The sequence below is a fragment of the Stenotrophomonas sp. NPDC047960 genome, from assembly GCF_043204395.1.
GTDB lineage: Bacteria > Pseudomonadota > Gammaproteobacteria > Xanthomonadales > Xanthomonadaceae > Stenotrophomonas.
The window spans coordinates 56,539-110,926 of record NZ_JBIDBX010000009.1; the positions used below are offsets into that span (position 1 = coordinate 56,539).

Genomic DNA, 54,388 nt, shown 5'->3' on the forward strand with positions numbered 1-54,388 from the left:
GATGGCGATGCCGGCCAGCGCGCGCCGCGCCTGGATGAAAGCATCCGCGAGGTGGGCCAGGCCGGCCGCGCGACGGTGGATTCGGCCAAGCACACGCTGCGTTCGCTGCGTCGCCTGGCATCGTTCGAATTCGCGCTGGCACGCAGTGCCTTCGGCCGCGCATTGGCGTGGAGCGGGGTTGCAATCGTATTCGGCGCGTCGGCCTGGCTGCTGCTTGCCGGTACGCTGATCGCGCTGATGCAGCGATGGGGTCTGTCCTGGTTCCATTCGCTGCTGATCACTTCGGTGGTGAGCCTGGCGATGACCGGCTATGCGATCTGGCGGGTGTCGTTCTTCTTCCGCCACACCGGCATGCATGCCACGCGCCGCCAGTTGTCGAGGCTGGGCCTGTTCGATGAGCCCAGCGACGACGATCCTGAGGGCCAGATGGACGTCAGGGAGCGTGCGCCATGAAATTCGAAGCCCTGCGCCACCGGGTCAAGCGTGCCGAACAGGTAGTGTCCATCCGGGTCGATGAAACCCAGTGCAGCTGGTTCACCCTCAGCCAGGCATGGCGCGCGGGCTGGACGCCGCTGCGCATCATCAGCGTCGGCTTGGCTGGCGGTTTCCTGGCCGGCAAGCTGGAGCCGGGCAAGACCCGTTTTCATGGTGCCCGCTGGCTGCAGATGATCGGTTCGGTGTCCAACCTGCTGGCCAGCGCCCAGGCGGCGTTTGCCTCGATGCAGGCCAGTGAAGCGGCCGATACGGCAGAGCAGGCGGCGGACAAGGTGGATGAAGCTGTCGCTCCTGCGCCGGCTGCAGCAGCGGTTCGGGCTTCGGCTCCGGCGGCTGCGCCGCGTGCGCGGGTGACCGCCACCCAGGAATCGGCCCAGCCGCAGCCGCAGCCGGCCGAAGCAGCGACCGACGTTTCCGAACGATGACGCGTCGCCCCACCAAGCGTGGGGCGCTACCGAATCCACGTAACCGGCGGTGACCGGTTTTCCAACACGCAGCACGCACCCGGGTTGCCCAATAATGCGTTTCCTCTCCAGCGTGCGACCTGCATGAGCGTTCCTGCACCCTCTTCCGCCGACGCTCCCCTGCCGGTAGCGGTTCCGCCGCCGCCGCGCCCGCGTGCGCCGATGTCGCTGGTGGTGCTGGCCACGCTTGCAGTCGCGTTCACCCTGTGGGCCGCGCAGGAAATCATCCTGCCGGTACTGCTGGCGATGTTCTTCGCGCTGGTCGGCAATCCCATCCTGCGCCTGCTTGGCCGCCTGTGGATTCCGCGCTTCCTGGCGGCGGTGCTGGTGATCGGGGTCGGCCTGAGCGGGACGGCCGCGCTGGGCGTTCAACTGGTCGGCCCGGCAATGGAATGGGCACAGGAAGCCCCGCAACAGCTGCGCAAGGTGGCCCGACAGGTGCAGAACCTGACCAAGCCGGTGCAGCAGGCCAACCAGGCAGCGGAAAACTTCGCGCGCGTGGCCGGCGGCGAAGGCAGCCGCAGGGTGCAGGTGGTACGCACCCAGCTGGATGACCCGTACAAAGTGCTGACCCGGGCGCCACGCCTGGCCGCTTCCGTGCTGGCGGTGGTGCTGCTGACCCTGTTCTTCATGATCTACGGGCAGAACCTGCAGAAGCACGCCATTGCGCTGTTCCCCAGCCGGCAGCAGCAGCGGTTCACCACCGACATCCTGCGCTCGATCGAACGCGAGGTGTCGCGTTACGTGTTGACCATCACCGTGATCAACGCGCTGGTGGGGCTGATCTTCTCGGGCGTGCTGTTGCTGCTGGGCATCAGCCTGCAGGAAGCGCTGCTGTGGGGCACGGTGGCGGCGCTGCTGAATTTCGCGCCGTACGTGGGGCCGCTGATCGGGGTGACGCTGATGCTGCTGATGGGCTTTGTGGAGTTCAGCGATCCGTTCAAGGCGCTGCTGCCAGCGGCCTGCTACCTCGCCCTGCACACCATTGAGGGCCAGGTGGTGACCCCGATCGTGCTGGGCCGGCAGATGGCGATTTCGCCGCTGATCCTGATCCTGGCGCTCATGGTATTCGGCTGGCTGTGGGGCATGGTGGGGTTGCTGCTCTCGGTCCCCCTGCTGGTCTGCATCAAGCTGGTACTGGCGCGCCTGGACGGCACCCAGGGCTGGGCGAAACTGTTGGAGTAGAATGGGCGGGTGAATTTTCCCGTCCTAGCCATCACCCTCGACCTCGACGACACCCTGTGGCCGTTCGCCCCCATCGGCGCCCGCATCGACCAGGTGCTGTACGAGTGGATGCTCCAGCACAGCCCGGCCACCGCCGCGATGTACCCGGTGGCGGCGATGCGCGAACTGCGCGAGCGCTCCTTCCGCGACAACCCGCAGCTGCACCATGACCTGAGCGCCCTGCGCCGGCTCACCCTGCGCGAGGCGCTGGAAAACAGCGGGGCCGACCTGGCCCTGCTGGAACCGGCCTACGAGGCGTTTTATGCCGCGCGTAACCAGGTGGAGTTCTACCCCGATGCGCTGGACGCGCTGGCCCGCATTGCCGCCCGGGTGCCGGTGGCCGCGCTCAGTAACGGCAACGCCGACCTGGCCCGGATCGGGCTGGACCACCACTTCGCCTTCCAGCTGGGTTCGCGCGAACACGGCGCGGCCAAGCCGGCCGCCAGCATTTTCCACGCCGCCTGCGAACGCCTGGGCGTAGCGCCGGCGCAGGTGCTGCACGTCGGCGACCATGTCGAAATGGATGTGGTTGGCGCAATGCAGGCTGGCCTGCGCGGCTGCTGGATCAACCGCGTTGAACACACCTGGCATCACCCCTCACTGCAGCCCGACCTGCAGTTCGACACCCTGACCGGCCTGGCCGACTGGCTTGATGCGTATGCATCGGCACAGACCGCCTGACCCCGAACGGAGCACGACCCCGCATGACCCAGATCAACGGCTTCACCACCGATTCGGCCAAGGCCCTGCCGCTGCACGTGATGGAGCGCGAACAGTTCGCGGCATGGCGCGGGCAGCAGAGCCCGGCCCTGGTTGCCTGGCTGGATGCGCAGCACTTCAATGGCAGCGGTGGCAGCGTGGTGCTGCTGCCGGGCGAACATGGCCTGGCCGGCGCCATCGTCGGCGTAGGTGACCCGGGGGACGCCTATGCCTACGCGCATGCCCCGTTCGCGCTGCCTGAAGGCAGCGTGTGGCAGCTGGCCGACGCGCTGCCGGCCGATGTGGTAACCCTTCTGCATCTTGGCTGGGGCCTGGGCAGCTACCGCTTCGCGCGCTACCGCAAGCCCAACCGCGCCCCGGCGCAGCTGGTGGCCACCCCGTCTGCCGAAGTGCGCGATGTGATCACCGCCAGCCTGCGCGTGCGCGACTGGGTGAACACGCCCACCGAGGACATGGGCCCGCAGCAGCTGGAAGACGCCGCCCGCGAACTGGCCGCCGCCCATGGTGGCCAGTGCGAGGTGATCACTGGTGATGCGCTGCTGGAGCAGAATTTCCCGGCCATCCACGCAGTGGGCCGCGCCTCGCACCGGGCGCCGCGCCTGATCGCGCTGCGCTGGGGCCAGGCCGGTCGCCCGCACGTGGCGCTGGTGGGCAAGGGTGTGTGCTTCGATACCGGCGGGCTGGACATCAAGCCGGCCGACGGCATGCGCAACATGAAGAAGGACATGGGCGGCGCCGCGCACGCGCTGGCGCTGGCCGGGCTGATCATGGCCCAGGAGCTGCCGGTGCAGCTGACCCTGCTGATTGCGGCGGTGGAAAATGCGATCGGCCCGGATGCGTTCCGCCCGGGCGAAGTGATCGCCACCCGCAAGGGCCTGAGCATCGAAATCGACAACACCGATGCCGAAGGCCGGCTGGTGCTGTGCGATGCGCTGACCTACGCCAGCGAACAGCAGCCGGAGATCGTGCTGGACTTCGCCACGCTCACCGGTGCGGCGCGCATCGCGCTCGGCCCGGACCTGCCGGCGCTGTTCAGCAACAACGACACTTTGGCGCAGCAGTGGCTGCAGGCCGGCGAAACCACCCGCGACCCGGTCTGGCGCATGCCGCTGTGGCGCCCGTACCTGCGTTACCTGCACAGCGGCATTGCCGACCTGGCCAACGCCGGGTCGCGCATGGCCGGTTCGGTGACCGCCGCGCTGTACCTGGAACGGTTCATCGCCGAAGGCCAGGCCTGGGCGCACCTGGACGTATACGCCTGGAATGACGGCGAACGGCCGGGCCGCCCGGCCGGTGGCGAGGCCCTCGCGTTGCGCTCGGCGTGGTCGATGCTGAAAACGCGATACGCGTAAGCAGGACCCCCACAGATCCCCGCCCCGGCGGGGATCTTTCATTGAATCTTGTCGAAAATGTGAATATCCGGGCGACCGGGGTTCTGACACCATGGCCGCACCCACCCCCTCACGTTCGAGAAGGCAGGTAACGGCCCATGTCGCTCTTCCGCTATACCCGCGCCGGCCGTGAGCCGGATGCCCCGCGCCCGCCGCATTCACCGCTGCTGTGGATCGCACTGATTGCGCTGATTGCCGGCGTGCTGATCCTGGCCTTCGCCTGGCTGGCCGGCTGGCTGGGCCGCGACCGCCCCACGGTGCAGACCTTCACCGATACCATCGAAGCCACCGGCGCCAACCATCCCGGCTTCCGCCGCGCACACAGCAAGGGTGCGTGCGTGAGCGGCACCTTCCAGGGCACGCCGGGCGGCGCGGCACTGAGTTCGGCGCGGGTGTTCCGGCAGCAGCAGGTGCCGGTGCTGGGCCGCCTCTCGATCGGCGGCGGCGATCCGCACGGGGCCGATGCCAATGCGCGCGTTCGCAGCATGGCGCTGCAGCTGGTCAGCGACGACGGCCAGGAATGGCGCACGGCGATGAACAGCTTCCCGTTCTTCGCCGTGCCCACCACAGAGGCGTTCCTGGAACAGACCCGTGCCGGCATTCCAGACCCGGCCACCGGCAAACCGGACCCGGCCAAGATGGCGGCCATCGCGGCAAAGTATCCGTCCGCGCGCGCCTTCGGCGAATGGGCCAAAACCGCGCCGTGGTCCACCAGCTGGGCCAACACCACCTACAACGGGGTCAACAGCTTCCGCTTCACGAATGCCGACGGCCACACCGAAGTGGTGCGCTGGAGCATGCGCCCGCTGGCACCGTTCGAAGCCATGGACGCGGCGCAGCGCAAGGCGGCCAGCCTGGATTACCTCAGCGATGAGTTCCAGCAGCGCTTGGCCAAGGGGCCGGTGCAGTGGGAGATGTGGGCCACGCTTGCCGCGGCGGGCGACGCGGTGAACGATCCCTCGATTCCGTGGCCCGAAGACCGCCGCCAGGTGAAGCTGGGCACGCTGACCCTGAACGCCCTGCAGCCGCAGGCCGGCGGCGCCTGCAACAACCTCAACTTCGATCCGCTGATCCTGCCCAGCGGTATTGCCGGCACCGATGACCCGATCCTGGCCGCGCGTTCGGCGGTGTATTCCGAATCGTTCAACCGCCGCGAGCGCGAAGTGGCCAGTGGCAAGGAGAAGGCACGATGAGCCGTGATGCCGGGCATTTCAACCTCACCGCACGGGTGCTGCACTGGCTGATGGCGGTGCTGATCCTGACCATGTTGTTCGTGGGTGTGACCATGGTGGCCTCGCTGCACTGGCGGCCGATGCTGGTGGACCTGCACCGGCCGCTGGGCATTGCAATCCTGCTGTTGGCAGTGGTGCGGCTGATCAACCGGTTGCGGCACCGGCCGCCACCGCTGCCGGCCGATCTGCCGGCCTGGCAGGCCGCTGCGGCGCACGCTTCGCACTGGGTGTTGTACGGGTTGATGCTGGCCATGCCGCTGGTCGGCTGGGCGATGCTGTCGGCCGGCGGTTACCCGATCCAGATGTGGAAGGGGGTATTGCTGCCGCCGATCCTGCCGCACGACGTGGCGTTGTACGCCGCGCTGCGCAGCGCGCACAGCCTGCTGGCCTATGTGTTGTTCGCCACGGTGGTGCTGCACCTTAGCGCAGCGTTGTTCCACCTGTGGGTGCGGCGCGATGGGGTGTTCCAGGCGATGGCGAAGGGGCGGGACGGGTAACGTCACACGACCAACGGTCGTGTGCTACCCGGGTGATTGAAGGCACCGTGGGTGCCTACAACCACCCTTTCTGCCGGGCCAGGCGGTAGGCTTCGATTCGGTTGGCAACGCCCAGCTTGCCTATGCATTCGGAGAGGTAGTTGCGCACCGTGCCGTGCGACAACCCCAGCTGCGTGGCGATCTCGCTGGCCGAGCGGCCATCGCCGGACAGGCGCAACACCTGGCGTTCGCGGTCGTTGAGCGGGTCGGCCTGCGACCACGCATCGACCGCCAGCTGCGGGTCGATGGCACGGCCGCCGTGCTGTACCTGGCGCAATGCATCGGCCAGCTTCTCCGCCGGTGCGTCCTTGAGCAGGTAGCCGCACACGCCGGCATCCAGCGCGCGGCGCAGGAAGCCCGAGCGCGCGAAGGTCGTCACAATCACCACCTTGATGGGCAACCCATGGCGCGCGATGCGCTGCGCCAGCTCCAGGCCGGACAACCCCGGCATTTCGATATCGGTGACCAGGATGTCCGGCTGCAGCTGCTGCAGCATCCGCCAGGCCGCCTCACCGTCAGCGGCGGCACCCAGCACCTCGATATCCGGCTCCAGCCCAAGCAGCGCCGACAGCGCGCCGCGCACCATCGCCTGGTCTTCGGCCAATACGATGCGGATCATGGCAGTGCCTCATGGGTCAGCGGGGTCGCACTCATGGCCGTGGCTACTGCGGCCGTCTTGGCCGGTAGCGGCACCCGCACCGCCAGCGTGGTGCCCTGCCCGCGCGGGGAGTGCACCTGCAGCGTGCCGCGCAGCGCGGCCACGCGTTCGCGCATGCCGGTGAGGCCATTGCCATCGGCCTGCACATCGCCACGCCCGTCATCGCGGATCTGCAGGCTCAGGCTGCGTCCGTCCTGGGCGAACTCGACCCAGGCCTGGTGCGCATCTGCATGCCGCACGATGTTGGTGGCTGCTTCGCGCAGCACCAGCGCCAGCCCACGCTCGATCTCCACCGGCATCGGCGGCGGCGGGCTGTAGTGGAGGTGTACGTGCTGGCATTCCAGCAGTAGCCGCGCAGCCGCCAGTTCCGCAGCGAGATCGCTGGCGCGGATGCCGGTCACGGCGCTGCGCACTTCAGACAGTGCCTGCCGCGCGATGGCCTCGGCTTCGGTTACCTCCAGCCGCGCACGCTCGGGATCGCGGTCGAACAGCTTGCGCGACAGCTCCAGCTTCAGGGTGATCAGCGAAAGCGTGTGGCCGAGCAGGTCGTGCAGGTCGCGGCCGATGCGTTCGCGCTCTGCCGTGGCGGCCAGCCGCCGCACCTCGTCCTGGGACAGCTGCAGCGCCGCGTCGCGATCCTTGTTGGTGCTTTCCACATTGATGATGACGCCGATGATGAACGCCATCGACGGAATCCACACCACCAGCTGCCAGTGGTAGCCCACCCAGAGTGCGGTGGCCACGAAGGCAGCGTTGAGCACCACCAGCTGGGCGAGGTAGCGCCACGCGCTGCCGGTGCGGCACACCCGCAGCGTGACGCAGCCGAAGATGAAATAGCTGATGCCTGACGGGTACCACGGCAGCAGCGCCAGGCCCATGGCCACCATGGCCAGCGCGTAACGCGGTGCGTCCCGGCGCGGCGACAGCAGCTGGCGGGCATACAGCGCCAGGAACACCGGGTAGGTCAGCAGGGTCAGCCACAGCCACGTCAGGGTGTAGCCACCACCGAACATCGGGGTGAGGAACACCCAGCCGGTCCACAACAGATGCACCGCATCGGACCAGGCCGGCTTGCCGGCGCGCAGGTTGTCGGCAACGGCCGAATCCGGGGCGGGCTGCAGAAGGGTGGAGAGCCGGCGGTGCGTCATGGTGGGTTCCCGGTGGTTGGGGCGAGGCGCGATCATGGCATCTTCCTGGCGGGGTGCGGCATGGCCATACGATCCCTTGTCGGCAATGACACTTCCAGTACGCCGCATCACCCCAGGCAGGTGACAGCTGTCACTGCCCGGAACCCAGTCCTGCAGGCATCCTGTGCCCCAGCCAGTCCCGTCCCGGTTTGCCCGCCACTCCCGTTGCGGTCACACTCGGCCCGATTCCACGTCCAGACTCACGATGAACGCATCCGCTGAACTGCTCAAGGAACTCCGCATCGACCGCAGGAAGGCCGCCGCCCCGCCGCCTTCGTCGCCACGCCGTGGCCTGTGGATCGTGCTCGCCATCGTCGCCCTGCTGATCCTGGCTGGCGTCGCCTGGCTCATGTTCGGCCGTGAACGGCCGATCGAGGTGACCACCGCACCGGTGGTGGCCATCCAGCAGGGCACCGCCAGCAGCTCGGTGCTCGACGCCAGCGGCTACGTGGTGGCCCGGCGCATGGCCACGGTGTCGGCCAAGATCACCGGCAAGGTCCGTGAAGTGATGATCGAAGAAGGCATGCGGGTCGAAGAAGGCCAGGTCATGGCCACCCTCGACCCGATCGATGCCAACGCCCAGCGCAGTCTGTCGGCCGCCCAGCTGGAAGCAGCACGCAGCCAGTTGGCCGGCCTGCAGGCGCAGGTGGCCCAGGCCGAAGCCGAAGCCGCGCGCCTGCAGACGCTGGTCGGCCAGCAGCTGGTCTCGCGTTCCCAGTTCGACCAAGCCATCGCCCAGCGCGACAGCCTGCGCGCGCAGCTGCGCACCGCCCAGCGCAACACACAGGTGGCCGGCGACGCGCTGGCCATTGCCGACCTGGGCGTGGACAACAACATCGTGCGCGCGCCGTTCTCCGGCGTGGTCACCGCCAAGGCGGCGCAGCCGGGCGAGATCGTATCGCCGCTGTCGGCCGGTGGCGGCTTCACCCGTACCGGTATCGGCACCATCGTGGACATGGACTCGCTGGAAATCGAAGTGGACGTGGGTGAGGCCTTCATCGGCCGCGTGCAGCCGAAGATGCCGGTCGAGGCCACGCTCAATGCCTACCCGGAGTGGAAGATCCCCGCCGAGGTGATCGCCATCATCCCCACCGCCGACCGCGGCAAGGCAACGGTCAAGGTGCGCGTGGCACTGAAGAGCAGGGATCCGCGCATCGTGCCCGAGATGGGCGTGCGGGTGAGCTTCCTGGAAGCGGCCGCGCCAGCCCAGGCGCAAGCGCCCAAAGGCGTGCGCGTGCCCGCAGCGGCACTGGTCGAGCGCGACCAGAAGACCGTGGCGTTCGTGGTGGGCGATGACAAGCGCGTGCAGCAGGTGCCGGTGACAGTGGGCGTGGCGCTCAACAACGACCGCCAGGTCACCGCCGGTCTCAGCGCCGGCCAGCAGGTGGTGAGCAACCCGCCGCCGGAACTGCGCGATGGCAGCGCGGTAGTGGAAAAGCAGACGCAGTAAGCAAGGCGGCGCCGCGACCGGGTCGCGAGCCGACGAAGTGCGATTCCCGTGCCGGCCCGGCGCGCATGCGCGCGGCTGCCCGCATGGTTTCTTCTTCCCCTGATTCACGGAGAACCGCTCATGTCCACCCTGGTTTCGCTCCGCAACATCACCAAGACCTACCAGCGCGGCCCCGAAAAGGTGCAGGTGCTGCACGGGATCGATCTGGACATCCAGCGCGGCGACTTCGTCGCCCTGATGGGCCCGTCCGGCTCGGGCAAGACCACCCTGCTCAACCTGATCGGCGGGCTCGATACGCCGAGCGGCGGTGAGATCGAGATCGAAGGCGAGCGCATCGACCGCATGTCCGGCGGACAGCTCTCCACCTGGCGCAGCCACCATGTCGGCTTCGTGTTCCAGTTCTACAACCTGATGCCGATGCTCACCGCGCAGAAGAACGTGGAACTGCCATTGCTGCTTACCCACCTTGGGGCGGCGCAGCGCAAGCGCAATGCCGAAATCGCGCTCACCTTGGTCGGCCTGGCCGACCGCCGCAGCCACCGCCCCAATGAGCTGTCCGGCGGCCAGCAGCAGCGCGTGGCGATTGCCCGGGCGATCGTGTCCGACCCGACGTTCCTGATCTGCGATGAGCCGACCGGCGACCTCGACCGCGCCTCGGCCGAGGAAATCCTGGTGCTGCTGCAGCAGCTCAACCGCGAGCACGGCAAGACCATCATCATGGTCACCCACGACCCCAAGGCCGCCGAGTACGCCACCCATACCGTGCACCTGGACAAGGGTGAGCTTGCACAGGCACCTGCGGCCCACTGACGGAGGTCACTGCGATGAAATACTTCTCGCTCATATGGGCGCAGCTGTTCCGCAGCAAGACGCGGACCCTGCTGACCCTGCTTTCGGTGGTGGCCGCGTTCCTGCTGTTTGGCATGCTCGATTCGGTGCGCGTGGCATTCAGCTCGGGCGGCAGCGTGGAAGGGGCCAACCGCCTGATCGTGGCCTCGCGCCTGTCCATCACCCAATCGCTGCCGACCCGGCTGGAGCCGCAGGTGCGGCAGGTCCCCGGGGTAAAGGACGTCACCTACGGCATGTGGTTCGGCGGCATCTACCAGGACCCGAAGAACTTCTTCGCCAACTTCTCGGTGGCGCCGAACTACTTCGAGGTGTACCGCGAACTGCAGCTGCCACCCGAACAGCTCAAAGCCTTCCAGGACACCCGGACCGGTGCGGTGGTGGGCGAAACGCTGGCCAAGGAATTTGGCTGGAAGATCGGCGACACCATTCCGCTGCAGGCCACCATCTTCCCGCGCGGCGGCAGCAACGACTGGCCGCTGCAGCTGGTGGGCATCTTCCGCTCCAAGGACCGGACGCTGGCGGCCAACGAAGAACGCCAGCTGATGATGAACTGGAAGTACTTCGACGAAAGCAACGACTACATCAAGAACCAGGTGAGCTGGTTCACGGTCACCCTGGACAACCCGGACCACTCCTCGCGGGTGGCCCAGGCCATCGACGCGATCTCGGCCAATTCGGACCATGAAACCAAGACCCAGACCGAATCGGCGTTCCAGCAGGCCTTCGTCAAACAGTTCGCCGACATCGGGCTGATCGTCACCTCGATCATGGGCGCGGTGTTCTTCACCCTGCTGCTGCTCACCGGCAACACCATGGCCCAGGCCGTGCGCGAGCGCGTGCCCGAACTGGCCACGCTGAAGACACTCGGCTTCAAGGACAGCACGGTGCTGACGTTGGTGATGATCGAATCGGTACTGCTGATCGGGCTGGGCGGCGCCATCGGCATGGGCCTGGCCGCTTCCATCCTGCCGGTGCTGGCGCCGAAGACACAGGGTCTGTTGCCACCGCACGTACCCACCCAGACCTGGTTGATGGGGGTGGGGCTGATCCTGCTGATTGGTGTGGTGGTTGGCCTGCTGCCGGCGCTGCGCGCCAAGCGGCTGAAGATCGTCGATGCCCTGGCGGGCCGCTGAGGAGAACCGACATGAAAAAGCAATGGTTGAGCAATCTGTTGTCGGTGCTGCTGCTGGCGGTGATGCTGGCGGTGTGGATCATCCTGCCCTGGCCGGGCGTGCTGGCAGTAGTCGTGGCCGTAGGGCTGTGGCTGCTGTTGACCCGCAGCGGGCGGCTCGCACTGGCGGCCACGCGCATTGGCGTGGCCAGCCTGCCGCAGCGCTGGGGCGCGTCCTCGGTGGTGGTGGTGGGCATTGCGGGCGTGGTCGGCGTGCTGGTGGCGATGCTGGCCATGGGCCAGGGCTTCCAGGCCACGCTCAACAGCACTGGCGATGACTCCACGGCGATCGTGCTGCGCGGCGGTTCACAGGCCGAAACCAATTCGGTGATTACCCGCGACCAGGTACCGCTGTTGTCCACCCTGCCCGGCGTGGCCAAGGATGCGCAGGGCAAGCCGATGATCTCCCCGGAGCTGTCGCAGGTGGTCAACCTGGTCTCCAGGGGCGATGGTACCGACGTCAACGCGCAGTTCCGTGGCGTGGGCGAAATGGCGTGGGCGGTGCACGACAAGGTGAAGGTCACCGAGGGCCGCCCGTTCAAACCCGGCCTGCGTGAAATCGTGGTCGGCAAGGGCGCACAGGGTCAGTTCCGTGGGCTGGAAGTGGGCAAGTCGCTCACGCTGGGCAACCAGCAGTGGACCGTGGTGGGTGTCTTCAATTCCGGCGATGCGCACGACTCGGAGCTGTGGACCGATGCTGAGACGCTGGCCAACACCTACCAGCGCAGTGCATGGCAGTCGATCAGCGTGCGCACCGATGGCAAAGCCGGGTTCGACCAGTTCAAGGCAGGCGTCGCTGCCGACCCGCGCCTGAAGCTGGATGTGGAAACCACGCGTGCGTACTACGCCAAGCAGGGCGGCGGGCTGAATACCCTGATCAAGGTGCTCGGCACGGTGATCGGCGCGATCATGGCGGTTGGTGCGGTGTTTGGCGCACTCAACACCATGTATGCGGCGGTGGCCACCCGCGCGCGTGAGATCGCGACGATGCGCGCCATCGGGTTCCGTGGGTTGCCGGTGGTCACCGCGATCATGCTGGAGACCATGCTGCTGGCACTGATCGGCGGCTTGCTGGGCGGACTGGTGGCGTGGGCCATCTTCAACGGCTACAGCGTGTCCACCATCGGCAGCAACTTCAGCCAGGTGGTGTTCCAGTTCAAGGTCTCGCCCGAGCTGCTCTGGAGTGGGCTGAAGTGGGCGCTGGGAATCGGGCTGGTGGGTGGGCTGTTCCCCGCGCTGCGTGCGGCGCGGTTGCCGATCACTACCGCATTGCGGGAAACCTGAAGCATCGAACTCCCGTGCCCCCCGAGGGGGCACGGGAGATGGATCATTCCGCCCGGCACTCAATCGTTCCAGCGATCCGGGCACACAGGTATGCGACGGTAGAGGTACCGTACGCAGGCGTCCCGATGACTTTTACGCCCGCCCAGCCGGCCCGCTGCACGAAGTACGGCGCCAGCGCTCGTTCGTACGGCAGCCTGCGCGCGCTGCCGTCGGGATACAGGAAGTCGTCCGCTTTTTCCTGGATCATCCAGTTCCAGTCCCTCGAGTTCAGATACTCCCACTGGCGGGTCTCGTAATCGAAGTAGAATTCGACGTAGCCGAGCGAGGACGTCAGGATCTTCAGCTGCGCGATCAACGGCGTCGCCCCGTAGGACTGCGATTCGAAGCGCAGGATGCGGCCGTGCTCGGCATCTGCGTTCAGGAAGGCGTAGCGGCTTGAGCGGCTGAGCATGCGCCGCACGATCTCACGCGCTTCCTCGCGCCTGGGATTGAGATCGGAGACATGGTGCCCCCACAGCAGGGTGTCGCTCTGCGGTTGTTCCATCATCACATGCGGCGATCCGGGCGGCTGCAGCGACACGGTTCCCCACTGGTCCACGAAATCGCCCCGGGTCACGTTGTAGAGCTTCATCAGCGCGTTGTACTGCGTGCGTATCCACGGCTCCGGCACGAAATGCGTGGCTACCAGCTCCCCGCCCTCGTTGGTGACGTGGAATCCCTGGATGTTGGTCTCGCTTGAGCCCTGGTAAACATAGTGCGAGCCGACCCCGAGCGAGCGCGCCTTGGCGTACATCTCGGCACTCGTACACATGTAACACGGCTGCGCGACGGGATCTTCCACTGACGCCATGGCCTGATAAGGCAACGCGGCCAACAGCAACCACGACAACTTCTTCATCATCTGCTCCCTGATTGCCCGCACACGCGGGTCATGGCAGTTCAGCAGTCGGCACTCCACGTGGATATCGGAACGGTTGGAATGTGGGCGTGTTGAACGCGCCATTTGGAATGATGTAGTCGGAATTGCCGAACTCTGGTGGTGCGCGTTGCCACGCAGGGCGTGGCAAGACGGGGATTGCATTGGTAGAGCCACGCCCTGCGTGGCTGAATTACGACAGGTTCGTACCGCGGATTGTCGTTGTGCAAGTTACGTCAGCGCACCAAAGCGGTGCCCACCGCATTCTGGAACGACCATCAACCCCACGATGTGACGTGGCTCAATGGAATCGGACAACCCACCTCATTCTTGTCCGAAATTTCCGCCATTTCATTGCGATCAACACCTCCTACCGCTACTTTCGCCGCCTCACAGCAAGCCAAGCATCGCGGCCTGATGCGACAGGCACCAGATCAGGAGAAGAGAGCCGTGCGGGTCGACGATTGGAGAAAGGGACTTCGTGTGGGCCTCCGTATCCGCTTGGATGGACTACTCCTCGCCGCTGCATACGCGATCACGTGCTACGCCGTTCGCCACGTTTCAATTGATCAGCTGTTCTTTCCTGCAGGTATTCGAGTCGCCGCTCTCCTTCTAGTCCCGCCACGACTCTGGGCCTATCTCATCCTCGGCGAGTACGCGTACTACGCGATACTTCGATTTCCCTTGATTGATGATTACGGGCTTGCGTGGTTCACGCTGGCCTCTGCCTACCAGATGCCGGTAGTCGCCTTGTTCGTGCACCTGCACCGTCGCCTCATCGTTGCGGGGAACGAGGCATGGCTACTCTCTTTGGCAGCGCTATCGTCGGTCGTGCTTGGCATGACCAACATTCTGCTGATGCAACTCTTGTGGCCTCCGCATCTTGTGGAGGGTACGGCTGCAGCGGTACTGAAGCTGTCTGTTGGCCATTACGTTGCCATACTTACCGTGGCGCCACTGGCGTTGATGCTATCCGGGCGCGCGGGTCCAGTCGCATGGTCGTCGTGGAAGCGCCTGCCGTCGGTGGGAGCGCTCGCGTTGCTGTTGATTCTTGGATACGTGAGCACACGGATCCCGGATGCCGACTCGGGCTTCAAGGGTGGCCTCCAACTACTGATGACAGCACCGGTAATCGTGTTGACCTGCATCCATGGCTGGCACGGCGCGGCCATTGGCGTGCCTTTGCTGAACCTGATTGTTCACCTCGCCACACCCGTTACTGGCCTTCCGGGCTCGTTTGATCCGGCCACGTTCAAGACACAGCAGAGCCTTTCTGTCGTGTCCACCGCACTGTTCGCGCTGGGCGCCATCGCAGGCCACTATCGACATCGGTTCGATCTGTCCCAGCAGAATCAGATCGAGGCACTGAGCTTGGCCAAGGCCTCGCACCTGGCAAGCGAGCAGGAACTGCGGGCGCGGGCGCTTCGGATGCGGCAGATCGGCGAGAACATCGACCTCTCGTTGAGTCAGATGGTCGACTGGCTTAACGGACAAGGCCATCGCCAGTTCGCTGGCGCAGTGCTCCGGGCGTCGATGGTGAGCTCGAGGCAGTTCCGTGAGCAAACCAGCATGGTGTATCCCACCTCTCTCGAACATGTTGGGCTTTACCTGGCGATTCAGATAGGTGGTATCAGCCAGGAGTGGGAGTCAACAAAACGGGTGTGCCGCCCCCATCTTTCCGGCGATCCTTGCGCACTCAGTACGGGCCTGCAACTGGCGGCATATCGAACAATTGCCGATGCCGTTTCCCTGTTGCTGGAGCAAGAGAAGGGACAGGTGCAGGTGCGTGCCAGGTGCGGCGGGGCCCAGGGACTCCATGGAATAGTGATCACTGTAGGTATTCTGGATGCTGGCCCTGTGCTGGCGGCAAGAACCGTTCAGATGGCGACCGAGCGGTTGGCGTCGAGAACGCTGACCTACGGCGGCAAACTTCAAATGTGCGGTAACCGGGTCCGTGTGTTGATGACTGAGGTGCCGAAGGGAGTGTCAGCGGAATCCCGGGCTACCGTTTTGACATGCCGTACGTCGCACTGTCGAGCCAGCCGCTCGTAGACAGGTCGCGCAGCCACGCAGGGCGTGGCTCTACGATTGCCACATCCCACGTAGTGCCACGCCCTGCGTGGCAACGCAAATCCCGGCTGATCGACCACCCCCGGGGGTAGAGCCACGCCCTGCGTGGCTTCTGGATGTCAGGCCCGTCCAGCAGCCCGCGAACGCCACGAGCTGTCGCCAATGAACAGCAGCAGCCCGGTCCAGATCGCGGCGAAGCCAATCGCCTTGGCGGTGTCGAACGGTTCGCGGAAGAAGAACACGCCCAGCAGCAGGCCCAGGCTGGGGGCGATGTACTGCAGGATGCCCACCAGCGAGAGGGGAATGCGCTTCACGCCATAGGCAAAGCCAATCAGCGGCAGTGCGGTCACCGCGCCACCCAGGATCAGCAGCAGGTCGTTGCGCCAGCCCCAGCCGCTCAAGAACGCGCCACCGTGGCCGTTTTCGCTCCACAGCGCGAAGCCGATGGCCGGCAGGAACAGGTACAGGCTTTCGATGCCCAACCCCGCCACCGGGTCCACCGAGATCATCTTGCGCAGCAGGCCATACAGCCCGAACGAGCAGGCCAGCCCCAGCGCGATCCACGGCGGGGTGCCGGCGTCGACGGTCAGCCACGCCACGCCGAGCGCGGCGCACCCCACGGCCAGCCACTGCAGGCCGCGCAGGCGCTCCTTGAGCACCACCACCCCCAGCACCACGCTCACCAGCGGGTTGATGAAGTAGCCCAGGCTGGTTTCGATGACGTGGCCGGCGTTGATCGCCCAGATATACAGGCCCCAGTTGAAGGCGATGGCCATGCTGCTCAGCGCCAGGGTGGGCAGCGCGCGCGGCTGGGCGGCAATCTGCTTCCACCAGCCGGTGCCGCTGCTCAGCAGCAGCCAGGCCACCACCAGCACCGTGCTCCAGATGATGCGGTGGGCGATGATCTGCTGCGACGGCACCGCCTTGAGCAGGTGCCAGTAGACCGGCACCAGCCCCCACAGGGTGAAGGTGAAGGCGGTGATGGCCAGGCCACGGCGCTGTTCCTGCAGGGGCGTCCGTTCCACAGCGCTCATTTGCGGCGGGTCCGTGCCAGGGTCAGCACCAGCACGCCGGCCAGGATCACGCCCATGGCCAGCAGGTCGTGCGGGCCGAAATGCTCGTGGCCGATCAGCGCACCCAGCAGCACGGCGATCACCGGGTTCACGTAGGCGTAGCTGGCGGCCAGCGCCGGGCGCACGTTCTGCAGCAGCCACACGTAGGCGGTGAAGGCCACGATGGAACCGAACATGCACAGGTAGGTCACCGCCAGCAGCCCATTGATCGTCGGCCAGGTGGTGGGGCGCTCGCCGGTGGCCAGACCGAGGGCGACCAGCATCACGCCGCCGCACAGCATCTGCCCGGCCGCGGTCATGAACGGGCTCGGCAGGTCCAGGCTGCGCGCCCAGACCGAGCCGAAGGCCCAGCCGATCGGGGCGATCAGCAGCAGTACCAGACCCTGCGGCGAGGCGGTGAGGCTGCTGCCGGCATTGAGCCAGACCACGCCCAGGAAGCCGATGGCGATGCCCAGCCACTCGCCGCGGGTGGCGTGCTGGCCGCGCACGGCCCCGAACAGCGCCATCCACAGCGGCACCGAAGCCACGGCGGTAGCCGCCAGGCCGGAAGAAACGGTGCGCTCGGCCAGCACTACCATGCCGTTGCCCAGCACCAGCATGGTCAGGCCCATGATGCCCAGGTTGCGCCATTGCCGGCCGGTGGGTGCGGGCATGCCGCGCCAGCGCAGCACCGCGTACATCAGGGTGCCGGCGATGATGAAGCGGGCCCCGGATACGGTGGTCAGGGGCAGCGCGCCGCCTTCCAGCGCCAGCCGGATGCCCAGATAGGTGGACCCCCACACCACGTACACCAGCAGCAGGGCCAGGACGACCAGGCCGCTGCGGGGAGCGGCCTGCGGGGTTGCGGGGGAGACGGCCATACGCGACCAGCAGGCGGGGGAGAGGGGATTCTAGGCCTTTGCCAGCGGCCCGGCATGCCCGGTGGTGGCACGCTGTCGTGCTGGACCTAGTCACATGGTGCAATGCCCACCGATCATCACGTGGAGTAAGGTAAAAACCAGCATTGCCATTGCTCCACCGTGAGGACCGTTTCCCAGCATGAGCACTTCCACCCTTCCAGCCGCGCCCGCCAATGACAAGGCCGCGCTGAAACGCTCGATCTCCAACACCCTGAAAGGCTCGGCGGGCAATCTCGTCGAGTGGTATGACGTCTACGTCTACTCGGTGTTCGCGGTCTATTTCGAATCCCAGTTCTTCTCGGCTGCGGACAAGAACTCCACCATCTATGTGTGGGCGATCTTCGCCGCCACCTTCCTGATGCGTCCGATCGGCGCCTGGTACTTTGGCCGCTTCGCCGACCGGTACGGCCGCCGCCTGGCGCTGACCGTGTCGGTGACGATGATGGCCGCCTGTTCGTTCCTGATCGCGTTGACCCCCACCGCCTCCACCATTGGTGGCTGGGCGGCGCTGATCCTGCTGTTCGCGCGCCTGCTGCAGGGCTTCGCCACCGGTGGGGAGTACGGCACCAGCGCCACCTACATGTCCGAAGCGGCCATCCCCGGCCGGCGCGGTTTCCTGTCCTCGTTCCACTACGTCACCCTGGTGGGTGGCCACGTGCTGGCGCAGCTGACCCTGTTCACCATGCTGATGTTCTGGGACAAGCCGGAAATCTCCGCGTGGGGCTGGCGGATCGCGTTCGGCATCGGCGGCCTGGCGGCCATCGTCGTGTTCTGGCTGCGTCGCTCGATGGATGAATCGCTGGGTGAAGACTCCATCGAAGCCGCCCGCGAGGGCCGTGCCAAGGCATCGGGCTCGATGTACGAGCTGTTCGTGCACCAGTGGCGTCCGTTGCTGCTGTGCTTCCTGATCACCGCCGGTGGCACCGTGGCCTTCTACACCTACTCGGTGAACGGCCCGAAGATGATCCAGAGCGCGTTTGCCGGCACCGATGTGATGACCGGAACGCTGATCAACCTGGGCGTGCTGACCTTCCTGATGGTGCTGCAGCCGATTGGCGGCTGGCTGTCGGATATCGTGGGCCGCAAGAGCCTGCTGGTGTTCTTCGGCGTCGGCGGCGTGCTGTACAGCTGGTACCTGGTGACCGAACTGCCGAACCAGCATGACCCGCTGATTGCGTTCCTCACCCTGGCGCTGGGCTTTGTGATCCTCACCGGCTACACCTCGATCAACGCAGTGGTGAAGGCCGAGCTGTTCCCGACCCACGTGCGTGCACTGGGCGTGGGCTTCGGCTACGCGCTGGCCAACTCGCTGTTCGGCGGTACCGCCCCGCTGCTGTACCAGGGCGCCCTGAAGACCGATCGGGTGGGCGACTTCGCCATCTATGTCACCGCGATCATCGCGGTATCGCTGGTGGTGTATGTGTTCTTCCTGAAGAACAAGGGCGCCAACTACCTGGATGGCACCCGGAAGTAACGGCGGCAATGGATCTCGGGGATCACGACCAACGGTCGTGATCTACCATCCATCGGACAATCCACGCATGGGATGGGTCACGAACCTTGGTCGTGATCCGTTGGACAATCCACGCTTGCGGTAGGTCACGACCGATGGTCGTGACCCTCCTGCACGTTACCGGCGAGCCGCTTCGGTCTGTTCGCGGGTCTTGCGGAATTCCGAGCCCTCTTCCCAATGCGGCCAGGTGCGGCTGTTGGCCAGCTCGGCGCCCAGGTCGTAGACCAACAGGGTGTCGGCGGCATGGCCGGCCGGATCCCAGGTCGGCGTCCAGGCATCGCAGGCCTGGTGGTAGCAGTCGGCGAAGTACTTCTCGCGCAGCGCCTTGCCAGCGGCAACGCCACCTTCCAGCTTGTCCAGCCCCGGGCCGATGGTGATGGCTGGCACGCCCAGGCGGGCGAAGGCAAAGTGATCGGCGCGGTAGAAGAAGCCCGCTTCCAGGTTCGGGTCCGGGCTGTAGCTGCGCCCACGGGCCTTGGCCACGCGTTCCAGGTCGCCTTCCAGCGAAACGCGCCCCTTGCCCCACGAGGCGATGTCGCGGGTTGCGCCATCCGGGCTGAACATCTCGATGTTGATCACCGCAGCGGTTTTGTCCAGCGGCGCCAGCGGGTGCGCGGCGTAGTAGCTGGCCCCCAGCAGGCCCTTCTCTTCGGCAGTGAGCGCCACGAAGTACAACGTGCGCTGCGGCTGTGGGCCGGCGGCGAACACGCGCCCCAGCTCCAGCACGGTGGCCACGCCGGTGGCGTTGTCGATGGCGCCACGGCGGATGCGGTCACCCTTGGCATCGGGCTGGCCGATCCCGAAGGCATCCCAGTGCGCGGAGAAGATCACCGCTTCATCGCCATGCTCGCCACCGGGCAGCTTGGCCACCACGTTACGGGTGACCACCTGCTCGCGCTTGAGCTTGAACTGCGCCGACAGCGTGGCATCGCCCAGCGCCACCGGCTGGAAGGCCGGGGTCATGGCCCTGCGCTTTTCGGCTTCGAAATCCAGGCCCGCGTCGCGGAACAGCTGCTCGGCCAAGGCGCGCTGCATCCAGCCGCGCACCGGCACGTGCTGGGCCAGCGCCTGTTCCGGCGTGCGCTCGATATCGAACAGCGGCGAGGTGCCCGAACTCTTCACCGTGGCCCAGCCGTACGCGGCCGGCGCGGTTTCGTGCACGATCAGCACGCCCTTGGCACCGCGGCGCGCGGCTTCCTCGAACTTGTAAGTCCAGCGGCCGTAGTAGGTGACGGCCTTGCCGTCGAAAGCACCGGGGCGGTCGGCTTCGAAATCGGCATCGTTGATCAGCACCACAGCGATCTTGCCGTGCAGGTCCACGTCCTTGTAATCGTTCCACTGGCGCTCGGGCGCGTCGATGCCGTAGCCGATGAATACCAGCGGCGCGTCCTTGATCTCCACCGCGGCCTGCGGGCGCAGGCTCTGCAGGGTCACGTCCTCGCCGTTGACCAGCGTGCGGGCCTTGCCGTTCTGGCGCAGCTTCGCGGTCACCGGCCCATCGACCTGGGCACGCACCATCGGCACCGGCTGCACCCAGCTGCCATCCACGCCACCGGGCTGCAGGCCGGCTTTGCGGAATTCCGCGATCAAATACTGCACGGTCCGCTCTTCACCCGGCGACGCCGGCGCGCGGCCCTCAAACTCGTCCGAGGCCAGGATGCGCACATGCCGCGACAGCGCTTCGGGATCGATGCCGCCGCCGGGCAGGTCATTGGCCGCGTGGGCCAGGCCGCCCACGAACAGACAGGACGACAACAGCAGCATGCGCATCGGATTCACGGCAGGTACCAGAAAAAAACGGAATGCCAGAGTGTAACGTGACACTCCGGTTACCGTGCAGCCCGGCGTGCACGCTCAGCGGCGGTCGCGGTCCAGCCAGCAGGCCAGGCCCTGCGCGTTGAGCTCGATATCCATTGCCAGCACCTGCGCCACTGCCGCGTCATCGAGCGGGCAGCCGTGTGCCTGGGCGCGCTCCTGGTACAACGCCGTCAGCGCGGCCACCAGGCAGCGGTGGCGGTCGGGGCGCCCATCGCACTGGCGCGCGATGTCCACCATCGCGTCGATCTGCTCGACCAGGTCTGCCGCCAGGGCGGGGATGTTATCCACCCGTCCGTAGTGGGTGAGGTACGCCGCCTGCGGCTGCAGCGCGACCAGCCGCGCGATGGAGTGTCTGAGCGGCTCGGGATCGAACTGCACGGGCGAGGAGGTGGGAATGATGAAGGCGCCGCGCGCGCTGTCCAGCTCGCGGTAGGACAGCCCGAAGGTATCGCCGGTGAACACGCTGCGGCTGCGTTCGTCCCACACGCACAGGTGGTGGCGCGCGTGCCCGGGCGTGTCCAGGCACAGCAGGCTGCGCCCGGCCAGGTCCACGCGGTGACCGTCTTCGGCGATCACCACGCGCGCCGCCGGCACCGGCAGGACCGGACCATAGCTGCGCGCGATTTCGGCCGCGCCATAGACGTCGGTCGCGCCGGCGATGAGCCGGGTCGGATCGATCATGTGCGGTGCGCCGCGCGGGTGCACCACCAGCATGGCGTTGGGCAGCTGCTGCATGAGCAGGCCGGCGCCGCCGGCGTGGTCCAGGTGCACGTGGGTGAGCACCAGCCAGTCCACCTGCTCGGGCGCGCAGCCGGCCCGGGTGAGCGCGGCCAGCATCGCTGGTACGGCCAGGCCGGTGCCGCAGTCGATGAACGCGGCCCGCCCCTTTTCGACGATCAGGTAGGCGGCGTCAAAGTCACTGCGCTGGAACGCGGTATCGATGGTGAAAATGCTGGGGTCGGAGGACATCGGCGCATCCCTGGCGGTCATCGGTGGCAGTCGACCCTCGGCCGATCCGCCTCGATTCTAGGCCCGTTACCCCGCCGACTTCGATGCGGCTTTGGTCGCACGCTGCGCCAGCCAGGCGCCGCGCAGCAGCAGCGCCCCCACCATCACGGCCAGGAAGGCGCCGTAGGCGTACAGCACGGCCAATACCTGGCGCCAGATCGGGCCGGCATCGCTCTGCACCACGCCGATGTGGTGGCCCCACAGCATGGCGAGGATGCTCAGGATGAAGGCGAGCAGCAGCGCGGCGCCGTCGAACAGGCGCCGCGCGGTGTCGCGGGGTTGGCGTGGGAACAACCAGTACAGGGTGCCCAGCAGCACGAACCAGGGCAGGAACAACAACAACGACAACCAGGCCATCGTGTTTCCTCCGTTATGTGTCCATCGACCAACGGTCGATGGCTACCCGCGCAGCTCCTGCAATGCCGCCAACACCACCTCCACTTCCGCTTCCAGCTTGAACAGCTCGCTCTGCAGGCCATCGCCATGCTCGGTCTGCTTGAGCACGCCGATCAGCTGGCCGGCATCGCGCGGCGAATCGAAGCCTTCACTCTGGATCAGCAGCGTGCCGTCGCCGGCCTGCAGCTTGAAGTAGAAGCGGCCATCCTTTTCGCGGTACTGCTTGAACAGCGGCGGGGCAGCGCGCGCCACGCCACCGTCTTCGGCGGCGATGTCACCGGCCGTGGACAGGTCGCGCAGGCCCACCGCATGGCGCAGCTCCTTCAGCAGCGGAATGGCGTACTGCTCGCGCAGCTGCTGGCCGCGACGGCGCAGCAGTGCTTCGATCTTCTCCGGCTCGGCCATCAGCGCGTCATAGCGCTCGCGCAGCGGGGTGAGTTCGGCATCGATGCGCTCGAACAGCTGCTGCTTGGCATCGCCCCAGCTGATGCCGTCAGCAAAGGCCTGCGCGAACGCGGCGGTCTGCTCGGCACTGGCGAAGGCCTGGTACATCTGGAACAGTGCCGAGCCTTCGGTGCTCTTGGGCTCGCCCGGGGCACGCGAATCGGTAAGGATGGAAAACACCAGCTTCTTCAGCTCCGCGCGCGGGGCGAACAGCGGAATGGTGTTGTGGTAGCTCTTGCTCATCTTGCGGCCGTCCAGGCCGGCCAGGGTGGCCACCTGTTCGTCGATCACCACGTCCGGCAGCGGGAAATAGTCCTTGCCGTACACGTGGTTGAAGCGCTGGGCGAAATCGCGCGCCATTTCAATGTGCTGGATCTGGTCGCGGCCGACCGGCACGCGGTTGGCCTTGAAGATGAGGATGTCAGCGGCCATCAGCACCGGGTACATGAACAAGCCGGCGCTGATGCCGGCGTCTTCATCCAGCTGTTCTTCGCGGTTCTTGTCCACCGCCGCCTTGTAGGCGTGGGCGCGGTTGAGGATGCCCTTGCTGGCAATGACGGTCAGGAACCACATCAGTTCGGTGGTTTCGGGAATGTCGCTCTGCCGATAGAACCAGACCTTGTCCGGGTCCAGCCCACAGGCCAGCCAGCTGGCGGCGATCTCCAGGGTCGAGCGCTGGGTGCGTTCCGGCTGCTGCGCCTTGATCAGGCTGTGCAGGTCGGCCAGGAAGAAGAAGCTCTCGATGCCGGGCGCTGCGCTGGCAGTGATGGCCGGGCGGATGGCGCCGACATAGTTGCCCAGATGGGGCGTGCCGGAGGGGGTGATGCCGGTAAGAACGCGGGTGGTCATAGGGGAATCATTACGGACAGTTGAACGCCTCCAGTTTACCTGCCCGCGCGCAACCCCGTTGCCTGGCCTGGCGCGTTCAACGGAGTACCCAACTGCGAAGGCCCCGCCATGAAACGCCTGACCCTGCCCCTGCTTGCCGTGCTGGCCCTGTGTGGCTTCAAGCCGGCTGTCCCGCCCCGTGCCGACACCGGCCCGGTCACGCTGAGCCTGGTCGAGCGCGACCAGCACCTGGAACTGCCTGCCTACCTGCACCGGGGCCAGTACTGGGTGGCCGGCCGCCAGGGCGAGCCGTACGCCGTGCGCCTGCGCAACAACAGCCCCGAGCGGGTTCTGGTGGTGCTGTCGGTGGACGGCCTCAACGTCATCAGCGGCGAGGTGGCCGCGCCGGACCAGACCGGCTACGTACTGGATCCGTGGCAGAGCGCGGACATCACCGGCTGGCGCAAATCACGCCAGCAAGTGGCCCAGTTCGTGTTCACCGATCCGGGCAACAGCTACGCCAGCCGTACCGGACGGCCGGACAACCTCGGGGTGATCGGCATCGCCGTGTTCAACGAAGCGCGGCGCTACGTGACCGTTCCGCGGCCCGCACCGCCGGTGGCGCGCGGCCAGGGCAAGGCGCAGCCGCAGGCAGCCGCCGAAGCGGCAGACCGCGCCCTGTCATCGGTGGAGAGCACCGGTTCGCGCATCCGCGCGCCCTCGCCGGCACCCGCGCTGGGCACCGGCCATGGCGAGCGTGAGGCCTCGTACGCGGGCAGCACCACCTTCGAACGCGCCAGCCGATGGCCGGCCCAGCGCCTGGACCTGCGTTATGACAGTGAGCGCAACCTGGTGGCGCGCGGCATCATTCCTGCGCGGTACCCGCGCGACGAGCGCGCACCGCAGGCGTTCCCGCAAGGCTTCGTGCCAGACCCGCCCAAGTAAAAAAAACGGGCCGCAGTGCGGCCCGTTCCGGTTTCATACCCTCGTTGCGACCCTTATGGTCGCCCTGCCACCGGGGGGGTGTCAGTGATAGTCCGGATATTCCTTGCGCATGGCGGCTTCGAAGTCCTTGACCTCGGTTTCAGCGCGATCGCGCTCCCAGCCATAGCGTTCCTGCAGCCGGCCTGCCAGGTATTCGGCATTGCCTTCGGCCACCTTGAAATCGTCGTCGGTAAGGTCGCCCCACTTCGCCTGCGCCTTGCCCTTGAGCTGCGTCCACTTGCCGGAAATGATGTCTTTGTTCATGGGTTCGCGTCCTCGGTTGCAACGGCATCGTCGCCGTGGAAGCAGCTTGCAACAGTGCGTGTTCGCCGACGGTCAAGCGCGGATGAAGCGCGTGCTCACGTCATTGAATGGCCGCTTGCCCTGCACGACGCAGACAAAAAAAAAAGCGCCGGGATTTCCCGGCGCTTCTTCATTCAGTGCGCGGTAGCTGCCGACCGTTGGTCGGCGGGCCACCGGCAGCTGCGGATCAGTTGCCCTTGGCGGCGTCTTCGACCGTCTCGCCGGCCTTCTGCACATCCTTGCCGGCACCGGCAACGGTGTTGCAGCCGGACAGCATGGCCAGCGAAACCATCGACAACAGCATCAGTGCAATTACACGCTTCATAGGGTTCTCCTGATTAATTCAACGTCACTACCGAAATACGGCCCCACCTGCCTTTTGCAGATCGCGGTGGCGTCGTCGTCGTTTCCGGAACGGCCACCGCGTGAGATGCAATCTGGGGTCTGGGGCGTGCAATCGATGTGAACGCGGCACCTGGCCGTTCAGCCACGCGCCGGGGAACCCGGCCCCCGCTCAGTCGCGCATCAGGGTGGACTTGCCGAACAGGCTCTCCACCAGGTCCACGGCCAGCACCGCGGTAGCGTTGCGGTTGTCCAGCAGCGGGTTGAGTTCGACGATGTCCAGCGAGCCCATACGGCCGGTGTCGGCGATCATTTCCATCACCAGCTGCGCCTCGCGGTAGTTCACGCCGCCCGGCACGGTGGTGCCCACGCCCGGGGCGATGCTCGGGTCGAGGAAGTCCACGTCGAAGCTGACGTGCAGGTGGGTGTTCTCATCAATACCCTCCAGCGCCGCTTCCACCGCGCGCTTCATGCCGGCCTCGTCGATATAGCGCATGTCGTACACATCGACCTTGTGCTGCTTGATCAGGCGCTTTTCCTCCTGGTCCACCGAACGGATGCCGATCTGGCGTACCTGCTGCGGGCGGATCGCCGGGGAATCGCCGCCCAGTCTGGTCAGCGCGTCCGGGCCCAGCCCGCACAGGCAGGCCACCGGCATGCCGTGCACGTTGCCCGACGGGGTGACCTCGCTGGTGTTGAAGTCCGAATGCGCATCCAGCCACAGCACGCGCAGGTCACGGCCCTGTTCGCGGCACCAGCGCGCCACGGCGGTGATCGAGCCGATGCCCAGGCAGTGGTCGCCACCCAGCATGATCGGCAGGCGGCCGTCCTGCAGTTCGGCGTAGGTGGCGTCCATCAGCACGCGGTTCCATTCCACCACTTGATCGAGGTGGCGGTAGCCCTGCTCCGGTGGCGTCCATGGGTTGCGCGGGCCATCCAGGTTGCCGCAGTCGCGTACGTCCACGCCGCGCGCGGCCAGGGCCTCGCCCAGGCCGGCGATGCGCAGCGCCTCGGGACCCAGTCCGGCCCCCCGGGCACCGGCCCCGATATCCGTGGGCACGCCGATCAGGGACACCGCAGGTTGACGATTGCTCATGCTCACTCCACACACACGGAAAATTCCACCAGTCTAGTGATCCGGCTGCCAAACCACTCGCGGCGTCGCAACAGCGGGCGCCGGACGGCCGACCGCCTGTGGCGCTGATTGACCCGTCACGTCCCATCCTGACCCAGCGCGAAAGCCTTATGTGTCAATGCTTTGACACACACGCCAGGAACACTGCGGTTCATCTTGCGTTGGCCGTGAAGGCAAAAATTACGTGCTACATTTCACACTTCTTCGCAGTACTGATTGACTAACCCGCGCAGGGTTGGTCCGTGTTTCGTCGTGTTTCAGGGGGCAGTACGTGCAGCGCAGCAGCATCCACCAGATTGTCCGCAATGCCAGTGGCGAGAGCCCGCCGGCCCGGCAGTTGTATGACACCGCCGCCATTGAACAGGCCTTCCAGCATGCGCGCGAGCGCGAACGCGGGCTGAGCCTGCTCATGCTGTCCACCGCCGACGGCCGCGCCGTGGCCGAAGATTCCACGCTGGGCGTGGATGGCCGCCGCCTGGCCGCCATGGCCAATTCGTTCCTCACCTTGGGCGAGACTGTCTCGCGCGAGCTGGCGCTGAGCGAAGCCGATTACGCCACCATCTGCACCAAGCTCGGCAACGTGGTGCTGATCCGCATCCAGGCCGACAAGCCGCTGACCCTCACCGCCGTGGCCGGCCACGAGGTCAACATGGCCGTGCTGCTGTTCCATGCGCGCGAATGCGCCACCCGCCTCGATACCGTGCTGCGCCCGCGCGCGGCCTGAGCACCCGTCGGTTTTGCTGTGCCCTTCCGGCAGGCCTTGGCCTGCCTCTCCCACTGCCTGAAGTAAAAAGGATTTACGTGCCCAATCTCAATCTGGAAAAGCTCAATTCGCTCGCCGGTTTCGTCGGCGCCGCGCTGGTCGACGGTGACAGCGGCATGGCCCTGGCCATGGTCGGCGGCGGCAACATCAACCTGGAACTGGCCGCCGCGGGTAACACCGAAGTGGTGCGCGCCAAGCGCCGCGTGGCCGAGCAGCTGGGCCTGTCGGACACCCTTGAAGACCTGCTGATCACCCTGACCACGCAGTACCACCTGATCCGCCCGCTGGAAAGCAACCCGCTGCTGTTCCTGTACGTGGTGATGGACCGTGCCAAGGCCAACCTTGCCATGTCGCGCCATGAACTGAAGGCCTTCGAAAAGACCCTGGACTTCAGCTGATCGAAGGCCATGCCGCCGCGCCGCGCCCCTGATCGGGCGCGCCGCGGCGGTCGCTTCGGTTGCGCGGCACACCGCCATGAATACCCCCACCCGTTCTTTCCGCATTGCCGCCATCGGGCTGGACGTGCTGCATCACACGCGCCTGAAACTGGCCAGTTCGATGCTGCTCGCCGAGCGCATGGAGGTAGTGCTGCAGCCGTGGCCCGGCGATGCCTGCGACCTGCTGGTCATCGGCCTGGATCACGCCGATGCCGCGCGCGCGCTCAGCGAAGCGCATGCGGCCAATGTGCCAACACTGTCGATCGCACGCCGCTACGCCGATCCCGGGCGCGGACGGCTGCCGCACGGCGCCACTGTGCGCGACATCAACGAACAACTGTCCAGCCTGCTGCAGGCCGCGCCCAGCGTGGACCGGCCCGCAGACGGTGTGCCGCTGCTGCTGCAGCTGGCTTCGTCCACCGGTTCGGACCTTCACCTGCTGCAGCGCGGCGCGATCACCGTGCTGGTGGATACCACCACGCGCAGCATCGCGCTGCCGCCCACCACGACGCTGTCGGAGCTGGTGGCGCAACTGGATGATGTGGCCTGGTCGGGGAGCGTCATCGATGCGCCCACGTTCCAGCACCAGTACGCGTACCGGTTGCCGCAGCGCCACTCGTTCGAAGCGCTGTATTTCTGCATCGCGCGGCATCGCCCATTGCTGCTGCCGGCCCCTGCCGAGCATGCGCCGCTGAAGCTGCGCCATTGGCCGGACCTTGATCCGGAGGATGTGCCCAGCACCTGGCTGCTGGCCATTGCCTGCCTGCACGCCCGCCCGTGGCAGCCCCATGCGTTGGCGGCGGCTTGCCAGATGCCGCGCAACACGGTGCAATCCCTCTTCTGTGCTGCTGTAGCCAGTGGCCTCGCCCTGACCCAGGAGCCTGCCATGCCCCCAACCTCCCGCCGCCGCGATGCCGGTGATTCGCGCTTCTTCTCGTGGGTGGCGCGCCGCTTCGGCCTGAACCTGTTCCAAGGGAGCACGTCATGAGCCTGCCCGCCAACAAACTGGTATTCGTGGGCAGCATGGGCGCCGGCAAGACCACGGCGGTACGTGCGATTTCGGACGTAGAGCCGGTGAGCACCGAAATGCCGATGAGCGAAGACGCGATGGGCGACAAGGTGGAAACCACCGTCGCGCTCGATTACAGCTCGATCGAACTGGACGACGGCGAACTGCTGCACGTGTACGGCGTACCGGGCCAGCGCTACCTCGATTTCATGTGGCCGATGGTGTGCGAAGGCGCGCTGGGGGTGATCGTGCTGGTCAGCGCCGGGCATCCGGAACCGGTCGCATCCACGGTGGAACTGCTGCAGGAGTTTTCGCGCATCGCGCCGGAAGCGAGCCTGGCAGTGGGCGTGACCCGGACCGATGAGTACCCCGCGCTGTTGATTCCGGAATTCCGCAATGCGCTGTTCGACGCGGGCCACCGCCTGCCGGTGATGCGCGTGGACGCGCGCTCGGCCACGCAGGTGACGTTCCTGGTGAAGTCGCTGTTGTCGTATCGGTACGCAGAGACGAACTGAAAATGGTGCCGACACCCGGATTCGAACTGGGGACCTACCGCTTACAAGGCGGTTGCTCTACCAACTGAGCTATGCCGGCAAAGGCACGGCGACGGCATTGCCGGCGCGGAGGGCGATTCTAGCGCAAGCCCGCGCATTCCAGCGAGCGTTGCTGGGCCGCGCCACTGCGCTGGCGGGCTGTGCTGGGGCTGGCCTTGTCGGCCAGGGCCGCATCCACCCACCACTGCGCGCTGCCTTCGCTGCCGCCGACCAGGCGGGCGCTGAAGCCAGCCGCGCTCAGGGCCGCCAGGCGGCGCTCGGCGCCTTCTCGGTTGCGGTACTGGCCCAGGGCAATGGCGTTCGCGTCTTCGCCTTGGGCCATGATGTAGTAATCGCTGATGCCCGCCGCGGCAATGCGTTTGACCGTGGCCTGGGCCTCTTCGCGGCTGGCGGCGGCCGGCATCATCACGCGGTAGGTGCTGCTGGCGCCGGGTTTGGGGACTTCACGCAGGCGCGAACGCTGAACGAGTTCGCTGGCCTTGCCCTGGGCGGCCATGGCGGTGTCGCGATCGGCAAATGGGCCGAGGCTGATGCATTGGAGGGGAGCAGCGGGTGTGGGCGCCGGTGGGGTTTCGGGCAGCTGGGCAGGGCCCGGCTCCACGGCGACGGTTGCGGCCGGGGTCGGGAGTGGTGCGGCGGGCTTGGGCGGTGCCGGGGTGGCGTCTGCCAGGGCCGTGGTCGCGGCCGGGGGCTGTGCGCTTGCTGCGGCCGCTGCGGTTGCGGCCGCTGCCGGTGCGCTGGGGCTGTCGAGCAGCTGCAGCTGGGCTACGCCGCTGGGCGTGGCGGGCAGGGCCGGCGCGGGGTCGCCGCGCAGCATCCACCACAGCGCAACGCCCACGTTGAGGATGGCCAGTACGACGATCAGGGCACGGGTAAGCATGCGCCGATCCTACCGCGACGCCGGTGGCTGGTGCACCGCCCAGCGCGCGAGACCATCGAGCACCAGCGCCGGTTGGAACTGCGCATCGGCCAGCAACGGCATCAGCGCCGGTGCGCCACCGCCATGCACCAGCAATGCAGGCACCCTGCCCAGCACGGCGGCGGCCTGCACGCGGCTGCGCTCGATCAACGCGACGGCTGCGCCATCGCAGCCGGACGCGAGTGCGTCGGCGGTGTCGTTGGCGAACTCGCTGTAATCGCCTCCCTGCGCAGGCAGCTGCACCGCGCGTGCATGCAGGGCTTCGCGCATGGTGGTCGGCGAGGCCGCAATACGGCCGCCGTGATGCTGGCCATCGGCATCGAGCAGGTCGATGGTGAGCGCGGTGCCGACACCGGCCACGACCATGGCTTCGCGGTGTTCGGCGGCGGCGATCAGCGCGAGATAGCGGTCCACCCCGAACTTCGACGGGTCGGCATAGGCAATGCGCACGCCGGCGCAGCTGGCTTCGGTTTTCGCCACGTGAACGTGGCTGAAGCGCGCGCGCAACACCTCGAGCATGCTGGCGGTGAGCGCAGCGGCGGCCACGCTGGCCACGTAAGCAGTATCACCGCTGGGCAGCTGTTCCAGTGCGTCGGCCGGCATCACTTCGGCACCATGCGGCCATGCCTGCACGTCACCCGCGCGCATGCCCTGCAGCGGGGCGAACTTGAACCGCGAATTCCCCAGGTCGAACAACCAATCGCTCATTGCGCCCTCACGCTGACTTCCCCGGCATGGAACACCCGTTCGCTGCCGTCGATGCGCACGCGCAGCGCACCATCGTCGGCCAGCCCCAGCGCCTGCCCTTCATGCATCACGCCGCCATCGTCCACCCGCACTGCACGCCCAGCCAGGCTGTCGAGCGCGGCGTAGCGTGGCAGGAACGGGGCCAGGCCGTCGCCTTCAAACTCCTCCAGGGCCGGCAGCAGGGCCTGCAGCAGCCAGGCCACCACGGCGTTGCGTTCGATGCCGGTGCCGAGCAGGGTGGCCAGATCGGTCCACGGCTGGGTGATGCCGGCAGCGAAGGCGGCCGGCATGCGGACATTGATACCCAGCCCGATCACCGCGCGCGCCGGGCCGGCGAATTCGCCGCCGCCTTCGACCAGCAGCCCACCGAGCTTCTGACCGCCCACCACGATGTCGTTGGGCCACTTCAGTCCAACGTTGGCAACGCCGTGGGCGCGCAGCGCCTCGGCCACCGCCACGCCGGCGACCAGGCTCAGCCCACCCAAGCGCGACAGCCCGCCAGCAAAGCCGCGCAGCACCGATAGATAGACGTGTGCTGCCAACGGCGAGGCCCAGGCGCGCCCACGACGGCCGCGGCCGCCGGTCTGGCGCTCGGCGAGCAGCACCCGCGCGCCGCGCTCTGGCGCGCTGCACCGCAGCAATTCCGTGTTGGTCGACCCGACCGTCCAGGCCACCTCCAGAATGTCCAGCAGCGGTGCCAGCGCAGACGGCAACCGGGCCCTGATGGCCCCGGCGTCGAGCAGATCCAGCTGCTGCTGCAGCTGGTAGCCATCACCCGCGCGGCCGTCGATTTCAATGCCTGCCGCTCTAAGTCCTTGAATTCGCTTCCAAATGGCCGCGCGGGTCTGGCCCAGCTCACGGGCCAGCGCGTCGCCGGACAGACGCCCGGCGCCCAGTTTGGCCAGCAGTTGGCGGTCGTCCACGGCAGCTTCCATCGGTTGATCGGCAAAATTATGCGGGAAAGCGTCGGACAGCGCCCGCGTCGGGCTTCCAATTGCGACAGTGAATCGGGCTAGAATCGAAGATTGACCCCCTCGCCCTTCCGGATGTTGACGATGCGCCCGTTCGCCCATTGCCTGCTCCTGCTGTTGGCCCCGATGGCCGCGCACGCTTCCGATGCGCTGACCGGCTCGGGCCGGGGTGGCTGCGTCTATTCGGCCGCAGAGGAACGCGCGGCGCCGGCGGCAACGCCGACCAGTACGGCCCCGACAACGGTCAAGCCGAGCGCGACGGCGCCCGGCAGCACCGGCGGTGGCGGCGATGACGATGTGTTGCCGCGCCTGCGTGCACCGAAATGGCACAGCTTCCTGCCGGGCATGTTCCGCTGATCCAGTCGTTGTTGCGCTGGCTGGGCTCGTCTCCACGCCCGATTCCTGACTCCGCCTGGGTACGCACCTGCCAGCGCACCGCGTGGCTGCGCGGGTTGCCGCCCGAGCGTGTGCAGCGCCTGCGTGTGCTGTCCGCCGCGTTCCTGCACGACAAGACCATTACCCCCATTGGCGGTCTGCAGCTGGGCGAAGATGACGCGGTGCTGATTGCCGCGCTGTGCTGCCTGCCGCTGCTGGAACTGGGCGAGGCGGGACTGCGCGGCTGGTCGCAGGTACTGGTGTACCCCGAAGGTTTCATCGTGCCGCAGAGCGAGATGGACGAAGATGGGGTGCTGCACGAGTGGGAAGAGGAAGCCATCGGTCAGGTGTCGCACAACGGGCCACTGCTGCTGTCCTGGCATGACGTGCAGGCCGAACTGCAGCATCCGCACGAAGGCGCGTGCGTGGTGGTGCATGAAATGGCGCATCGCATCGATGTGCTCGATGGCGTGCTCGACGGCACCCCGCCGCTGCCGCGCGCATGGCAGCAGCAATGGGCCGCCGATTTCCAGCAGGCCTTCGATGCGCTGTGCGCGCAGGTGGATGCAGGGATGGAGACGGTGATTGATCCGTATGCGGCCGAAGCGCCGGATGAGTTTTTTGCGGTGGCGACCGAGTATCACTTCTCGGCGCCGGATCTGCTGGAGCAGGAAATGCCGGTGGTGGCCGGGCATTTGAGGCGTTTTTATGGGGCGCCGCCACTGCCCACGCGGTAGGTACCGACCGTTGGTCGGTACGCTCCGGACTTACGGCCCGGGCGGCAGCTTCACTTCAAACCGCGCGCCACCCAGCTCCGGGGAACGCTTGACCTGCAGTTCGCCGCGATAGTCCTTGATCAGGTCCTGCACGATCGACAGGCCGATGCCGTGACCCTGCACGCGTTCGTCGCCGCGCACGCCCCGCTGCAGCACCTTGGCGATGTCGTCCGGGGCAATGCCGGGGCCGTCATCGTCCACCGACAGCACCAGCCCGGCACGACGCATGCCCGGCGCGCTGAACGGCTTGGCGGTGAGCAGCACGCGGCGGTTGGCCCATTTGAACGCATTCTCCAGCAGGTTGCCCAGCAGCTCCTGCAGGTCGCCCGGTTCGCCGTGGAAGCGGGCGCCGTCATCGATGTCGAACTCGCACAGCACGCCCTTGGAGGCGTACACCTTCTCCAGCCCGCGCACGATTTCCTCGGCGTTGGACTCGATCGGCAACGGCGCCGAGAACAGCTTGTGGCCCGACGATGCCGCACGCGCCAGCTGGTAGGACACCAGGTTGTTCATGCGGCGCAGCTGCACATCGAATTCCTGGCGCAGGTCCTGGTCGGCCGCACCACTGTCGAGCTGCGTGCGCAGCACTGCGAGGGGCGTTTTCAGGCTGTGGGCCAGGTCTGCCAGGGTGTTGCGCTGGCGCTCGAGGTTTTCGCGCTCGCTTTCGATGAAAGCGTTGATGCTGTCGGTGAGCGGTTCCAGCTCGCGCGGGTGGCGTTCGCTCATGCGCTCGGTTTCGCCGCGCTGCACTTTGGTCAGCTCGGTGATCACCCGCCGCATCGGGCGCAGGCTCCACTGCAGGATGACGGTCTGCAGCAGCAGCAGGATCAGCCCCGCGCCGCCCATCCAGAACCATACCCGGCCACGAAACACCCGCAGCTGCGCACCGAGTGCGCGCGAGTCTTCCATCACGTAGATGGTGTATGGGAATTCGGTGGCGGGGTCGGCGTCGGCGTCCCACACCAGGCCCAGGCCATAGCGGTACACCGAGCCTTCGCTGCCGTCGATCTGGATCATCGGCAGCGGGCCTTCGAAGACTTCCTGGCGCGGCGCCAGCAGCTTGCCGCCCACGGTGGGCAGCATCGGGCCTTCAGCGGACATGGAGTTGCCTTTGCCGTCCGGCATTACGACCTGCAGGTACAGACCGCTACCCGGGACATCGAAGCGCGGGTCCGGCGGTTGCTCGCGGATGTACAGCGAGCGGTCGCGGGTGAAGTCGATACCGGCCGCGTAGGCGGTCGCATAGTTCTTCAGGCGCTCGCGCAGGTTGGCGCGCGCCGTGTCGGCGAACGCCGCATCCAGTGCGTAGCCTGCAATCGCCAGGAAGGCGAGCAGGCTCACACTGGCGGCCAGCAGCTGCCGTGCCTGCAGGGAGCGCGGCCGCCAGCGTTTAAAGAACCACAGACGGCCTGACATCATCCCATCGCCGGACTAACGGCTCAGCCCTCGTTGCGCGGAATCGCGAAGCGGTAGCCGCGACCCCGCACGGTTTCGATCGGCTTCAGCTCGCCGTCCGGGTCAAGCTTCTTGCGCAGGCGGCCGATGAAAACTTCCAGCACGTTCGAGTCGCGGTCGAAATCCTGCTGATAGATGTGTTCGGTGAGGTCGGCCTTGGAGACCAGTTCACCGGCATGCATCATCAGGTATTCCAGCACCTTGTACTCGTAGCTGGTGAGGTCCACGTTGCTGCCAGCAACGCTGACGGTCTGCGCAGCAAGATCCAGCGCAACCGGACCGCATTCGAGCGTCGGCTTGCTCCAGCCGGCCGCGCGACGCAGCAGCGCGTTGACGCGCGCCAGCAGCTCTTCGACATGGAACGGCTTGACGAGGTAATCGTCGGCGCCTTGCTTCAGCCCTTCGACCTTGTCCTGCCAGCTCGAGCGGGCGGTAAGGATCAGCACGGGGAACTTCTTGCCCTCGTCGCGCAGTGCCTTGATCAGTTCCATGCCCGACATCTTGGGCAGGCCCAGATCGATGATGCCAACGTCGAACGGCACTTCGCGGCCCATGTACAGACCTTCCTCACCGTCCTGTGCGGCATCGACGGCAAAGCCTTCGCGCTTGAGCCGGGCTGCAAGGGTTTCCCGCAGCGGGGCTTCGTCTTCGACCAGAAGGATACGCATGAACTCTCCCTAGTGTCCTGGGTGTGGCCTGGGGCCAGTGGCTAACAGATGACTGCGGACAACTATCCCCGTTCAGGGGTTATCGCCGCGTAGTGATGACATATCCGAACGCGGCGTGCGGGGCTGTGAACGCGGCTGGGCCGGATCATCCATGTAGCGGACGCGACCCCGGTCATCCATGTATTTCACCCGGTTGATGTCCCGGCCATCGAAGGGCACCCGTTCCGCGCCCAGGATATGGCCACCGGTGGTCCGCTGGACCCGACGCACGGCGTCGGACAGGGAGCGCTCCTGGGGAGCACCACGGGCGGCCCGCACCATCGCTTCGGCCCGGGCCGGATCCGGCTGGGGAGCCTGTGCGCCGGCGCTGCCGATGGCAGCAACGGCACCGCTCGCCAGCAGGGCGAACACGGCAAGACGGCGGTGGCAGGTTACGGAAGACATCAGGTCTGATCCTAGCGGAGCGCGTCAAAACGTTCAAAAGTTGTGAATCGGCAGCCGCCAGCCTGGGCCGGCACTTTACGAATCTTTTGCAAATTCTTGGTTTTACGCAGTGAATCCGGTCTGAACTTTTCTGACCGCCGCATCGCTTTGTTCATCTAGGTGAACATTGACGGCTACTTCAGGCCCGATGTCAAGCGCGCCCTGCGACGCCGTTCACGCTGCGACGCCGTTCACGCTGCGACGCGTTCAGCCTGGTCGCGGGTGATGCTCAAGGCCTGCTCGATCAGGCTCCAATCGGCACCTGGGCGGTGCGCGCCCTCGCTGAGCACCTGGCGGAAGGCGCGGCCACCGGGCTGGCCGTGGAACAGGCCAAGCAGGTGGCGGGTGATGTGCTTCAGGGCCAGCCCACGGGCCAGCTGGGCCTCGACGTAGGGGCGCATGGCGCGCAGCAGCGCCTCGCGCGGCTGCAGTGCAACGCCGGTCTGCGCCGCCTCCAGCTGATGCAGCACGTAGGGGTCATGGTAGGCCGCGCGGCCCAGCATCACGCCGTCCAGCGCCGGCAGCTGGGCCTGGGCGGCGTCCACCGTGGCCAGGCCGCCGTTGAGCACGATCTGCAACTGCGGGCGGTCGGCCTTGAGCCGGTGCGCCCAGTCGTAGCGCAGCGGCGGCACTTCGCGGTTTTCCTTCGGCGACAGCCCCTTCAGCCACGCGTTGCGGGCGTGCACGACGAACATCGCGCTCCCGGCGTTGGCGGATTGATCGACGAAGTTGACGAATTTTTCGTAGTCGTTGTCTTCATCCACGCCCAGCCGGCATTTCACCGTGACGGGGATGTTCACCGCGTCGACCATGGCCGCCACGCACTCAGCCACCAGAGCCGGCTCGCGCATCAGGCAGGCGCCGAAGCGGCCGGCCTGGACCCGATCGGAGGGGCAGCCGCAGTTTAGGTTGACCTCGTCGTAGCCCCACTCCTGTGCGATCTGCGCGGCCTGCGCGAGCAGAGCCGGATCGCTGCCGCCCAGCTGCAGGGCCAACGGCTGCTCGCTGCCATCGAAGCCCAGCAGACGCTCGCGGTCGCCGTGGATGACGGCGTTGGCGTGCACCATTTCCGTGTACAGCCGCGCACCCGGGGCCAGCAGCCGGTGGAACACGCGGCAATGGCGGTCCGTCCAGTCCATCATGGGGGCGACGGAAAGGCGCAGGGAGGCGGCGTAGCGGTCTGCGGGGGTGGCAGGCAGGGTCATGGGTGTCGGATCAGGCTGGGAAGTGCTGGGTTTGCCAGCGCGATCAATAGTTTACACCGCCGCCCTGAACCGGGCCGGGAACGGCTCCCAACGGGGGCAGCGGGATCCTGAGGGCTGCGACATGTACTGCACCGCCTGCCCGGAGGTAACAGAGCAAACACGCAGGTGCTGACAGACCAGGGTTGATGCAGCGATGCTCACAGGCCCCGCTACGCTCTCTGCCATTGTCTCTGCATGAACGTTCTGCACCCAAGCGCCTTTGATTCCAACACCGAACAGGGCGTGTTGCGTCTATCCATCGCAGCCTCCTTGGGCGTTGCGGCAATCGCCGTCGCGTTCGGCCTGTTCGCGAGCTCTTCGCTGATCATCTTTGACGGCATCTATGGCCTGATCGATGTGGTGATGACCTGGCTGTCGCTGCTGGTGGTGCGGTTGATCAGCATGTCCACCAACGTGGATGCACTGCAGTCCCGCTTGAACCAGCGCTTCACGATGGGCTTCTGGCACCTGGAACCCATCGTACTGGGCGTCAGCGGCACGCTGATGATCGGCGCTGCGTTGTATGCGGCGGTCAATGCGGTGGACGCATTGATGTCGGGTGGACGCGAGATCGCATTGGGGCCTGCCATCGTGTTTGCGGCGATTTCCATCATCGTCGAGAGCGGCCTGGCGTTGTTCGTGCGCCGCGCCAACCGTTCGATCGGCTCGGAGTTCATTGCGCTGGATGCGAAGAACTGGGTTGTGGCCGCGAGCATGTCGGCAGCCTATCTGGTTGCCTTCGTCGGCGGCTGGCTGCTGAGGGGAACGCAATGGGCGTGGCTGGTGCCCTACATTGATCCGGCGATTCTGCTGGTGGTGTGCATGTTCGTCGTGGTCGCGCCACTTGGGACCGTGCGGCAGGCGCTGTCGGACATCCTGCTGATCACCCCAGTGGACCTGCAGGCGCATGTTGACGAGGTAGCACACGGCATAGTGGCCAAGCACGGCTTCATTGAACACCGCAGCTACGTGGCCAAGGTGGGGCGTGGCGATCAGATCGAACTGTTCTTCGTGGTGCCTGCCAACGATCCGCCGCGCCCGCTGGTGGAATGGGACCAGCTGCGCGACGAAATCGGTGAGGCGCTGGGCGAGGAATCGACCGACCGCTGGCTGACGATCATGTTCACCACCGATCGGGAATGGACCATTTAGTACCGAGCATTAGTGCTCGCTCACATGCATTGGGCGCTGCACGTCACCTTGGGCCATGGAGCCAAGCGTCTCCGATGCTTTCGTCAGGGGATGGAGCAGCACACCCCACAGCCGCAACATCCGCTGATCACATTGCAGCACTTCAACGACGCACCGGACCCATCTTTGCACTTTGCCCCGCAGCAGTTGCTCCTGGATCCTGACAGCAATGACCGGCCGCGATCGTCCTGTGAGCCTGCATGGCCGACACACGCCGCACGGGCCCCACTCTCACCTTTGGACTTCATCTGCGTAGCGTGCGAGACCACGGTTACAGTGGCGGCCTCCGGCCCACTTGAACTCAAGGCGCGCTCGCTCGCATGCCTTTGCCGGTTTCCACCAAGCAAGAGCACATCATCCAACAGTCGTACGCCTTGTTCGGCTTGTCCACGCCAAAGGACAAAATGTGCTCCGACTGCGTCGGAACCTGCAGACTCAACGTTCTCCAGGATGTCGACGACAAGAGTGTAGTCTCGCCCCTCTCCGGTTCCGATCGACAGCTGAGCTGGTGAGCCCGAAGCCATTTCGAATACGGGAGCCATCACTTCCTTTCCTTGAACGGAAACCTGTAGCGACAGTGTGTGCACGTTGACTGCACCTGCTGCCACCTCGTCGACAGCTGCCACGCTGCTCGAACCAATACTCACAACTACAAAAAGTGCAAATGTCGCGAATTGCTTGAACATGCCGGTCTGCTTCCCAAAAACTGAAGAGGCGGCAATGTAGCGACCGCGTGACAGAACCAGCCGGAACCCAATCACGTTTCGGTCTCGGACAATTCTGATTTGTACGCGGAACCAGCTTTAGAGAAGCACACTCAGCTGAGAATAGAAGTTATCAATTGAACTAGAATTTTTGATAGAAGTTGCCGGCGAAATGCGCCACCGCTCTTAGCCACGCTTCCACTGCCGCGGCGATTGCCCGGTCTGTGATTTGAAGGCCCGCGACAGCGCCGCTTCACTGCCGTAGCCGACATCCACCGCGATGCGCTTGAGCGGCTGGCCCTTGCGCAGCGCCTGTTGCACCAGGCGCGTGCGCCAGCCCTGCAGGTAGTGGCCGGGGGTGCTGCCGATGGTGTCGCGGAAGCTGTCGGCGAAGGCGCTGCGCGACATGCCGGCGCGCTGGGCAAGCGATTCGAGGGTCCACTCCTGCGCGGGCTCTTCGTGCATGGCCACCAGCGCGTGACGCAGACGCGGGTGCGCCATGCCGGCGAGCAGGCCGACGCGTAGCTGGCCGCTTTCCATCAGCGCGCGCAGGATCTGGATCATCACCACTTCGAACAACCGGTCGAGCAGGGCCTGGCGGCCGCAGCGCTGGGCGAAGGCTTCTTCGAACAGCACCGACAGGATCGGCTGGCCACCGTAGAGCTCCTGCAGAGGCAGGCAGATCACCGGCGGCAGTGCGGCGGCGACCGGACTGCTGCCGCCGCCTTCGAACTGCAGGTGGGCGCAGGCGAAGTCAGCGCCTTTCTCCGGGTCGGTGACGAAGCGGTGCGCCAGCGGGCGCGGGTAGACCAGCACGCTGGGTTGGGTGATCTCGAGCACGCTGCCGTCGGGGTGCTCCACCCGCACGTTGCCCTCGCGGATCAGGTGCAGCTGACCGCGCTCGCCGTCGGCGGTCAGGTCGTTGATGCCGCACAGGGCGCCGGCGTGGAAGACTTCGGCATTGACCGCAAAGCGGCCGAGAAGGGATTGCAGGCGGTCAACCATTTCGGACTCCAGATCAAGTTTTCTGGACCTTATGTTGCCACACGTCCGCCCTGGAGGCGCACAGTACACCTCACCAACCGGTCCATCCCCTTCACAGCCAGGAGCTCTCCCATGTCGATTGAAAAGGTTCTTTACACCGCACACGCCACCGCCACCGGCGGCCGCGAAGGCCACGCCACCTCGTCGGACAAGGTGCTGGACGTGCAGCTGTCCACCCCGCGCGAGCTGGGCGGCGCCGGCGGCCCGGGTACCAACCCGGAGCAGCTGTTTGCTGCCGGTTACTCGGCCTGCTTCCTGGGCGCGCTGAAGTACGTGGCTGGGCAGGCCAAGGTTGCGCTGCCGGCCGAGACCAGCATCACCGGTAACGTCGGCATCGGCCAGATCCCGACCGGCTTCGGTATTGAAGTGAAGCTGGAGATCAGCGTGCCGGGCCTGCCGCGTGAACAGGTGGAAGAGCTGGTGCAGAAGGCGCACATCGTGTGCCCGTATTCGAATGCCACGCGCGGCAACATCGATGTGACGTTGACGGTGATTTAAAAAAATGGGCGGATGCCGGTCGCGTTGACCATGCATCCGCCCATCCCACCGCGGTGGATCCCGTTCACGGGATGCGTTCGTTGTTCCGGTCACGACCAACGGTCGTGACCTACCGGTTGGGGCACGGCCCGGCACCGGTTGAGGCAGACGTTATTTTTCCGGGGTGACCAGCTGAACTACGCTGGAGAAATCCAGCTTGCCGCGGCCTGCCTGGTGGTTCATCGAATACAGGTTGCGGGCCAGTTCGCCCAGCGGGATCGAGGCGCCCACGCTCATCGCCGCTTCCACGGCCAGGCCCATGTCCTTGAGCATCAGGTCGCTCCCGAAGCCGCCGCTATAGCCGCGCGACGCCGGCGCATTCTCCAGCACGCCCGGCCACGGGTTGCATACTTCGGTGGCCCAGCTGCGGCCGGTGCTGACCGCCATCATCTGCGACAACACCTTAGGGTCCAGGCCATGGGCCACGCCCAGGGCGATGGATTCGCCGGTCACGGCCATGATCACGCCCAGCGCCATGTTGTTGCACAGCTTGGCCACTTGGCCGGCGCCGCTGGCACCCACGTGGAAGATGTTCTTGCCCATGGCCTGCAGCAGCGGGCGGGCGCGCTCGAGCGCATCGCTTTCGCCGCCGACGATGAAGGTCAGGGTGCCGGCCTGCGCACCGGCGGTGCCGCCGGAGACCGGGGCATCGAGCATCTGCAGGCCGCGTGCGGCGGCCGCTTCAGAGACCTTCCGCGCGGTGGCCGGGGCGATCGTGCTGCAGTCGATCACCAGCGCGCCGCCGGGGATGTCGGCCAGCAGACCGTCGTCGCCCAGGTACACGCCTTCGACGTGGCGGCTGGCCGGCAGCATCGAGATGACCACTTCGGCATCGGTCAGCGTGTCCAGCGCCGAGCTGGCGGCGGTGGCACCGGCGTCGACGGCCGCCTGCACGGCGGCCGGCACCAGGTCGAACACGCGCACGGCGTGGCCGGCCTTGGCCAGGTTGGCGGCCATCGGGCCGCCCATGTTGCCCAACCCAATGAATGCAATACGGCTCATGCGTGGCTCCTTTCAGGAACAATGGCGCCCAGGTCGGCCAGCGGGTGCGTGGCATCGTCCCAGGGCGAAGCGAAGAAGGTATCGGCCCAGCCCACCGTGGCCTCAGCCAGGGTCTGCGGCTGCCAGTGCGGGGTGCGGTCCTTGTCGATCAGCAGCGCGCGGATGCCTTCGGCGAAATCGCCGTGGGCGGCGCAGTGCAGCGCGGCGATGTATTCCAGGCGGTAGACGTCGGCCAGCGAAGCGCCGGCAGTGCGCTTCTGCAGTTCCCACGCCAGCCGTGCCGAGCCGGGGGCACCAGCCGCCAACGTGGCCTGTGCGGTCTGCAGCCACGGGTCTTCGGTCTGCAACGCGGCAATGGCGTCCACCACGGCCGGCACATCGCCACCCTCGCAAAGCGTGTCGATCAGCGCGGCGTTGCGCAGCAGCGGACCGGTGGCGGCATCGCTGGCGTGCTGCTGTAACAGCGAGCTGAGCTGTTCGTGGTTGCGCTTGGCGTCCGCACTCCAGTGCACGTCGGCCAGCGCGTTGAGTACATCGGCGCGCTGGGCCTCGGCGATATGGATATCGGCCATGCCGGCATAGATGGCATCGCCGGCATTGAGCGGCGCACCGGTCAGGGCCAGGAACAGGCCCGCCTTGCCCGGCACCTGCGGCAACAGCCAGCTGCCACCTACGTCCGGGAAGAGGCCCACGGTGATTTCCGGGAACGCCAGCTTGGAGCGCTCGCTCACCACGCGGTGGCTGGCACCGGACATCAGCCCGATGCCACCGCCCATGACGATGCCATGGCCCCAGCACAGGATCGGCTTGGCGTAGGTATGGATGGCGTAGTCGACGCGGTATTCGACGTCGAAGAATTCAGAGGCGTAGTGGTTGTCGCGCACATCGTCAGCGCCGGCGTCGCGGTAGGCGCGCATGCTCTGGTACAGGCTGTGCAGGTCGCCACCGGCGCAGAACGCCTTCTCGCCCGCGCCCTGCAGCACTACCAGTGCGATGCCGTCATCGGCTGCCCAGGCGCTCAGGCGCTCGTGCAGCAGGTGCGCCATCGGCAGCGAGAAGCCGTTGAGCGTGCGCGGTGCATTGAGCGTGGCGATGCCGATGCGGGTGCCGTTGGCGGCGGCCCGCTCTTCGAACAGTACCGGTGCCTCCTGGGTGGCGTCCGGCGTGCTCATGCGTTCTTCCACTGCGGCGCACGCTTTTCGAGGAAGGCGTTCACGCCCTCGGCCTGGTCGGCGCGGTCGAACAGGTCGACGAAGGCCTCGCGCTCGGCCACCAGGGCAGCGCCGTGGGTGCCGGTGCGGGTGGCCTGCACCAGGGTCTTGCAGGCGGCGATGCTGGACGGGCTCTGCTTGCCGGCCTTCTGCGCCCACTCGATGGCCAGCGCCTTGGCTTCGCCCTTGCCGACCTTTTCTTCGGCCAGGCCGATGCGCACGGCGGTGTCGGCATCGATGCGTTCACCGAGCAGGATCATCCGCTTGGCCCAGCCTTCGCCGACCAGGCGCGGCAGGTTCTGGGTCCCGCCGGCGCACGGCAGCAGGCCCACGGTGGCCTCCGGCAGCGCAACCTGGGCGTGTTCTTCGATGATGCGCAGGTCGCAGGCCAGCGCGCATTCCAGCCCGCCGCCCATGGCGTAACCGTTGATGGCGGCAATCGACACGCCACGGAAGCCGGACAGCGCTTCAAAGGCTTCACCGAAACGACGCGCGGCTTCGCGGGCAGCGGCCTTGTCGCCGGAGGCGAACTGCTTCAGGTCGGCACCGGCGGAGAAGAACTTCTCGCCGCCACCGGTGATCACCAGTGCGTAGATGCCCTTGTCCGCGTTGAGCGCGCCGACCAGATCGCGCAGCGCCGACAGGCTGTGCACGGTCCAGGTATGCGCCGGCGGGTTGTCCAGCGTGACTACGGCGACATGGCCATCGGCGTCGACCTTCAGGCCAGCGTGTTCATGCGTGCGCCAATCCATCATCGCAGTTCCTCATCGGTGTTGAGCAGGTGGCGGGCGACGATCACACGCATGATCTCGTTGGTGCCCTCCAGGATCTGGTGCACGCGGCTGTCGCGCAGCAGGCGTTCAATCGGGTATTCGCGGATGTAGCCATAACCGCCGTGGATCTGCAGCGCTTCGTTGCAGACCTGGAAACCGGCGTCGGTGGCGAAGCGCTTGGCCATCGCGCACCACACGTTGGCATCGCTGGCACCGGCGTCGAGCTTGCGCGCGGCGGTGTGCACCATCTGCCGTGCGGCGACCAGCTGGGTGACCATGTCGGCCAGCTTGAACTGCAGCGCCTGGAAATCGGCCAGCGGCTTGCCGAACTGGCGGCGCTCGCCCATGTAGCGGCGTGCGGCGTCCAGTGCGCCCTGGGCGGCGCCCAGCGAGCAGGCGGCAATGTTGATGCGGCCGCCGTCCAGGCCCTTCATGGCCAGCTTGAAGCCACTGCCCTCGTCGCCCAGCAGGTTGGCCACCGGCACGCGCACGTTCTCGAAGGTGATGCCACGAGTGGGCTGGCTGTTCCAGCCCATCTTCTCTTCCTTGCGGCCGTAGCTGATGCCGGCCAGGTCGGCCGGCACGGCCAGCGCGCTGATGCCGCTGGCACCGGGGCCGCCGGTACGCGCCATCACCACCAGCAGCTCGGTGGCCCCGGCGCCGGAGATGAAGGCCTTGGAGCCGTTGAGCACGTAATGGTCGCCCTCACGCACGGCAGTGGTCTTCAGCGACGCCGCATCCGAACCGGCCCCCGGCTCGGTCAGGCAGTACGAGGCGAGCTTGGTGCCCGACGACAGCGCCTGGCCCCACTCGGCACGCAGCGCTTCCTGGCCCCAGCTGCTGACCATCCACGAGGCCATGTTGTGGATGCTGATATAGGCCGCCGTGGACGGGTCCACATTGGCGAGCTCCTCGATGACGACGGCGGCGTCCAGGCGGCTCAGGCCGCTGCCACCGACTTCAGGATCCATGTACAGGCCACAGAACCCGAGTTCCCCTGCCTTGGCGATCGCCTCGCGCGGAAAGATGCCCTCCGCATCCCATCGCGCGGCGTGCGGCGCCAGTTCGGCCTGGGCGAAATCACGCGCGGCTTCTCTATAGGCCTGCTGCGCTTCTTCGAGTTCCGTCGTCATCGAGTTGCTCATGAACACTCCGTGCCGTGAAGGCGGTTACTTCAGGCTGATCGTGGTGTTGACGCCGTGACCCAGGGTCTCGTCGTCGAACCAGCGCGCGGTGATGGTCTTGGTCTGGGTGTAGAACATCACCACCTGCTTGCCATACGGGCCCAGGTCGCCGAGCTTGGACGCGCGCGAACCGGTGAACGAGAACAGCGGCACCGGCACCGGGATCGGCACGTTGATGCCAACCTGGCCGACGTCGATTTCTTCCTGGAAACGGCGTGCCGCCGCACCGGACTGGGTGAACAGCGCGGTGCCGTTGCCGTTGGGGTTGCGGTTGATCAGCTCAATGGCGTCATCCAGCGTTTCCGCTCCCAGGATGACCAGCACCGGCCCGAAGATTTCTTCGTCGTAGATGCGCATGCCCGGGGTGACGCCATCGAAGATGGTCGGGCCCACGAAGTTGCCCTTCTCGAAGCCGTCCACCTGCGGGTTGCGGCCATCGAGCACCAGCTTGGCGCCCTGCTCCACGCCCGAGGCGATCAGGCTTTCCACGCGCTCGCGGGCGGCGCAGGAAATCACCGGGCCCACGTCGGTACCGGCCACGCTGCCGGCGCTCACTTTGAGCGTCCTGGCCTTGGCGACCAGGTCCGGCACCCACTCGCGCGCTTCACCAACCAGCACCAGCGTGGAGGCGGCCATGCAGCGCTGCCCGGCCGCGCCGAAGGCGGCGCCGACCATGGCGTTGAGGCTCTGTTCCTTGTTGGCGTCCGGCAGCACCACGGCGTGGTTCTTGGCGCCCATCATGCACTGCACGCGCTTGCCGGCCAGCGAGGCGCGGTTGTACACGTGGGTACCGACGCGGGTGGAGCCCACGAACGAGACGGCCTTGATGTCCGGGTGGTCGCAGATCGCGTTCACCACCTCTTCGCCGCCATGCACGACGCTGAGCACGCCCTTGGGGATGCCCGCTTCCAGCGCCAGTTCCACCAGGCGCATGGTGACCATCGGGTCCTGTTCGGACGGCTTGAGGATGAAGGTGTTGCCCGTTGCAATCGCCATCGGGAACATCCACAGCGGAATCATCGCCGGGAAGTTGAACGGGGTGATACCGGCGCACACGCCCAGCGGCTGCAGCAGCGTGTAGGTGTCCACGCCGTTGGCCACGTTGTTGGCCAGCTCACCCAGCTGCAGGTTGCCGATGGCTGCAGCATGTTCGACCACTTCCAGGCCGCGGAACACATCGCCTTCGGCGTCTGGCAGGGTCTTGCCCTGCTCCGCGCTGAGGATATGGGCCAGCTCGCTCATGTGCTCGCGGATCAGCTGCTGGTACTTCAGGAAGATGCGCGCGCGGGTGCCGATCGGGGTCTTGCGCCAGGTCTTGAAGGCTTCCTTGGCCGAGGCCACCGCAGCATCCACTTCACTCAAGGTAGCGAACGGCACCTGGGCCAGGACGTCCTGGGTGGCCGGGTTGACCACGTTCTGCCAGTGCGAGCTGGCCGATTCAACGAACTGGCCATCAATCAACATGCGGATACGGGGTGCTGCAACAGTCATGGCAATACCGGCGGGATGCGAAAGGTGATTGGCATTATTCACAGCGGAGCACTCGATTTCCGGGCTGTCTACGCTTAATCTGGCCAATGACCGCTACGATTTCTGTTAATTCTGTGAATACTCCACCCGCGCACCGTCAGATCGGCCTCCGCCTGCTCAGGCTGCGCGAGCAGCGCGGCTACAGCCAGGCCGACCTTGCGCGGGCGCTGGGCCTGTCGGCCAGCTACCTGAACCAGATCGAGCGCAATAAGCGTCCCCTGACTCCCGCCGTGCAGGCCAAGCTGCGCGAGGTGTTGGGCGACGTCAGCGGCCTGTTCGACGTGGATGAGCCCGGCGCCCTGCAGGAGGCGCTGGGCGAAACCCTGCGTGACCTGGGCCTGGACGAGGTGAGCAGCGCCGAGCTGCGTGCCATGGCCGGCAACCTGCCGCAGATCAGCCGGGCCCTGCTCGACCTGCACCGCCGCCACCTGCTGCTGCGCGAACATGCCGCCGCGCTGGAGTTCCAGCTGGGCGACCCGCAGGCCGGGCATTCGCTGCCGGCCGGCGACCAGGTGCGGGATTTCTTCAACCGCATGCACAACCACATTCCCGAGCTGGACGACCTGGCCGAGCAGCTGTTCAGCGAATGGGGGCTGGTCGCCGGGCACGTGGCGCCGCGCCTGCGCCAGTTGCTGGCCGACCGCCACGGGGTGCTGGTGGAAGTGGCGCCGCTGCAGGCCGGGCGCGAGAAGCGCGTGTACGACGGCGGCAGCCGCACGCTGTGGCTGCCCGATTACCTGGAACCGGGCCAGCAGGCCTTCCAGATGGCGGCCGAGCTGGCCCTGCTCGGATATGCGGCGCAGATCGATGCGGTGATCGCGCGTGCGGGCTTCCGCGAACCGGAGCAGATCGCGCAGGCGCGGATCGGCATGTCCAACTACTTCGCCGGCGCGCTGGTGATGCCGTATGCGCAGTTCCTGCGTGCGGCCGAACAGAGCGCTTACGACATCGACGCCCTGGCGCATCGCTTCGGGGTGGGGTTTGAAGCGGTCTGCCACCGGCTGAGCACGCTGGCGCGGCGCAGTGCGCCGGGGCTGCCGTTCTTCTTCATCCGGGTAGACCGCGCCGGCAACGTCTCCAAGCGGCACTCGGCCACCGATTTCCATTTTTCGCAGGTGGGGGGTTCGTGCCCGCTTTGGATCGTGTACGAGGCCTTCAACCAGCCCGGGCGGGTGCTGACCCAGACCGCACGCATGCCCGACGGGCGCCGCCATTTCTGGCTGGCGCGCCAGGTCAGCAGCGGTCCAATCGGGCACGGGCAGCCGCGCAAGACCTTCGCGGTCGCGCTGGGCTGCGATCTGCAGCATGCCGAGCGGCTGATCTACTCGCGCGGGCTGGATATCCAGAGCCCGGGCAACTCGGTATCCATCGGCCCGGGCTGCCGGGTCTGCCCGCGCGAGGACTGCATGCAGCGCGCGTTCGCGCAGTTGCCGGGGCGCGCGTAGGGGTTGGCGTACGTGCGTGGTGAGAGCGTACCGACCAACGGTCGGTACCTACCGGGGTTAACGTTCCGGGGTTGCATGCACACCGGCGACCGCTACGGTCGTTCCCGGTTGCACGTACGCCGGTAGGGCACGACCGTTGGTCGTGCCAAGGCGGGGCAGCGTACGACCGTTGGTCGTGTGGCGGCGCGGTCAATAACTGGGCGTCACCTTCATCTGCGGCAGCGGACGCGGGGCGCCGTCGGTGAGGTCCGGGCCGAGATCTTCCCAGGTCTGGCCCTGTTCGACCATCAACCGCCACAACTGCTGCGATTCGCGGCGCTTTTCCTCCGAACTGAACCGGTAGGAGGGCGGCGGTGGTGCCCCCTTCGCCACCGATTCGTAGGCGTCCTGCCAGGCGCTCACGCGCTGCGCCGGATCATCGGTGCGCGCCACCTCGAGCGAGTAGCGCTGATACGCCGACGCCAGATTCCGCCAGCGGATCCAATAGTGATTGGCGAACGAGAAATCGCAGAAGCGCTCGCCCGCCACGCTGCCCTTGGCCGCAACCCGGCTGAGCACCGCCTGCGGCATGTCCAGGTTCATGCCGCCTTCGTCGCCCTGCAGCGTCACGTGCACGATGCGGTCGCGGTAGCCCGGCGCGCGTGCCTGCAGCACATCGCGCCAGTTCTGCATGGTGGAGACGATGGAGAACAGGAAGCCCGACATCTCCGCCGCCGCCAGTGGGCGTGCAATGGACTGATAGCTGCGCTGCCAGCCATGCCGGTTTTCGGTGGGCAGGAATACCGCAGCATTGATGGCAGCGGGTGAATCCGGCGACGCGCGCAGCGGCTCTGCCGCGTGCGGGTACACCAGGTTGATGCCGAAGGTGGGCCAGCGCGGCAGCGCGGCGTCGAACAGATGGATGGGGAAGTTGCTGCTGATGCCGCCATCGGAGAACCAGCACACCCGGAACGCGGTAATCACCGCACCCGCGCCGTGGCCACCACTGGTCAAGCCCTCGGTGCTGTCTGCCACATTGCGATCACCCTGCGCGGGCAACGCATCGGCCGGTGGTTCACACCGTCGCTCACGCCGCGCCGGCTCGTGCAGCGGCACCGCGCTGATCAGCAGCGGAAAGCTCAGGCTCATGCGCGTGGCCACCAGCACCGGCAACTGCTCGCCTTCCGGCAGGCGGTAATACGCCACGCCATCCACATGCTGCGGCGCACCCGCGCGGGCCAGCAGCCACGCCACCACGCTGGCCGGGAACAGCTGTTCGAACTGATCGCGCCGGAACCAGAACTGCGAGGCACTGAACGGCAGCGTGCGTGGCTCGGTGTGGGAGACGCAGGTGGTGATCATCTGCAGGCTGACCGCGTGCGCGCCAGCGGGCTCACCGCTGTAGCGCGGCGCGTTGTGCAGATCGGCGAAAGTCAGTGGCTGGTCGAGCGGCTTGCCCGACAACGCCTGCAGATGAGTGTGCAGCCAGTCGGTCAGCGCAGGATGGTCGGCGCCGGCCTGGGTCGCGCCGGAGCAGAGTCCGAGCAGATTGCGCCGTGCCACCCGCGCTACCCGCAGTGCCGAGGCCAATACCCCGGCCCCATATGCGCACAGCAGCGACGGCAGCAGCGTGGCCCACATGCCGTCCACCCCCGCCGCCAGCCAGCCGATGCCGAGCAACCCGATCAGCGCGGCCAGCAGTTCCAACGGCGCGATCGCAAACACGGCTGCCAGCAGGCACAGGATCTTGCGCGGCAGGCCCGCCTTGCCGGTGAGCATCACCAGCAGGCGATAGGCAGTGCGCGCGCCGTAGGCGGGCTGGAACAGGCTGTAGATGAAGCCGCGCCGCGAGAGCTGGGCCGAAACGTCGGCCAGCCCGGCAAAGCCGGCCTGTGGACCCATCGCTTCACCGGCCCGGCAACGGCGGTCGCCCAGCGCCGCAGCGGCAGCCACGGCGGCGGCAATGGCCCCGGCCGAGGTTCCGCCGATGTTCTTGAAGCGGTATTCGCGGGCCAGCGACAGCACCGCGTTGGGATACACGATGCCGCTGGTGATGCCGCCCTTCATGACCAGATCGCAGTACTTGTCCGCCATGTCCCCGCCCTGTGTCCGCCTTGGATTGCAGTATCGCCCAAGGCCTTCTCAGAGCCTGAGAACCGCGCCGCAGTTACGGTTTCGGACGGTTCGTGGCGGCCGACTGGGGCACCCGCCGCACCTGCGACAGGTCATAGCCCAGGGCGGCAATCCGGGTCATGGCCGCCTGGTAGTCCTGCTCGGAGATCTGTGGCGTGCGTGCCATCAGCCACATGTAGTCGCGCTTGCTGCGGCCGACGATGGTCTGCTGGTAGTCCTCGTCCAGGTAGACGATCACGTATTCGGCCTTGATCGGCCAGACGAACTGCATGCCCCACTCTGCACCGTTGGTACCTTCCTTGACCGTGCCGATCGGGTGCATGGTCTTGACCGGCGCATCGAAGCTGCCCTTGCGGTAGGTGAAGGTGGTCTGGATACGGCCGTCAGGCCGCAGCGCGTAGGATTCAACCGCGTCAAAAGCTTCACGTTCGGGGCGGCTGGGAATGTGGGCGATTACATACCAGTCGCCCATGAAGCGCGGTACGTCCACGTGCGCGACCGGGGGAATGGGACGGGTGTTGCCGCTACAGCCACCCAGCAGCATGCCGGCGGCGAACAGGGGAAGAAGTGGGCGCAGCTTCATGGCGTTCTCCTCAAAAGGGGTCAGGCGCGGTCGAACAGGTAGTGGGCCACCATCCATTGCTGGCCCTTCTGGTAACCGAACAGCTCGGCGCAGGCCATCCAGAACATCCGCCACCGCTGGAACCACAACGCGGCGGCGGCGTCGCCGTAGCCCTGGCGCAGCACGGCCATCACCGCGTCGCGGTTCTGGTCCTGGCGCGCCAGCCAATGATTGGCGGTGCGTTCGTAGTGGGTGCCATCCAGCAGCCAGCGCTGCTGCAGCTGCATGTACTGGGGGAAGTGCAGCAGGGTGTCGGCGGCGGGCATCAGCCCCCCGGTGAAGAAGTGCCGCCCCATCCAGTTGTCATCGCCTTCGGTCTCGAACGGGTACATCAGGGTGCGGTGCACGAAGATGTGTACGAACAGCTTGCCGCCCGGGCGCAGCCACTGGTGGATGCGCTGCAGCAGCCGGGCGTAGTTGCGTACGTGTTCAAACATCTCCACCGACACGCAGCGGTCGAAACTGCCCGGGTCCAGGATCAGCGTGTTCACATCGCGGGTCAGCACGGTCACGTTGGTCAGGCCACGTGCGCGGCACTGGCCCAGGATGTACTCGCGCTGGCTGTTGGAGTTGGACACGGCGGTGATGCGCGCGGCCGGATAGCGCTCAGCCATCCACAGCGTCAGCGAGCCCCAGCCGCAGCCCAGTTCAAGGATCTCCTGGCCATCGGCCAGTTCGGCGCGTTCGCCGTAAAGGGCCAGCATCGCCTCTTCGGCCTGATCGAGGGTTTCATTACCGGTGGGGTAGTAGCAGCTGCTGTATTTGAGCCGCGCACCCAGGCAATCCTGGAAGAAGGCGGCCGGCACTTCGTAGTGCTGGCGGTTGGCCGCGTCCACGTGCAGGGCCAGCGGGCTGCGTGACAGCGTCACGATGCGCGCGGCAAACCTCTGCGCCTGCTCTTCCACGGTACCTGCGCTCTCCTCACGCAGACGGGCCTCGCACTGGCGGCGGATGCCCAGCCGCAACAGCGCATCGGGCAGCAGGCCGCGCTCGGCCAGGCCGGTCAGCCCGGACGCGTAGTCGGGCAGCGGCAGCGATTCTCGGGCGACATTCACGGTGAAGACTCCTTGCGGGGCGGGGCAGTGCGGGAGGGAAACCACGGAAACAGCATCGGCGTGCTGCGCTGGTACTCGCGGTAGTCGTCACCACGGGTGCGCAGGGCCTGGGCCTCGGTGAACGGGATGCCACTCACCCAGCGCAGGAACACGTACATCACCAATGGCCCGGACCAGGCCAGCCACCACAACGGCGAGTGCACGGCCAGCAGCACATAGGTGAACCAGTGCAGCCATTCGAAGAAGTAGTTGGGATGGCGCGAGTAGCGCCACAGACCGCTGCGGCAGGTCTTGCCCTTGTTGGCCGGGTCGGCGCGGAAGCGCGCCAGCTGGCGGTCGGCCAGCGATTCACCGCCCACGCTGAGCAGCCACATCGCAGTGGCAGCGATGATCCAGCCAACCGGCAGTGCCGCGCTCTGCGACACCGCCACGAACGGCAGTGCGAACAGCACGATCAGCAACGCCTGGAACTGGAAGAACCCGAAGATCTTGCCCTGGTGGCCGTTCCAGTGCCTGCGCAGGTGCTGGTATCGGCCATCTTCGTCTTCGCTGCGCACGCGTTTCCACAGATGCAGTGCCAGCCGTGATCCCCACAGCCCGCCCAGCACCGCCAGCGCGATGCGCGGCGCGATGGCGCCATCACCCAGCCACGCCAGCAGCAGCGCCGAGGCGCCCACGCCCTTTGCCCAGAGCACATCCACCACGCCGATGTTCTGGTGGCGGCGTTGCCACCACCAGCCCCAGCACATCATCAGTGCGGCATACAGCCAGACCCAGCCCAGGTTCATCATGCGGGAACTCCTTTGGTGTTCGTACCGGCTGGCCCCGCGCCGCGCTGCCAGTGCCGCGCGCAGGTGGCGAGCAGGGGCAGCGCGACAGCCCATCCCAGGGCAAGCACAGCCACGCCCTGCCAGGACGGCGCGGGGAAGGCCACCGCCGACCAGCCACGCGCGGCGGAGAGATAGGCCAGCGGCGCGATAAGCCCGAGCGCCGCTGCCAGCCAGAGGCGCCGCTGCAATACCTTCAGCGAGACGGTCAGCGTCATCGCGAAGGCCGCCCACAGCGCGAGGATCCACACCGGCGCCAGCCACGCGCTGGGCCACGCTGCGGCATAAACGACCTGGCCGGTGGCCCCGGCGATGCCATCCACGGCCAGCCCGCACAGCACGCCCACGCCAAGCAGCCTCACCTCCACACCGGGCTGAGCGGACATCGCGAACTGGCTGGCTACGTAAACCGCGGCGGCCAGCAGCGCCGGCCAGCGCAGCCCCTGCCCGGCGCCGACCACCGCGCACAACCAGACAAGCTGGTTGCCGATGACATTGGTCCAGAAGTGACGCATCTCAGTGGGTGCCCTTGATGGGGGCGGGACGATACCCGGGCCGCGCCAGCAGCAGGTGCGATACGCCGATGGAGCGTTCCAGGAAGCCCCCCTCGCAGTAGGCCAGGTAGAACTCCCACAAGCGGATGAAACGCTCATCGAAACCCTGCGTGCGCACCGCCGGCAGCTGCGAAAGAAAGCGTCTGCGCCAGGCACGCAGGGTCAGCGCATAGGACTGGCCGAAATCGTACTGACCGATCAGCTGCAGGTCGCTGCTGCGGGTCTTGGCCGCCATGATCGCGTGCAGCGAGGGAATGAAGCTGCCGGGAAACACGAAGCGCTTGATGTAATCCACACTGCGCCGTGCCTGCTCGTAGCGTTCGTCTTCGATGGTGATGGCCTGCAGCAGCGCCAGCCCATCGGGCTTGAGCAGTCGTGTGAGCGTGGCGAAGTACGTGTCCAGGTATTGCGCGCCGATGGCCTCGATCATCTCGATGGAAACCAGCTTGTCGTACTGGCCCTCCATGTCACGGTAGTCCTTCAGCAGCACCGTTACCTTGTCCTGCAGCCCCGCGCTGGCCACCCGCTCGGTAGCCAGCGCGTACTGCTCCCTGGAGATGGTGGTGGTGGTGACATGGCAACCATGGTGGAGCGCGGCATATACCGCAAAGCCTCCCCAGCCGGAGCCGATCTCCACCACCCGGTCGCCGGCCTTGAGTTGCAGCTGCGTGCAGATCCGCGCCAGCTTGCGCTGCGATGCCACCTCAAGGGTGTCGCCCGGCTCGGCATACAGCGCCGACGAATACATCAGGTCGCGGGACAGGAACAGCGAGAAAAAGGCGTTTCCCAAGTCATAGTGCGCGGCGATGTTGCGGCGGCTGCCCTCACGGGTGTTGCGACGCAGCCAGTTCCAGCCCTGCAGCAGCGATCCCCCCAGCCGTGCCGGGCCGCGCTCCATGCCGTCCAGCAGCGCGCGGTTGCGCACCAGCAACTGTACCAGCGCCACCAGGTTGTCGCAGCGCCAGTCGCCGCGGATGTAGGCTTCGCCGGCACCGACGCTGCCCTGCGCGCCGACCGCCCGGTAGAACGCCGGGTTGTCCACCCATACCGTGACCTGTAGGGGTGCGTCGGCATCACCCAGCGTGACATCGCCCAGCGCATCACGCAGCTGCAGCCGCCCGCCCTGCAGGGGAGCAAGCTGGGCCAGCAGACGGCGGCGCAGGAACGCTTCCAGCGTGCTGGGCTCGGGCAGGGCAAGCGGTCGGGTCATGTCGTTCATGGGTGCTTTCCAGCAATGGAAGGATGGTCGTAGACGGGCGTGCGCTTGAGCCACAGCCGCAGCGCCTGCCAGTGGATGGCGGCCACAACCTGCACTGTCATCAGCGGGTGGCGCAGCAGCACACGGGCCAGGCCAGGGCCGGTAACGGGATGGCGCCGCAGCGCCAGGTCGGCATCGAACTGGCGCTCACCGTTACGCCACACCTGCATGTGCACGTGCAGGTCATCGCCCGGCGCGGTGAAGCGCCAGCGGTATTCGCAGTCCATGGGCATGAAGGGGGAAACGTGGAACTGCTTGTCGAAGGTCCACGCCAGCGCGCGACCGTGCGCATCGGCCTGCGCGACCGGCAGCACGTAGGCGTGGCGCTCCTGCCACGGCGTGTTGGTGATCTCGGCCACGATGCAGTCCAGCGTGGCGCCATCGGCCGCGTAACAGTAGTAAAAGGTGACCGGATTGAAGATGTGTCCGGCGTGGCGCAGGTGTGCGAGCATGCGCACCGGCCCCGGTGGCGCGTGGCCCAGTGCCTGGGAGATGCGATCGCGAACCGCGTCGGCCAGCGGCTGGTCCGGATCACCCAGATAATCGCT

General features: G+C 66.7%; 55 protein-coding genes and 1 tRNA gene (2 of these 56 running past the window's edge). 23 read left to right on the forward strand and 33 right to left on the reverse strand.

Annotated features, from left to right (window positions below):
* The 7 genes from ACGFZ3_RS18080 to ACGFZ3_RS18110 form a co-directional block, all read left to right on the forward strand.
* Positions 1-453, forward strand: the 3' portion of a protein-coding gene (locus ACGFZ3_RS18080) for a phage holin family protein (RefSeq protein WP_392924403.1). The gene continues 54 nt to the left of window position 1, outside the view; only the last 453 of its 507 coding nucleotides appear in the window; the start codon falls outside the window, past its left edge; its stop codon occupies positions 451-453.
* On the forward strand, positions 450-920 hold the full coding sequence (locus ACGFZ3_RS18085) for a protein sip-5 (protein WP_392924406.1): 471 nt from the start codon (positions 450-452) through the stop codon (positions 918-920). The genes ACGFZ3_RS18080 and ACGFZ3_RS18085 overlap by 4 nt, the downstream gene beginning before the upstream one ends.
* Before the next feature lie 123 nt (positions 921-1,043).
* Positions 1,044-2,144, forward strand: a complete 1,101-nt coding sequence (locus ACGFZ3_RS18090) for an AI-2E family transporter (protein WP_392924409.1) — start codon at positions 1,044-1,046, stop codon at positions 2,142-2,144.
* A 9-nt stretch (positions 2,145-2,153) separates the two neighbouring features.
* Complete coding sequence (locus tag ACGFZ3_RS18095; RefSeq protein WP_392924417.1) at positions 2,154-2,864, forward strand: HAD family hydrolase; 711 nt, start codon at positions 2,154-2,156, stop codon at positions 2,862-2,864.
* Between the two features lie 23 nt (positions 2,865-2,887).
* Positions 2,888-4,255, forward strand: a complete 1,368-nt coding sequence (locus ACGFZ3_RS18100) for a leucyl aminopeptidase family protein (protein WP_392924420.1) — start codon at positions 2,888-2,890, stop codon at positions 4,253-4,255.
* Between the two features lie 137 nt (positions 4,256-4,392).
* Positions 4,393-5,487, forward strand: a complete 1,095-nt coding sequence (locus tag ACGFZ3_RS18105; RefSeq protein ID WP_392924423.1) for a catalase family peroxidase — start codon at positions 4,393-4,395, stop codon at positions 5,485-5,487.
* Positions 5,484-6,023, forward strand: a complete 540-nt coding sequence (locus ACGFZ3_RS18110) for a cytochrome b (protein ID WP_392924425.1) — start codon at positions 5,484-5,486, stop codon at positions 6,021-6,023. The genes ACGFZ3_RS18105 and ACGFZ3_RS18110 overlap by 4 nt, the downstream gene beginning before the upstream one ends.
* A gap of 55 nt (positions 6,024-6,078) precedes the next feature.
* On the opposite strand, the gene ACGFZ3_RS18115 is transcribed toward ACGFZ3_RS18110, so the two are convergent.
* On the reverse strand, positions 6,079-6,681 hold the full coding sequence (locus tag ACGFZ3_RS18115; RefSeq protein ID WP_392924428.1) for a response regulator: 603 nt from the start codon (positions 6,679-6,681) through the stop codon (positions 6,079-6,081).
* Entirely contained in the window at positions 6,678-7,904 is a 1,227-nt protein-coding gene (locus ACGFZ3_RS18120) for a sensor histidine kinase (RefSeq protein ID WP_392924431.1), read from the reverse strand. Before ACGFZ3_RS18120 ends, ACGFZ3_RS18115 begins: the two co-directional genes overlap by 4 nt.
* Positions 7,905-8,112: 208 nt before the next feature.
* Between ACGFZ3_RS18120 and ACGFZ3_RS18125 the strand changes: the two genes are divergently transcribed.
* From ACGFZ3_RS18125 to ACGFZ3_RS18140, 4 genes are all read left to right on the forward strand, one after another.
* On the forward strand, positions 8,113-9,357 hold the full coding sequence (locus tag ACGFZ3_RS18125) for an efflux RND transporter periplasmic adaptor subunit (protein WP_392924434.1): 1,245 nt from the start codon (positions 8,113-8,115) through the stop codon (positions 9,355-9,357).
* Positions 9,358-9,477: 120 nt separating this feature from the next.
* Positions 9,478-10,167, forward strand: coding sequence for an ABC transporter ATP-binding protein (locus tag ACGFZ3_RS18130; protein WP_392924436.1), 690 nt, complete (start codon positions 9,478-9,480; stop codon positions 10,165-10,167).
* 14 nt (positions 10,168-10,181) lie between these two features.
* A complete protein-coding gene (locus ACGFZ3_RS18135; protein ID WP_392924439.1) occupies positions 10,182-11,339 on the forward strand; it encodes an ABC transporter permease in 1,158 nt (385 codons plus the stop codon).
* A gap of 11 nt (positions 11,340-11,350) precedes the next feature.
* On the forward strand, positions 11,351-12,661 hold the full coding sequence (locus ACGFZ3_RS18140) for an ABC transporter permease (RefSeq protein ID WP_392924442.1): 1,311 nt from the start codon (positions 11,351-11,353) through the stop codon (positions 12,659-12,661).
* Between the two features lie 43 nt (positions 12,662-12,704).
* On the opposite strand, the gene ACGFZ3_RS18145 is transcribed toward ACGFZ3_RS18140, so the two are convergent.
* Positions 12,705-13,559, reverse strand: a complete 855-nt coding sequence (locus ACGFZ3_RS18145; RefSeq protein ID WP_392924445.1) for a hypothetical protein — start codon at positions 13,557-13,559, stop codon at positions 12,705-12,707.
* A gap of 270 nt (positions 13,560-13,829) precedes the next feature.
* Between ACGFZ3_RS18145 and ACGFZ3_RS18150 the strand changes: the two genes are divergently transcribed.
* On the forward strand, positions 13,830-15,629 hold the full coding sequence (locus ACGFZ3_RS18150) for a hypothetical protein (protein ID WP_392924448.1): 1,800 nt from the start codon (positions 13,830-13,832) through the stop codon (positions 15,627-15,629).
* A 137-nt stretch (positions 15,630-15,766) separates the two neighbouring features.
* On the opposite strand, the gene rarD is transcribed toward ACGFZ3_RS18150, so the two are convergent.
* Both rarD and yedA read right to left on the reverse strand, forming a co-directional pair.
* Positions 15,767-16,681, reverse strand: coding sequence for an EamA family transporter RarD (rarD, locus tag ACGFZ3_RS18155; protein ID WP_392924450.1), 915 nt, complete (start codon positions 16,679-16,681; stop codon positions 15,767-15,769).
* Positions 16,678-17,580 (reverse strand): drug/metabolite exporter YedA, encoded by a 903-nt coding sequence (gene yedA / locus ACGFZ3_RS18160; protein ID WP_392924453.1) that lies wholly within the window; start codon positions 17,578-17,580, stop codon positions 16,678-16,680. Before yedA ends, rarD begins: the two co-directional genes overlap by 4 nt.
* Before the next feature lie 178 nt (positions 17,581-17,758).
* Here yedA and ACGFZ3_RS18165 point away from each other — a divergent pair, with 178 nt between their 5' ends.
* The gene (locus tag ACGFZ3_RS18165) at positions 17,759-19,093 is read left to right on the forward strand and encodes an MFS transporter (RefSeq protein ID WP_392924456.1); all 1,335 of its coding nucleotides are present in this window, start codon (positions 17,759-17,761) and stop codon (positions 19,091-19,093) included.
* A gap of 156 nt (positions 19,094-19,249) precedes the next feature.
* Here the strand turns inward: ACGFZ3_RS18165 and ACGFZ3_RS18170 are convergent, their stop codons facing one another.
* The 4 genes from ACGFZ3_RS18170 to ACGFZ3_RS18185 form a co-directional block, all read right to left on the reverse strand.
* Positions 19,250-20,902 (reverse strand): M28 family metallopeptidase, encoded by a 1,653-nt coding sequence (locus tag ACGFZ3_RS18170; protein ID WP_392924683.1) that lies wholly within the window; start codon positions 20,900-20,902, stop codon positions 19,250-19,252.
* Positions 20,903-20,986: 84 nt separating this feature from the next.
* Complete coding sequence (locus tag ACGFZ3_RS18175; protein WP_392924459.1) at positions 20,987-21,919, reverse strand: MBL fold metallo-hydrolase; 933 nt, start codon at positions 21,917-21,919, stop codon at positions 20,987-20,989.
* 66 nt (positions 21,920-21,985) lie between these two features.
* Positions 21,986-22,315: a hypothetical protein gene (locus ACGFZ3_RS18180; RefSeq protein ID WP_392924462.1), complete on the reverse strand. Its 330-nt coding sequence runs from the start codon at positions 22,313-22,315 to the stop codon at positions 21,986-21,988.
* Positions 22,316-22,357: 42 nt separating this feature from the next.
* Positions 22,358-23,647 carry a tryptophan--tRNA ligase gene (locus ACGFZ3_RS18185; RefSeq protein ID WP_392924465.1) on the reverse strand — a complete coding sequence of 430 codons (1,290 nt, stop codon included), beginning with the start codon at positions 23,645-23,647 and terminating at the stop codon, positions 22,358-22,360.
* 108 nt (positions 23,648-23,755) lie between these two features.
* Here ACGFZ3_RS18185 and ACGFZ3_RS18190 point away from each other — a divergent pair, with 108 nt between their 5' ends.
* Positions 23,756-24,571, forward strand: coding sequence for a hypothetical protein (locus ACGFZ3_RS18190; protein ID WP_392924468.1), 816 nt, complete (start codon positions 23,756-23,758; stop codon positions 24,569-24,571).
* 81 nt (positions 24,572-24,652) lie between these two features.
* Here the strand turns inward: ACGFZ3_RS18190 and ACGFZ3_RS18195 are convergent, their stop codons facing one another.
* The 3 genes from ACGFZ3_RS18195 to rocF form a co-directional block, all read right to left on the reverse strand.
* On the reverse strand, positions 24,653-24,874 hold the full coding sequence (locus ACGFZ3_RS18195) for a CsbD family protein (protein WP_392924471.1): 222 nt from the start codon (positions 24,872-24,874) through the stop codon (positions 24,653-24,655).
* A gap of 226 nt (positions 24,875-25,100) precedes the next feature.
* Positions 25,101-25,238 (reverse strand): entericidin A/B family lipoprotein, encoded by a 138-nt coding sequence (locus ACGFZ3_RS18200; protein WP_392924473.1) that lies wholly within the window; start codon positions 25,236-25,238, stop codon positions 25,101-25,103.
* A gap of 189 nt (positions 25,239-25,427) precedes the next feature.
* Positions 25,428-26,351: an arginase gene (gene rocF, locus ACGFZ3_RS18205; protein ID WP_392924476.1), complete on the reverse strand. Its 924-nt coding sequence runs from the start codon at positions 26,349-26,351 to the stop codon at positions 25,428-25,430.
* 310 nt (positions 26,352-26,661) lie between these two features.
* Between rocF and ACGFZ3_RS18210 the strand changes: the two genes are divergently transcribed.
* The 4 genes from ACGFZ3_RS18210 to ACGFZ3_RS18225 all read left to right on the forward strand — a co-directional run bounded on the left by ACGFZ3_RS18210 (position 26,662) and on the right by ACGFZ3_RS18225 (position 29,114).
* Complete coding sequence (locus ACGFZ3_RS18210; protein ID WP_392924479.1) at positions 26,662-27,114, forward strand: roadblock/LC7 domain-containing protein; 453 nt, start codon at positions 26,662-26,664, stop codon at positions 27,112-27,114.
* 77 nt (positions 27,115-27,191) lie between these two features.
* Positions 27,192-27,551, forward strand: a complete 360-nt coding sequence (locus ACGFZ3_RS18215) for a roadblock/LC7 domain-containing protein (RefSeq protein WP_392924482.1) — start codon at positions 27,192-27,194, stop codon at positions 27,549-27,551.
* Between the two features lie 76 nt (positions 27,552-27,627).
* Positions 27,628-28,578: a hypothetical protein gene (locus ACGFZ3_RS18220; protein WP_392924484.1), complete on the forward strand. Its 951-nt coding sequence runs from the start codon at positions 27,628-27,630 to the stop codon at positions 28,576-28,578.
* The gene (locus ACGFZ3_RS18225) at positions 28,575-29,114 is read left to right on the forward strand and encodes an ATP/GTP-binding protein (RefSeq protein WP_068848575.1); all 540 of its coding nucleotides are present in this window, start codon (positions 28,575-28,577) and stop codon (positions 29,112-29,114) included. Before ACGFZ3_RS18220 ends, ACGFZ3_RS18225 begins: the two co-directional genes overlap by 4 nt.
* Positions 29,115-29,117: 3 nt before the next feature.
* Here ACGFZ3_RS18225 and ACGFZ3_RS18230 read toward each other — a convergent pair.
* The 4 genes from ACGFZ3_RS18230 to birA form a co-directional block, all read right to left on the reverse strand.
* Positions 29,118-29,193: transfer RNA gene (locus ACGFZ3_RS18230), tRNA-Thr, on the reverse strand.
* Positions 29,194-29,232: 39 nt separating this feature from the next.
* Positions 29,233-30,033, reverse strand: a complete 801-nt coding sequence (locus tag ACGFZ3_RS18235; RefSeq protein ID WP_392924487.1) for an SPOR domain-containing protein — start codon at positions 30,031-30,033, stop codon at positions 29,233-29,235.
* 9 nt (positions 30,034-30,042) lie between these two features.
* The gene (locus tag ACGFZ3_RS18240) at positions 30,043-30,780 is read right to left on the reverse strand and encodes a type III pantothenate kinase (RefSeq protein ID WP_392924490.1); all 738 of its coding nucleotides are present in this window, start codon (positions 30,778-30,780) and stop codon (positions 30,043-30,045) included.
* On the reverse strand, positions 30,777-31,742 hold the full coding sequence (gene birA, locus ACGFZ3_RS18245) for a bifunctional biotin--[acetyl-CoA-carboxylase] ligase/biotin operon repressor BirA (protein ID WP_392924493.1): 966 nt from the start codon (positions 31,740-31,742) through the stop codon (positions 30,777-30,779). The genes ACGFZ3_RS18240 and birA overlap by 4 nt, the downstream gene beginning before the upstream one ends.
* A 132-nt stretch (positions 31,743-31,874) precedes the next feature.
* Between birA and ACGFZ3_RS18250 the strand changes: the two genes are divergently transcribed.
* On the forward strand, positions 31,875-32,147 hold the full coding sequence (locus ACGFZ3_RS18250; RefSeq protein WP_392924496.1) for a hypothetical protein: 273 nt from the start codon (positions 31,875-31,877) through the stop codon (positions 32,145-32,147).
* Positions 32,114-32,902: a zinc-dependent peptidase gene (locus tag ACGFZ3_RS18255; protein WP_392924499.1), complete on the forward strand. Its 789-nt coding sequence runs from the start codon at positions 32,114-32,116 to the stop codon at positions 32,900-32,902. Before ACGFZ3_RS18250 ends, ACGFZ3_RS18255 begins: the two co-directional genes overlap by 34 nt.
* A 30-nt stretch (positions 32,903-32,932) precedes the next feature.
* On the opposite strand, the gene ACGFZ3_RS18260 is transcribed toward ACGFZ3_RS18255, so the two are convergent.
* The 4 genes from ACGFZ3_RS18260 to dusA all read right to left on the reverse strand — a co-directional run bounded on the left by ACGFZ3_RS18260 (position 32,933) and on the right by dusA (position 36,752).
* On the reverse strand, positions 32,933-34,357 hold the full coding sequence (locus ACGFZ3_RS18260) for a sensor histidine kinase (protein ID WP_392924503.1): 1,425 nt from the start codon (positions 34,355-34,357) through the stop codon (positions 32,933-32,935).
* 23 nt (positions 34,358-34,380) lie between these two features.
* Entirely contained in the window at positions 34,381-35,064 is a 684-nt protein-coding gene (locus ACGFZ3_RS18265) for a response regulator transcription factor (protein ID WP_004136763.1), read from the reverse strand.
* A gap of 72 nt (positions 35,065-35,136) precedes the next feature.
* Positions 35,137-35,508 (reverse strand): hypothetical protein, encoded by a 372-nt coding sequence (locus ACGFZ3_RS18270; RefSeq protein ID WP_392924517.1) that lies wholly within the window; start codon positions 35,506-35,508, stop codon positions 35,137-35,139.
* Between the two features lie 230 nt (positions 35,509-35,738).
* Positions 35,739-36,752, reverse strand: a complete 1,014-nt coding sequence (dusA, locus tag ACGFZ3_RS18275; RefSeq protein WP_392924520.1) for a tRNA dihydrouridine(20/20a) synthase DusA — start codon at positions 36,750-36,752, stop codon at positions 35,739-35,741.
* 234 nt (positions 36,753-36,986) lie between these two features.
* On the opposite strand from dusA, the gene ACGFZ3_RS18280 reads away from it, so the two are divergent.
* Positions 36,987-37,943 carry a cation diffusion facilitator family transporter gene (locus tag ACGFZ3_RS18280; RefSeq protein ID WP_392924523.1) on the forward strand — a complete coding sequence of 319 codons (957 nt, stop codon included), beginning with the start codon at positions 36,987-36,989 and terminating at the stop codon, positions 37,941-37,943.
* 929 nt (positions 37,944-38,872) lie between these two features.
* Here ACGFZ3_RS18280 and ACGFZ3_RS18285 read toward each other — a convergent pair.
* Positions 38,873-39,691, reverse strand: coding sequence for a cupin domain-containing protein (locus ACGFZ3_RS18285; RefSeq protein ID WP_392924526.1), 819 nt, complete (start codon positions 39,689-39,691; stop codon positions 38,873-38,875).
* A gap of 111 nt (positions 39,692-39,802) precedes the next feature.
* Between ACGFZ3_RS18285 and ACGFZ3_RS18290 the strand changes: the two genes are divergently transcribed.
* Entirely contained in the window at positions 39,803-40,228 is a 426-nt protein-coding gene (locus ACGFZ3_RS18290; RefSeq protein WP_392924529.1) for an organic hydroperoxide resistance protein, read from the forward strand.
* Between the two features lie 150 nt (positions 40,229-40,378).
* Here the strand turns inward: ACGFZ3_RS18290 and mmsB are convergent, their stop codons facing one another.
* The 5 genes from mmsB to ACGFZ3_RS18315 are packed head-to-tail and all read right to left on the reverse strand — an operon-like array spanning position 40,379 to position 45,928.
* Positions 40,379-41,269 (reverse strand): 3-hydroxyisobutyrate dehydrogenase, encoded by an 891-nt coding sequence (gene mmsB, locus ACGFZ3_RS18295; protein ID WP_217537595.1) that lies wholly within the window; start codon positions 41,267-41,269, stop codon positions 40,379-40,381.
* Entirely contained in the window at positions 41,266-42,441 is a 1,176-nt protein-coding gene (locus ACGFZ3_RS18300; protein WP_392924533.1) for an enoyl-CoA hydratase/isomerase family protein, read from the reverse strand. Before ACGFZ3_RS18300 ends, mmsB begins: the two co-directional genes overlap by 4 nt.
* The gene (locus tag ACGFZ3_RS18305) at positions 42,438-43,235 is read right to left on the reverse strand and encodes an enoyl-CoA hydratase (protein WP_392924536.1); all 798 of its coding nucleotides are present in this window, start codon (positions 43,233-43,235) and stop codon (positions 42,438-42,440) included. Before ACGFZ3_RS18305 ends, ACGFZ3_RS18300 begins: the two co-directional genes overlap by 4 nt.
* On the reverse strand, positions 43,232-44,398 hold the full coding sequence (locus ACGFZ3_RS18310; RefSeq protein ID WP_392924539.1) for an acyl-CoA dehydrogenase family protein: 1,167 nt from the start codon (positions 44,396-44,398) through the stop codon (positions 43,232-43,234). Before ACGFZ3_RS18310 ends, ACGFZ3_RS18305 begins: the two co-directional genes overlap by 4 nt.
* A gap of 24 nt (positions 44,399-44,422) precedes the next feature.
* The gene (locus ACGFZ3_RS18315; protein WP_392924542.1) at positions 44,423-45,928 is read right to left on the reverse strand and encodes a CoA-acylating methylmalonate-semialdehyde dehydrogenase; all 1,506 of its coding nucleotides are present in this window, start codon (positions 45,926-45,928) and stop codon (positions 44,423-44,425) included.
* Positions 45,929-46,041: 113 nt separating this feature from the next.
* Between ACGFZ3_RS18315 and ACGFZ3_RS18320 the strand changes: the two genes are divergently transcribed.
* Positions 46,042-47,412: a short-chain fatty acyl-CoA regulator family protein gene (locus ACGFZ3_RS18320; RefSeq protein ID WP_392924545.1), complete on the forward strand. Its 1,371-nt coding sequence runs from the start codon at positions 46,042-46,044 to the stop codon at positions 47,410-47,412.
* 189 nt (positions 47,413-47,601) lie between these two features.
* Here ACGFZ3_RS18320 and ACGFZ3_RS18325 read toward each other — a convergent pair whose 3' ends face one another.
* From ACGFZ3_RS18325 to ACGFZ3_RS18355, 7 genes are all read right to left on the reverse strand, one after another.
* Positions 47,602-49,485, reverse strand: a complete 1,884-nt coding sequence (locus tag ACGFZ3_RS18325) for an RpoH suppressor (RefSeq protein WP_392924548.1) — start codon at positions 49,483-49,485, stop codon at positions 47,602-47,604.
* 73 nt (positions 49,486-49,558) lie between these two features.
* Entirely contained in the window at positions 49,559-50,068 is a 510-nt protein-coding gene (locus ACGFZ3_RS18330; RefSeq protein WP_392924686.1) for a lipocalin family protein, read from the reverse strand.
* 59 nt (positions 50,069-50,127) lie between these two features.
* Positions 50,128-51,201: an SAM-dependent methyltransferase gene (locus ACGFZ3_RS18335; RefSeq protein WP_392924552.1), complete on the reverse strand. Its 1,074-nt coding sequence runs from the start codon at positions 51,199-51,201 to the stop codon at positions 50,128-50,130.
* Positions 51,198-51,992 carry a DUF1295 domain-containing protein gene (locus tag ACGFZ3_RS18340; protein WP_392924555.1) on the reverse strand — a complete coding sequence of 265 codons (795 nt, stop codon included), beginning with the start codon at positions 51,990-51,992 and terminating at the stop codon, positions 51,198-51,200. The genes ACGFZ3_RS18335 and ACGFZ3_RS18340 overlap by 4 nt, the downstream gene beginning before the upstream one ends.
* Positions 51,989-52,543, reverse strand: a complete 555-nt coding sequence (locus ACGFZ3_RS18345; RefSeq protein WP_392924558.1) for a DUF2878 domain-containing protein — start codon at positions 52,541-52,543, stop codon at positions 51,989-51,991. The genes ACGFZ3_RS18340 and ACGFZ3_RS18345 overlap by 4 nt, the downstream gene beginning before the upstream one ends.
* A gap of 1 nt (position 52,544) precedes the next feature.
* Positions 52,545-53,801 carry a class I SAM-dependent methyltransferase gene (locus ACGFZ3_RS18350; RefSeq protein WP_392924561.1) on the reverse strand — a complete coding sequence of 419 codons (1,257 nt, stop codon included), beginning with the start codon at positions 53,799-53,801 and terminating at the stop codon, positions 52,545-52,547.
* Positions 53,798-54,388, reverse strand: the 3' portion of a protein-coding gene (locus ACGFZ3_RS18355; protein WP_392924564.1) for a DUF1365 domain-containing protein. The gene runs 177 nt beyond the window's last position; the window shows 591 of its 768 coding nt (coding positions 178-768); its start codon lies off the right edge, out of view; the stop codon is at positions 53,798-53,800. The genes ACGFZ3_RS18350 and ACGFZ3_RS18355 overlap by 4 nt, the downstream gene beginning before the upstream one ends.

What these genes read in the sequence shown, in the direction of transcription:
- ACGFZ3_RS18085 (WP_392924406.1), top strand. Translation starts at nt 450, where the DNA reads ATGAAATTCGAAGCCCTGCGCCACCGGGTCAAGCGTGCCGAACAGGTA.
- ACGFZ3_RS18090 (WP_392924409.1), top strand. Translation starts at nt 1,044, where the DNA reads ATGAGCGTTCCTGCACCCTCTTCCGCCGACGCTCCCCTGCCGGTAGCG.
- ACGFZ3_RS18100 (WP_392924420.1), top strand. Translation starts at nt 2,888, where the DNA reads ATGACCCAGATCAACGGCTTCACCACCGATTCGGCCAAGGCCCTGCCG.
- ACGFZ3_RS18105 (WP_392924423.1), top strand. Translation starts at nt 4,393, where the DNA reads ATGTCGCTCTTCCGCTATACCCGCGCCGGCCGTGAGCCGGATGCCCCG.
- ACGFZ3_RS18110 (WP_392924425.1), top strand. Translation starts at nt 5,484, where the DNA reads ATGAGCCGTGATGCCGGGCATTTCAACCTCACCGCACGGGTGCTGCAC.
- ACGFZ3_RS18115 (WP_392924428.1), bottom strand. Translation starts at nt 6,681, where the DNA reads ATGATCCGCATCGTATTGGCCGAAGACCAGGCGATGGTGCGCGGCGCG.
- ACGFZ3_RS18120 (WP_392924431.1), bottom strand. Translation starts at nt 7,904, where the DNA reads ATGATCGCGCCTCGCCCCAACCACCGGGAACCCACCATGACGCACCGC.
- ACGFZ3_RS18125 (WP_392924434.1), top strand. Translation starts at nt 8,113, where the DNA reads ATGAACGCATCCGCTGAACTGCTCAAGGAACTCCGCATCGACCGCAGG.
- ACGFZ3_RS18130 (WP_392924436.1), top strand. Translation starts at nt 9,478, where the DNA reads ATGTCCACCCTGGTTTCGCTCCGCAACATCACCAAGACCTACCAGCGC.
- ACGFZ3_RS18135 (WP_392924439.1), top strand. Translation starts at nt 10,182, where the DNA reads ATGAAATACTTCTCGCTCATATGGGCGCAGCTGTTCCGCAGCAAGACG.
- ACGFZ3_RS18140 (WP_392924442.1), top strand. Translation starts at nt 11,351, where the DNA reads ATGAAAAAGCAATGGTTGAGCAATCTGTTGTCGGTGCTGCTGCTGGCG.
- ACGFZ3_RS18145 (WP_392924445.1), bottom strand. Translation starts at nt 13,559, where the DNA reads ATGAAGAAGTTGTCGTGGTTGCTGTTGGCCGCGTTGCCTTATCAGGCC.
- rarD (WP_392924450.1), bottom strand. Translation starts at nt 16,681, where the DNA reads ATGAGCGCTGTGGAACGGACGCCCCTGCAGGAACAGCGCCGTGGCCTG.
- yedA (WP_392924453.1), bottom strand. Translation starts at nt 17,580, where the DNA reads ATGGCCGTCTCCCCCGCAACCCCGCAGGCCGCTCCCCGCAGCGGCCTG.
- ACGFZ3_RS18165 (WP_392924456.1), top strand. Translation starts at nt 17,759, where the DNA reads ATGAGCACTTCCACCCTTCCAGCCGCGCCCGCCAATGACAAGGCCGCG.
- ACGFZ3_RS18170 (WP_392924683.1), bottom strand. Translation starts at nt 20,902, where the DNA reads ATGCGCATGCTGCTGTTGTCGTCCTGTCTGTTCGTGGGCGGCCTGGCC.
- ACGFZ3_RS18175 (WP_392924459.1), bottom strand. Translation starts at nt 21,919, where the DNA reads ATGTCCTCCGACCCCAGCATTTTCACCATCGATACCGCGTTCCAGCGC.
- ACGFZ3_RS18180 (WP_392924462.1), bottom strand. Translation starts at nt 22,315, where the DNA reads ATGGCCTGGTTGTCGTTGTTGTTGTTCCTGCCCTGGTTCGTGCTGCTG.
- ACGFZ3_RS18185 (WP_392924465.1), bottom strand. Translation starts at nt 23,647, where the DNA reads ATGACCACCCGCGTTCTTACCGGCATCACCCCCTCCGGCACGCCCCAT.
- ACGFZ3_RS18190 (WP_392924468.1), top strand. Translation starts at nt 23,756, where the DNA reads ATGAAACGCCTGACCCTGCCCCTGCTTGCCGTGCTGGCCCTGTGTGGC.
- ACGFZ3_RS18195 (WP_392924471.1), bottom strand. Translation starts at nt 24,874, where the DNA reads ATGAACAAAGACATCATTTCCGGCAAGTGGACGCAGCTCAAGGGCAAG.
- ACGFZ3_RS18200 (WP_392924473.1), bottom strand. Translation starts at nt 25,238, where the DNA reads ATGAAGCGTGTAATTGCACTGATGCTGTTGTCGATGGTTTCGCTGGCC.
- rocF (WP_392924476.1), bottom strand. Translation starts at nt 26,351, where the DNA reads ATGAGCAATCGTCAACCTGCGGTGTCCCTGATCGGCGTGCCCACGGAT.
- ACGFZ3_RS18220 (WP_392924484.1), top strand. Translation starts at nt 27,628, where the DNA reads ATGAATACCCCCACCCGTTCTTTCCGCATTGCCGCCATCGGGCTGGAC.
- ACGFZ3_RS18225 (WP_068848575.1), top strand. Translation starts at nt 28,575, where the DNA reads ATGAGCCTGCCCGCCAACAAACTGGTATTCGTGGGCAGCATGGGCGCC.
- ACGFZ3_RS18235 (WP_392924487.1), bottom strand. Translation starts at nt 30,033, where the DNA reads ATGCTTACCCGTGCCCTGATCGTCGTACTGGCCATCCTCAACGTGGGC.
- ACGFZ3_RS18240 (WP_392924490.1), bottom strand. Translation starts at nt 30,780, where the DNA reads ATGAGCGATTGGTTGTTCGACCTGGGGAATTCGCGGTTCAAGTTCGCC.
- ACGFZ3_RS18250 (WP_392924496.1), top strand. Translation starts at nt 31,875, where the DNA reads ATGCGCCCGTTCGCCCATTGCCTGCTCCTGCTGTTGGCCCCGATGGCC.
- ACGFZ3_RS18255 (WP_392924499.1), top strand. Translation starts at nt 32,114, where the DNA reads ATGGCACAGCTTCCTGCCGGGCATGTTCCGCTGATCCAGTCGTTGTTG.
- ACGFZ3_RS18260 (WP_392924503.1), bottom strand. Translation starts at nt 34,357, where the DNA reads ATGTCAGGCCGTCTGTGGTTCTTTAAACGCTGGCGGCCGCGCTCCCTG.
- ACGFZ3_RS18265 (WP_004136763.1), bottom strand. Translation starts at nt 35,064, where the DNA reads ATGCGTATCCTTCTGGTCGAAGACGAAGCCCCGCTGCGGGAAACCCTT.
- ACGFZ3_RS18270 (WP_392924517.1), bottom strand. Translation starts at nt 35,508, where the DNA reads ATGTCTTCCGTAACCTGCCACCGCCGTCTTGCCGTGTTCGCCCTGCTG.
- dusA (WP_392924520.1), bottom strand. Translation starts at nt 36,752, where the DNA reads ATGACCCTGCCTGCCACCCCCGCAGACCGCTACGCCGCCTCCCTGCGC.
- ACGFZ3_RS18280 (WP_392924523.1), top strand. Translation starts at nt 36,987, where the DNA reads ATGAACGTTCTGCACCCAAGCGCCTTTGATTCCAACACCGAACAGGGC.
- ACGFZ3_RS18285 (WP_392924526.1), bottom strand. Translation starts at nt 39,691, where the DNA reads ATGGTTGACCGCCTGCAATCCCTTCTCGGCCGCTTTGCGGTCAATGCC.
- ACGFZ3_RS18290 (WP_392924529.1), top strand. Translation starts at nt 39,803, where the DNA reads ATGTCGATTGAAAAGGTTCTTTACACCGCACACGCCACCGCCACCGGC.
- mmsB (WP_217537595.1), bottom strand. Translation starts at nt 41,269, where the DNA reads ATGAGCCGTATTGCATTCATTGGGTTGGGCAACATGGGCGGCCCGATG.
- ACGFZ3_RS18300 (WP_392924533.1), bottom strand. Translation starts at nt 42,441, where the DNA reads ATGAGCACGCCGGACGCCACCCAGGAGGCACCGGTACTGTTCGAAGAG.
- ACGFZ3_RS18305 (WP_392924536.1), bottom strand. Translation starts at nt 43,235, where the DNA reads ATGATGGATTGGCGCACGCATGAACACGCTGGCCTGAAGGTCGACGCC.
- ACGFZ3_RS18310 (WP_392924539.1), bottom strand. Translation starts at nt 44,398, where the DNA reads ATGAGCAACTCGATGACGACGGAACTCGAAGAAGCGCAGCAGGCCTAT.
- ACGFZ3_RS18315 (WP_392924542.1), bottom strand. Translation starts at nt 45,928, where the DNA reads ATGACTGTTGCAGCACCCCGTATCCGCATGTTGATTGATGGCCAGTTC.
- ACGFZ3_RS18325 (WP_392924548.1), bottom strand. Translation starts at nt 49,485, where the DNA reads ATGGCGGACAAGTACTGCGATCTGGTCATGAAGGGCGGCATCACCAGC.
- ACGFZ3_RS18330 (WP_392924686.1), bottom strand. Translation starts at nt 50,068, where the DNA reads ATGCTGCTGGGTGGCTGTAGCGGCAACACCCGTCCCATTCCCCCGGTC.
- ACGFZ3_RS18340 (WP_392924555.1), bottom strand. Translation starts at nt 51,992, where the DNA reads ATGATGAACCTGGGCTGGGTCTGGCTGTATGCCGCACTGATGATGTGC.
- ACGFZ3_RS18345 (WP_392924558.1), bottom strand. Translation starts at nt 52,543, where the DNA reads ATGCGTCACTTCTGGACCAATGTCATCGGCAACCAGCTTGTCTGGTTG.
- ACGFZ3_RS18350 (WP_392924561.1), bottom strand. Translation starts at nt 53,801, where the DNA reads ATGAACGACATGACCCGACCGCTTGCCCTGCCCGAGCCCAGCACGCTG.